The organism is Methylobacterium sp. Gmos1 (genome assembly GCF_053764715.1).
On the sequence record NZ_JBSNCC010000018.1, the window covers coordinates 1 to 55,912 of the forward strand.

53 protein-coding genes and 2 pseudogenes (1 of these 55 cut by a window edge) are annotated in these 55,912 nt (G+C 72.1%); 19 read left to right on the plus strand and 36 right to left on the minus strand.

Annotated elements, in window-relative coordinates:
* Together ACS5PV_RS25615 and ACS5PV_RS25620 are read left to right on the plus strand one after the other, a co-directional pair.
* A pseudogene (locus ACS5PV_RS25615) lies at positions 1-113 on the plus strand (IS5/IS1182 family transposase); the annotation flags it as partial.
* Between the two features lie 85 nt (positions 114-198).
* Positions 199-561, plus strand: coding sequence for a winged helix-turn-helix transcriptional regulator (locus tag ACS5PV_RS25620; RefSeq protein WP_455398271.1), 363 nt, complete (start codon positions 199-201; stop codon positions 559-561).
* Positions 562-797: 236 nt separating this feature from the next.
* Here the strand turns inward: ACS5PV_RS25620 and ACS5PV_RS25625 are convergent, their stop codons facing one another.
* The 5 genes from ACS5PV_RS25625 to ACS5PV_RS25645 form a co-directional block, all read right to left on the minus strand.
* Positions 798-1,325, minus strand: a complete 528-nt coding sequence (locus ACS5PV_RS25625; protein ID WP_455398170.1) for a prolyl-tRNA synthetase associated domain-containing protein — start codon at positions 1,323-1,325, stop codon at positions 798-800.
* Entirely contained in the window at positions 1,322-2,278 is a 957-nt protein-coding gene (locus tag ACS5PV_RS25630) for a threo-3-hydroxy-L-aspartate ammonia-lyase (protein WP_455398171.1), read from the minus strand. Before ACS5PV_RS25630 ends, ACS5PV_RS25625 begins: the two co-directional genes overlap by 4 nt.
* A 1-nt stretch (position 2,279) precedes the next feature.
* Complete coding sequence (locus ACS5PV_RS25635; protein ID WP_455398172.1) at positions 2,280-3,053, minus strand: enoyl-CoA hydratase; 774 nt, start codon at positions 3,051-3,053, stop codon at positions 2,280-2,282.
* Between the two features lie 69 nt (positions 3,054-3,122).
* The gene (locus ACS5PV_RS25640; protein WP_455398173.1) at positions 3,123-3,860 is read right to left on the minus strand and encodes a phosphatase PAP2 family protein; all 738 of its coding nucleotides are present in this window, start codon (positions 3,858-3,860) and stop codon (positions 3,123-3,125) included.
* Positions 3,860-4,372, minus strand: a complete 513-nt coding sequence (locus ACS5PV_RS25645; RefSeq protein ID WP_455398174.1) for a 2'-5' RNA ligase family protein — start codon at positions 4,370-4,372, stop codon at positions 3,860-3,862. The genes ACS5PV_RS25640 and ACS5PV_RS25645 overlap by 1 nt, the downstream gene beginning before the upstream one ends.
* 82 nt (positions 4,373-4,454) lie before the next feature.
* Between ACS5PV_RS25645 and ACS5PV_RS25650 the strand changes: the two genes are divergently transcribed.
* The gene (locus ACS5PV_RS25650) at positions 4,455-5,387 is read left to right on the plus strand and encodes an alginate O-acetyltransferase AlgX-related protein (RefSeq protein ID WP_455398272.1); all 933 of its coding nucleotides are present in this window, start codon (positions 4,455-4,457) and stop codon (positions 5,385-5,387) included.
* A 235-nt stretch (positions 5,388-5,622) separates the two neighbouring features.
* On the opposite strand, the gene ACS5PV_RS25655 is transcribed toward ACS5PV_RS25650, so the two are convergent.
* From ACS5PV_RS25655 to ACS5PV_RS25685, 7 genes are all read right to left on the minus strand, one after another.
* Entirely contained in the window at positions 5,623-6,468 is an 846-nt protein-coding gene (locus ACS5PV_RS25655; protein ID WP_455398175.1) for a metallophosphoesterase family protein, read from the minus strand.
* Complete coding sequence (locus ACS5PV_RS25660) at positions 6,465-7,394, minus strand: diacylglycerol/lipid kinase family protein (RefSeq protein ID WP_455398176.1); 930 nt, start codon at positions 7,392-7,394, stop codon at positions 6,465-6,467. Before ACS5PV_RS25660 ends, ACS5PV_RS25655 begins: the two co-directional genes overlap by 4 nt.
* An 82-nt stretch (positions 7,395-7,476) precedes the next feature.
* On the minus strand, positions 7,477-9,678 hold the full coding sequence (locus ACS5PV_RS25665) for a 3-hydroxyacyl-CoA dehydrogenase NAD-binding domain-containing protein (protein ID WP_455398177.1): 2,202 nt from the start codon (positions 9,676-9,678) through the stop codon (positions 7,477-7,479).
* A 22-nt stretch (positions 9,679-9,700) separates the two neighbouring features.
* Complete coding sequence (locus ACS5PV_RS25670) at positions 9,701-10,213, minus strand: hypothetical protein (protein ID WP_455398178.1); 513 nt, start codon at positions 10,211-10,213, stop codon at positions 9,701-9,703.
* A 5-nt stretch (positions 10,214-10,218) separates the two neighbouring features.
* Positions 10,219-11,427, minus strand: a complete 1,209-nt coding sequence (locus ACS5PV_RS25675) for an acetyl-CoA C-acetyltransferase (protein ID WP_455398179.1) — start codon at positions 11,425-11,427, stop codon at positions 10,219-10,221.
* Positions 11,428-11,764: 337 nt separating this feature from the next.
* Complete coding sequence (locus tag ACS5PV_RS25680) at positions 11,765-13,558, minus strand: acyl-CoA dehydrogenase C-terminal domain-containing protein (protein WP_455398180.1); 1,794 nt, start codon at positions 13,556-13,558, stop codon at positions 11,765-11,767.
* 236 nt (positions 13,559-13,794) lie between these two features.
* A complete protein-coding gene (locus tag ACS5PV_RS25685) occupies positions 13,795-14,247 on the minus strand; it encodes a MerR family transcriptional regulator (protein ID WP_455398181.1) in 453 nt (150 codons plus the stop codon).
* A 493-nt stretch (positions 14,248-14,740) separates the two neighbouring features.
* On the opposite strand from ACS5PV_RS25685, the gene ACS5PV_RS25690 reads away from it, so the two are divergent.
* The 4 genes from ACS5PV_RS25690 to ACS5PV_RS25705 all read left to right on the plus strand — a co-directional run bounded on the left by ACS5PV_RS25690 (position 14,741) and on the right by ACS5PV_RS25705 (position 20,576).
* A complete protein-coding gene (locus ACS5PV_RS25690) occupies positions 14,741-18,175 on the plus strand; it encodes an SEL1-like repeat protein (protein ID WP_455398182.1) in 3,435 nt (1,144 codons plus the stop codon).
* 228 nt (positions 18,176-18,403) lie between these two features.
* Positions 18,404-19,327: a sulfite exporter TauE/SafE family protein gene (locus ACS5PV_RS25695; protein ID WP_455398183.1), complete on the plus strand. Its 924-nt coding sequence runs from the start codon at positions 18,404-18,406 to the stop codon at positions 19,325-19,327.
* Positions 19,328-19,359: 32 nt separating this feature from the next.
* On the plus strand, positions 19,360-20,121 hold the full coding sequence (locus tag ACS5PV_RS25700) for a TIGR02186 family protein (RefSeq protein ID WP_455398184.1): 762 nt from the start codon (positions 19,360-19,362) through the stop codon (positions 20,119-20,121).
* A gap of 2 nt (positions 20,122-20,123) precedes the next feature.
* On the plus strand, positions 20,124-20,576 hold the full coding sequence (locus ACS5PV_RS25705) for a DUF3429 domain-containing protein (protein WP_455398185.1): 453 nt from the start codon (positions 20,124-20,126) through the stop codon (positions 20,574-20,576).
* A gap of 124 nt (positions 20,577-20,700) precedes the next feature.
* Here ACS5PV_RS25705 and pdeM read toward each other — a convergent pair whose 3' ends face one another.
* Together pdeM and ACS5PV_RS25715 are read right to left on the minus strand one after the other, a co-directional pair.
* Complete coding sequence (gene pdeM / locus ACS5PV_RS25710) at positions 20,701-21,414, minus strand: ligase-associated DNA damage response endonuclease PdeM (protein ID WP_455398273.1); 714 nt, start codon at positions 21,412-21,414, stop codon at positions 20,701-20,703.
* A gap of 43 nt (positions 21,415-21,457) precedes the next feature.
* Positions 21,458-24,043 (minus strand): ligase-associated DNA damage response DEXH box helicase, encoded by a 2,586-nt coding sequence (locus ACS5PV_RS25715; RefSeq protein ID WP_455398274.1) that lies wholly within the window; start codon positions 24,041-24,043, stop codon positions 21,458-21,460.
* 163 nt (positions 24,044-24,206) lie between these two features.
* Between ACS5PV_RS25715 and arfB the strand changes: the two genes are divergently transcribed.
* The gene (arfB, locus tag ACS5PV_RS25720; protein ID WP_455398186.1) at positions 24,207-24,632 is read left to right on the plus strand and encodes an alternative ribosome rescue aminoacyl-tRNA hydrolase ArfB; all 426 of its coding nucleotides are present in this window, start codon (positions 24,207-24,209) and stop codon (positions 24,630-24,632) included.
* Between the two features lie 36 nt (positions 24,633-24,668).
* Here the strand turns inward: arfB and ACS5PV_RS25725 are convergent, their stop codons facing one another.
* The 11 genes and pseudogenes from ACS5PV_RS25725 to ACS5PV_RS25775 all read right to left on the minus strand — a co-directional run bounded on the left by ACS5PV_RS25725 (position 24,669) and on the right by ACS5PV_RS25775 (position 33,943).
* Complete coding sequence (locus ACS5PV_RS25725; protein ID WP_455398275.1) at positions 24,669-25,592, minus strand: cyclase family protein; 924 nt, start codon at positions 25,590-25,592, stop codon at positions 24,669-24,671.
* 95 nt (positions 25,593-25,687) lie between these two features.
* Complete coding sequence (locus tag ACS5PV_RS25730; protein ID WP_455398276.1) at positions 25,688-26,044, minus strand: hypothetical protein; 357 nt, start codon at positions 26,042-26,044, stop codon at positions 25,688-25,690.
* On the minus strand, positions 26,034-26,705 hold the full coding sequence (locus ACS5PV_RS25735) for a hypothetical protein (RefSeq protein ID WP_455398187.1): 672 nt from the start codon (positions 26,703-26,705) through the stop codon (positions 26,034-26,036). Before ACS5PV_RS25735 ends, ACS5PV_RS25730 begins: the two co-directional genes overlap by 11 nt.
* Positions 26,702-27,841, minus strand: a complete 1,140-nt coding sequence (gene pqqE / locus ACS5PV_RS25740) for a pyrroloquinoline quinone biosynthesis protein PqqE (protein ID WP_455398188.1) — start codon at positions 27,839-27,841, stop codon at positions 26,702-26,704. The genes ACS5PV_RS25735 and pqqE overlap by 4 nt, the downstream gene beginning before the upstream one ends.
* 18 nt (positions 27,842-27,859) lie before the next feature.
* Positions 27,860-28,959: pseudogene (gene pqqC, locus ACS5PV_RS25745) on the minus strand (pyrroloquinoline-quinone synthase PqqC).
* A 133-nt stretch (positions 28,960-29,092) separates the two neighbouring features.
* On the minus strand, positions 29,093-29,992 hold the full coding sequence (gene pqqB, locus ACS5PV_RS25750; RefSeq protein ID WP_455398189.1) for a pyrroloquinoline quinone biosynthesis protein PqqB: 900 nt from the start codon (positions 29,990-29,992) through the stop codon (positions 29,093-29,095).
* Positions 29,993-30,011: 19 nt separating this feature from the next.
* Positions 30,012-30,101 carry a pyrroloquinoline quinone precursor peptide PqqA gene (gene pqqA / locus ACS5PV_RS25755; RefSeq protein ID WP_455398190.1) on the minus strand — a complete coding sequence of 30 codons (90 nt, stop codon included), beginning with the start codon at positions 30,099-30,101 and terminating at the stop codon, positions 30,012-30,014.
* Between the two features lie 119 nt (positions 30,102-30,220).
* Positions 30,221-30,310, minus strand: a complete 90-nt coding sequence (gene pqqA / locus ACS5PV_RS25760; protein ID WP_048426854.1) for a pyrroloquinoline quinone precursor peptide PqqA — start codon at positions 30,308-30,310, stop codon at positions 30,221-30,223.
* Between the two features lie 221 nt (positions 30,311-30,531).
* A complete protein-coding gene (locus ACS5PV_RS25765; RefSeq protein WP_455398191.1) occupies positions 30,532-31,236 on the minus strand; it encodes a response regulator transcription factor in 705 nt (234 codons plus the stop codon).
* 22 nt (positions 31,237-31,258) lie between these two features.
* Complete coding sequence (locus ACS5PV_RS25770; protein ID WP_455398192.1) at positions 31,259-32,851, minus strand: ATP-binding protein; 1,593 nt, start codon at positions 32,849-32,851, stop codon at positions 31,259-31,261.
* Positions 32,852-32,986: 135 nt separating this feature from the next.
* Complete coding sequence (locus ACS5PV_RS25775; protein ID WP_455398193.1) at positions 32,987-33,943, minus strand: NAD(P)H-binding protein; 957 nt, start codon at positions 33,941-33,943, stop codon at positions 32,987-32,989.
* 93 nt (positions 33,944-34,036) lie between these two features.
* Between ACS5PV_RS25775 and ACS5PV_RS25780 the strand changes: the two genes are divergently transcribed.
* Positions 34,037-34,921, plus strand: a complete 885-nt coding sequence (locus ACS5PV_RS25780) for a LysR family transcriptional regulator (protein ID WP_455398277.1) — start codon at positions 34,037-34,039, stop codon at positions 34,919-34,921.
* Positions 34,922-35,060: 139 nt separating this feature from the next.
* Here the strand turns inward: ACS5PV_RS25780 and ftsY are convergent, their stop codons facing one another.
* Positions 35,061-36,467 carry a signal recognition particle-docking protein FtsY gene (gene ftsY / locus ACS5PV_RS25785; RefSeq protein ID WP_455398194.1) on the minus strand — a complete coding sequence of 469 codons (1,407 nt, stop codon included), beginning with the start codon at positions 36,465-36,467 and terminating at the stop codon, positions 35,061-35,063.
* Positions 36,468-36,565: 98 nt separating this feature from the next.
* Here ftsY and ACS5PV_RS25790 point away from each other — a divergent pair, with 98 nt between their 5' ends.
* A complete protein-coding gene (locus ACS5PV_RS25790) occupies positions 36,566-37,258 on the plus strand; it encodes an RluA family pseudouridine synthase (protein WP_455398278.1) in 693 nt (230 codons plus the stop codon).
* Between the two features lie 235 nt (positions 37,259-37,493).
* Here the strand turns inward: ACS5PV_RS25790 and mtaB are convergent, their stop codons facing one another.
* Entirely contained in the window at positions 37,494-38,726 is a 1,233-nt protein-coding gene (gene mtaB / locus ACS5PV_RS25795) for a tRNA (N(6)-L-threonylcarbamoyladenosine(37)-C(2))-methylthiotransferase MtaB (RefSeq protein WP_455398195.1), read from the minus strand.
* Entirely contained in the window at positions 38,723-39,610 is an 888-nt protein-coding gene (dapF, locus tag ACS5PV_RS25800) for a diaminopimelate epimerase (protein WP_455398196.1), read from the minus strand. Before dapF ends, mtaB begins: the two co-directional genes overlap by 4 nt.
* A gap of 210 nt (positions 39,611-39,820) precedes the next feature.
* On the opposite strand from dapF, the gene ACS5PV_RS25805 reads away from it, so the two are divergent.
* Positions 39,821-40,597, plus strand: coding sequence for a GyrI-like domain-containing protein (locus tag ACS5PV_RS25805; protein ID WP_455398197.1), 777 nt, complete (start codon positions 39,821-39,823; stop codon positions 40,595-40,597).
* 213 nt (positions 40,598-40,810) lie between these two features.
* On the opposite strand, the gene ACS5PV_RS25810 is transcribed toward ACS5PV_RS25805, so the two are convergent.
* From ACS5PV_RS25810 to ACS5PV_RS25820, 3 genes are read right to left on the minus strand one after another with little or no spacing between them, the layout of a single operon-like run.
* Positions 40,811-41,413 (minus strand): DsbE family thiol:disulfide interchange protein, encoded by a 603-nt coding sequence (locus ACS5PV_RS25810; RefSeq protein WP_455398198.1) that lies wholly within the window; start codon positions 41,411-41,413, stop codon positions 40,811-40,813.
* Positions 41,410-41,565: a heme exporter protein CcmD gene (gene ccmD, locus ACS5PV_RS25815; RefSeq protein WP_139035846.1), complete on the minus strand. Its 156-nt coding sequence runs from the start codon at positions 41,563-41,565 to the stop codon at positions 41,410-41,412. The genes ACS5PV_RS25810 and ccmD overlap by 4 nt, the downstream gene beginning before the upstream one ends.
* A 5-nt stretch (positions 41,566-41,570) precedes the next feature.
* A complete protein-coding gene (locus ACS5PV_RS25820) occupies positions 41,571-42,362 on the minus strand; it encodes a heme ABC transporter permease (protein ID WP_455398199.1) in 792 nt (263 codons plus the stop codon).
* 158 nt (positions 42,363-42,520) lie between these two features.
* Here ACS5PV_RS25820 and ACS5PV_RS25825 point away from each other — a divergent pair, with 158 nt between their 5' ends.
* Positions 42,521-42,694, plus strand: coding sequence for a DUF1328 domain-containing protein (locus ACS5PV_RS25825; RefSeq protein WP_048450062.1), 174 nt, complete (start codon positions 42,521-42,523; stop codon positions 42,692-42,694).
* Positions 42,695-42,996: 302 nt separating this feature from the next.
* On the opposite strand, the gene topA is transcribed toward ACS5PV_RS25825, so the two are convergent.
* The gene (gene topA, locus ACS5PV_RS25830) at positions 42,997-45,768 is read right to left on the minus strand and encodes a type I DNA topoisomerase (protein ID WP_455398200.1); all 2,772 of its coding nucleotides are present in this window, start codon (positions 45,766-45,768) and stop codon (positions 42,997-42,999) included.
* Positions 45,769-45,970: 202 nt separating this feature from the next.
* Between topA and ACS5PV_RS25835 the strand changes: the two genes are divergently transcribed.
* From ACS5PV_RS25835 to dprA, 6 genes are read left to right on the plus strand one after another with little or no spacing between them, the layout of a single operon-like run.
* The gene (locus tag ACS5PV_RS25835; protein ID WP_455398201.1) at positions 45,971-46,918 is read left to right on the plus strand and encodes an aspartate carbamoyltransferase catalytic subunit; all 948 of its coding nucleotides are present in this window, start codon (positions 45,971-45,973) and stop codon (positions 46,916-46,918) included.
* Positions 46,919-46,936: 18 nt separating this feature from the next.
* Entirely contained in the window at positions 46,937-47,155 is a 219-nt protein-coding gene (locus tag ACS5PV_RS25840; protein WP_455398202.1) for a type II toxin-antitoxin system HicA family toxin, read from the plus strand.
* Positions 47,152-47,538 (plus strand): type II toxin-antitoxin system HicB family antitoxin, encoded by a 387-nt coding sequence (locus tag ACS5PV_RS25845; RefSeq protein ID WP_455398203.1) that lies wholly within the window; start codon positions 47,152-47,154, stop codon positions 47,536-47,538. Before ACS5PV_RS25840 ends, ACS5PV_RS25845 begins: the two co-directional genes overlap by 4 nt.
* A 47-nt stretch (positions 47,539-47,585) precedes the next feature.
* On the plus strand, positions 47,586-48,887 hold the full coding sequence (locus tag ACS5PV_RS25850) for a dihydroorotase (protein WP_455398204.1): 1,302 nt from the start codon (positions 47,586-47,588) through the stop codon (positions 48,885-48,887).
* Entirely contained in the window at positions 48,887-49,486 is a 600-nt protein-coding gene (gene plsY / locus ACS5PV_RS25855; RefSeq protein ID WP_455398205.1) for a glycerol-3-phosphate 1-O-acyltransferase PlsY, read from the plus strand. The genes ACS5PV_RS25850 and plsY overlap by 1 nt, the downstream gene beginning before the upstream one ends.
* Positions 49,487-49,523: 37 nt before the next feature.
* Complete coding sequence (gene dprA / locus ACS5PV_RS25860) at positions 49,524-50,714, plus strand: DNA-processing protein DprA (protein ID WP_455398206.1); 1,191 nt, start codon at positions 49,524-49,526, stop codon at positions 50,712-50,714.
* Between the two features lie 266 nt (positions 50,715-50,980).
* Here dprA and ACS5PV_RS25865 read toward each other — a convergent pair whose 3' ends face one another.
* On the minus strand, positions 50,981-51,739 hold the full coding sequence (locus ACS5PV_RS25865; protein WP_455398207.1) for a tRNA1(Val) (adenine(37)-N6)-methyltransferase: 759 nt from the start codon (positions 51,737-51,739) through the stop codon (positions 50,981-50,983).
* A complete protein-coding gene (locus tag ACS5PV_RS25870) occupies positions 51,736-51,960 on the minus strand; it encodes a putative signal transducing protein (protein ID WP_093568463.1) in 225 nt (74 codons plus the stop codon). The genes ACS5PV_RS25865 and ACS5PV_RS25870 overlap by 4 nt, the downstream gene beginning before the upstream one ends.
* 205 nt (positions 51,961-52,165) lie before the next feature.
* Here ACS5PV_RS25870 and ACS5PV_RS25875 point away from each other — a divergent pair, with 205 nt between their 5' ends.
* A complete protein-coding gene (locus ACS5PV_RS25875; RefSeq protein ID WP_455398208.1) occupies positions 52,166-53,194 on the plus strand; it encodes a polyprenyl synthetase family protein in 1,029 nt (342 codons plus the stop codon).
* Between the two features lie 147 nt (positions 53,195-53,341).
* Here the strand turns inward: ACS5PV_RS25875 and ACS5PV_RS25880 are convergent, their stop codons facing one another.
* Together ACS5PV_RS25880 and ACS5PV_RS25885 are read right to left on the minus strand one after the other, a co-directional pair.
* Complete coding sequence (locus ACS5PV_RS25880; RefSeq protein ID WP_455398209.1) at positions 53,342-54,229, minus strand: 4-(cytidine 5'-diphospho)-2-C-methyl-D-erythritol kinase; 888 nt, start codon at positions 54,227-54,229, stop codon at positions 53,342-53,344.
* A gap of 120 nt (positions 54,230-54,349) precedes the next feature.
* Positions 54,350-55,912, minus strand: partial view of a tetratricopeptide repeat protein gene (locus ACS5PV_RS25885; RefSeq protein WP_455398210.1) — the 3' portion only. 303 nt of this gene lie beyond the right edge of the window; 1,563 of the gene's 1,866 nt are visible here — the last part of the coding sequence; its start codon lies beyond the right edge, outside the window — the gene reads right to left on this strand; it ends in the stop codon at positions 54,350-54,352.

Genomic DNA, 55,912 nt, shown 5'->3' on the forward strand with positions numbered 1-55,912 from the left:
GCCGGCTGGTCAAGGATTACGAGCGCTACGCCAGCACATTGGCGGGCCTCCACATGGTTGCCTTCGTCTGCGATATGCTCAGCAAAATCGAACGTACAATAATCAGTTCATAACACGCTCTAGCCCGCCGCGACCGGCCCCGCAAGACGTCATCCTTGCGAGACCAGGTCAGCGCCGGGTGACCATGGGGTGAACCGCGTGCTCGACGAGATCAGGCCGGCCGAGGCACAGATCAGTTCCTGCCCGATCCGCGATGTGCTGGACCGGATCGGCGACCAGTGGAGCCTCCTGGTGCTGACGGCGCTCGATCCGGGGGTGAAGCGGTTCAGCCAGCTCGAACGCGAGATCGGCGACGTCTCGAAGCAGATGCTGTCGAAGACCCTGCGCCGGCTGGAGCAGGACGGCTTCGTGGCACGCCAGGTCCACGCCGAGGTGCCGCCCCGGGTCGAGTACCGGCTGACGGCTTTGGGGCGCTCGTTCCTGGAGCCGCTGCGGGGGCTGATCCGCTGGGCGGAGGCGAACCAGGCGGCGATCGCGGCGGCGCGAGGTCGATCCCGGTGACCGTGCAGGCGCGAAGCCATTCGATATAAGGCACGCCGGCCCTTTCCCGGACGACTGGAACGAAGTGAAAGGAGATCCGGGATCCAGCGCAAAAAATCGCGAAGCGTCTCTATCTCTGCAACGATGCAAAACACAGAGCCGCTTCGCGGCAGATCCTCTGTTGGATCCCGGATCTCCTTCCACTCCGTTCCAGTCGTCCGGGAAAGGGGAGAGCGTGTTTCAGGCATGCGCCCCGCTCAGGTGGACTGCTCCTCCTCCGCCGCCGGCTCCGGCAGCGCCATCACCCGCGGCGGGTGTCCCGTCGCCTCCAGGAAGCGGATCAGGTCGCCCGGCGACACCGCCGTGGTGGCGCCGTTGTGGAGCGGGTGGAAGTTGACCGGATCGTGCGCCATCAGCCCGGCATCGAGCACCACCGCCACCGTGCCGTCACGGTCGTTGACGAGCCCGAACGGCGTCACCGAGCCCGGGCGCACGCCGAGGCGCTCGTAGAGCAGCTCGGCCGAGCCGAAGGAGAGCCGGCCGGTGGCCCCGAGCGGTCCGTGCAGGCGCTTGAGGTCGACCCTCGCCTCAGCCTCCGCCACGACCAGGAACAGGCGGCCGCGCTTGTCCTTGAGGAAGAGGTTCTTCGAGTGGCCGCCCGGCATCGCCGCCTTGAGGTCGCGGGATTCCGCCACCGTGTGCACGGGCACGTGCGCCACGGTGGCATGCGCGATGCCGAGGCCGTCGAGGAAGGCGAACAGTTCCTCGGGCGTCGCCGGATTCATGCCGCGAGGTGCCGGGCGAGCGCCGCCGGGTCGACGTTGCCGCCCGACAGGATCACGCCGACGCGCTTGCCCCTAACCGGCACCGCGCCCTCGAAGGCGGCGGCCGCCGCGAGGCAGCCGGTCGGCTCGACGACGAGCTTCATCCGCTCGACGAAGAACCGCATCGCGGAGACGAGCTGCGCGTCGGTGGCGGTGACGATACCGGCGGCCTCGCGCTGGATGATCGGGAAGGTGTGCTGGCCGAGATGCGTGGTGAGCGCCCCGTCGGCGATCGAGACCGGGACCGGGATGCGCACCACCTCGCCCTTGGCGAGCGATTGCTGGCCGTCGTTGCCCGCCTCGGGCTCGACGCCCCAGATCTCGACCCCGGGCGACAGGGCCTTGGCCGAGAGGCACGAGCCGGCGAGCAGCCCGCCGCCGCCGAGGCAGACGAGGAGCACGTCGAGGGGGCCGACCTCCTCGATCAGTTCCTTCACCGCCGTGCCCTGGCCGGCGATCACGTCCGGATGGTCGTAAGGAGGGATCACCGAGAGGCCGCGCGCCTCGGCGAGGCTCCGGCTCACCGCCTCGCGGTCCTCCTTGTAGCGATCGTAGGACACGATCTCGGCGCCGTAGCCGCGGGTGGCCGCGACCTTGATGGCGGGCGCGTCGTGCGGCATCACGATCACCGTCGGCACGCCCTGGAGCGCGCCCGCATAGGCGATCGCCTGGGCGTGGTTGCCCGACGAGAAGGCGAGCACCCCGCGCTTGCGCTGCTCGGGCGAGAGCGCCGCAATGGCGTTGCAGGCGCCCCGGAACTTGAAGGCGCCGGCGCGCTGGAGCGGTTCGGCCTTGAAGAACAGGGTGGCGCCTGTGCGCGCGTCGGCGGTGCGGGAGGTGAGCACCGGGGTGCGGTGGGCGATGCCGGCGATGCGCTCCGCGGCGGCCTCGACGTCGGCGTAGGTCACGGTCATCTCAGCGGTTCTCGAAGTTGGGCTTACGCTTCTCGACGAAGGCCTTCATGCCTTCCTTCTGGTCGTGGGTGGCGAAGAGCCCGTAGAACACACGGCGCTCGTAGCGGATGCCCTCGGTCAGGGTGGTCTCGAAGGCGCGGTCGACGCTCTCCTTGGCGACCATCACGGAGGGCAGCGACATCGACGCGATGGTCTCGGCCGCCTTCATCGCCTCGTCGAGGAGGTCGGCCGCCGGGATCACCCGGGCGACGAGGCCGGAGCGCTCGGCCTCGGCCGCGTCCATCATCCGGCCGGTGAGGCACAGATCCATCGCCTTGGCCTTGCCGACCGCGCGGGTCAGGCGCTGCGTGCCGCCGGCGCCGGGGATCACCCCGAGCTTGATCTCGGGCTGGCCGAACTTGGCATTGTCGGCGGCGAGGATGAAGTCGCACATCAGCGCCAGCTCGCAGCCGCCGCCCAGCGCGTAGCCCGCCACCGCGGCGATGATCGGCTTGCGGCGCCGGCCGACCTTGTCCCACTCGCCGAACGGGTCGGCCATGTAGAATTCGGGATGGGTGCGGTCCTGCATCTCGCGGATGTCGGCGCCGGCGGCGAAAGCCTTCTCCGAGCCGGTGATGACGATGCAGCCGATGCCGTCGTCGCGCTCGTAGCCGTCGAGCGCGTGGTTCAATTCGGCGATCAGCGCGTTGCAGAGCGCGTTCAGCGCCGCCGGACGGTGCAAGGTGACGAGCGCCACCCGCCCGCGCGTCTCGACCCGGATGTTTTCGTAAGCCACGGCATTCCTCCCGCGCGTTTTCCCTTGGCTTGGCTAGGGGAGGGCGGCGCGGGGCGCAAGCGTCTGGCTCTAGGCCGGCGGCGGCGGGTCGGGCGCCTCCACCACCTCCTGGCGCTGGAGCTGGAGGGCGACGAACCAGCACAAGGACGCCCAGGCGGCGCCGATGCACCAGCCGGCGAGCACGTCGCTCGGCCAATGCACCCCGAGATAGATCCGGCTCATCCCGACGAGCAGCGTGGTGACGACGCCGAGCCCCATCACGAAGGCCTTGACCTTGCGCGAGCGCTCGACCCGGGCGAGCAGGATCGCGAGCGTCAGGTAGGCGATGGCCGACAGCATCGCGTGGCCGCTCGGGAAGCTCGCCGTGAAGGTCTCCATGCCGTGCGGCACCAGCTCCGGCCGCGGGCGGCGGAAGAACAGCTTGAGCCCCGTCGACAAGAGCTCGCCGCCGCCGATCGCGATCACGACGAACAGGGCGGCGCGCCGCCGCGCCGTGACCGCGAGGTAGAGCACCACGCAGGCCGTGACGTAGACGATGCCGAACACGCTGCCGAAGGCGGTGATGTCGCGCATCGTTTCCGGCAGCCAGTGCGGGCCGATCGGCTGGGCGAGGTCGCCGGGGACGCGCAGGGCCAGCAGGAGGCGGTCGTCGAAGCCGAACGAGCCGCCCTCGCGGATCTCGTCGGCGAGCTTGAAGAAGCCGAAGCCGAACAGGCTGACGGCGAGCAGCGAGGCGAGCGGCCCGATCTCGTTGAGGCGAAGCCGCAGCCACACCGCCGTGGCGTGGCGCCGGAACGGGATCTCCATCACGCGCCCCCGAACGGAAACCGGCCGCGGGGCTCCCACGGGCCGCCGAGATAGCGCCAGAGCAGGAGCCCGGTGCCGGTGATCTCGCGGGGCACGAAGGCGGCCTCCAGCTCGCGGTGGAGCGCGCGGGCCTCCTCGGGCGTGACCTTGTTCTGCACCGTCACGTGCGGCCGGTAGCCCTGGCGGTCCTGCGGCGTCAGCCAGGTCTCGAACGTTGCGGCGAGGCGCCCGCGCAGGGATGACAGGCGGGGCGATTCGAGGCCGTAGGCGACGCCGCGCCCGATGAAGCGCAGGCCTGCGACCGTGACCGGCAGCGGCGCCTGCGCCCGCACCTCGGCGGTCAGGGTCTCGACGATGCCGCGCTCCTCCTCGCCCGGGAGGTGGTGGAACAGCGTGACGTGGGCCGGAATCTTGTTGAGGGCCGGCGGGAAGTGGCGGCGGCGCTGGCCGTCGAACTCCGCGAAGGCGTCCTCGTCGAGTTCCAGGGTGAGGATCAGGGGGTTCTGCGGCATCCTCCCGGCGAAATGGCGCGGGCGCCGGGATTGGCCAGGGGCGGCGCTGTTCAGCCGGGCCCTGGCCCGCTACACGGCGCGGATGCGCGACAGCACCGACATGGTCCATCTCGGCCGGGATGGCTGGCTCTTCCTGACCGGCGGCACCAATCGGGTGCGGCAGCAATACCGGGCGAGCCTGGCCGTGGCCTGGCGGCTGTGGCGCTGGCGCCGGCTGGTCGAGGCCCGCACCGTCAAGGCCGCAGCTCTCGGCGTGCGCGCCTTCCACGTCGTGGTGCCGGAGAAGCTCAGCATCTACGACGACCGGCTCGACGGGCTCGTCCTCGATCCCGCCCTGTCGCCGGCCCGGCGCCTCGGCGCGCGCCTCGCCCGCTCGCCCGCGGCACGGGCCTGGATCGACCTCGTCGGCCCGATGCGCGCGGCGCGGGATTCCGAGCCGCCGCTCTACCTGCGCACCGACACCCACTGGAGCCAGGAGGGCTGCCGCCTCGCCTACGGGGAGATCATGCGGGCGCTCGGCGCCCTGCCGCCGGCCGATCTCGGCGCGCGGCCGTTCCACGACCATGACGGCGTGCTCGACCTCGGCGCCAAGCTCGATCCGCCGCGGCGCGAGACGATGCGGGTCTACGAGGTCCAGCGCGACGCCGTGCGGACCTACGCCAACCCGCTGGTCAAGGGCCACGAGGCGCGCGGCACCGCCGCCGACCTGCACGTCGGCGCCCACGTGGTGTTTCGCAACGACAGCCCGGCCGCGGATCCCCGCACGCTGATGCTGTTCGGCGATTCCTGCTCGCACTTCCACCCGATCTTCCTCACCGGCCTCCTCGCCGAGAGCTTTCGGGAATTGCACTTCGTCTGGTCGGCGAGCCTCGACTGGGGTTACGTCGAGCGGGTGCGCCCGCACCTGCTGCTGGTCGAGGTGGCGGAGCGCTTCCTGGCCCGGGTGCCGGCGGACCGGTTCGACGTCGCGGCGGTGGGGGCGCGGGGCGTCGAGGGGCAGGAGGGCGGGATCTGACGCGGATTCCGCTCGATCCACTCGATAAAGGTAAAGCGCATCTCCCCTCTCCCGTCTGGGAGAGGGGTCGGGGGTGAGGGTGCTACGGTTCTGAGTCTCGCCCTACCGTCCTGCTGCCAGCACAACGCTCAGTGTCTCACACGGGAGCGTGTCACCCTCACCCCCACCCCTCTCCCACTCGGGAGAGGGGATCCCGCGCTTTAACTTCACCGAGTTGAATCAAGCGGAGAGCAGACTATTCCTCCGCCGCACACCGCGCCGCCCCCGATTCCGCCGCGTCGCACCAGTCCGTCCCCGTCCACAGCCGCACCTGCACGGTGGCGACGCCGTTCTCCACCGTGATCCGGTTGTAGGCGTTGGGCTCGTTGCCGCGCAGCCGCGTCGAGGTGGCGGAGCCGGCCTGGACCGCGAGGAGCCGCCGGCCCGTCACCTTCACCTCCGGCCGGTCGATTTCGGCCTTGTGGCCGTTCGGGGTCGGCTCGGCGAAGCGGGCGTAGCCGCGGTGGAGATGGCCGGCGAGCGTCAGGCCGACGCCGTGGCGCTGGAAGGCGTCGAGCGCCTCGTCGGCGCGGCCGACCAGGCGCGCCTCCTCGTCCCAGGGCGGGGGCATGAAGGGGTGGTGGCCGACCACGATCCGGAACAGGCCCGGCGGCAGGGCGTCGAGCTTCGCTTCCGTGCGCTTGATCTGCGCCCGGGTGATCTTGCCTTGCGACCAGTCGGTCTCCGGCGCCCAGGTCCGCACGGTGTTGAGGCAGATCACCGCGATCTCGTCGTCCTGGAAGACCGGCTCGGTCTCGGGCGCGACGTAGCGGCGGTAGCGCCGGAACGGGTGGAAGAAGCGCTGCCAGAGCCGGAAAGGCGAGATGTCGTGGTTGCCCGGCACTGCGATCCACGGATGCGGCAGCCGGTCGAGGAAGGCCTTCGCCTCCAGCCATTCCCGGGTTCGGGCGCGCATGGTGAAGTCGCCCGAGATGATGATGAGGTCCGGCCGGTCGCGGGTCAGCTCCGCCACAAGGCCCTCCACCACCGCCGGGTCGGTGCGGCCGAAATGCAGGTCGGAGATATGGGCGATCCGCCTCACGACACATCCTCCACCGGCACGAGGACGCGGAGGGCAGCCGGGAGGAGGCGGTAGCGCAGGGGTGGGGCGATCAGCACGACCTCTCCGTCATTCATCACCCGCAGGGCCTTGCGGGCGTCGAGGGCCAAGGCGTCGGTCTCGTGCCGCTCCAGATCCGGCAGCCGGCGCCACTCGCCGACCGCGAAGCCGAGCCCGAGGCGCACGAGCCGCGCCGCCGACAGGGTCTCGACGAGGTAGAGCGTGAGGTGCCCGCCGTCGACGCCCGCCCGCGACAGAACCGCACCCAAGCCCTCGCGGTAATCGCCGCAGACCACCGCGAGCGCCCGGAAGCGCACCCGCCGGGTGGTGCCGCCGAGGGTCAGCACGGCGCGCTCGCGCGGATAGCGGCCGAGGTGGCGCATGAGGCCGGCGGCCATCCGCAGCACGTCGAAGCCGTCCATGCGGCCGCGCTTGGCCTCGCGGTGGCGCGCCATCCGGGCCGGCATGCCGAGCACCGAGTTGATGAGGAAGACGTGGCCGTTGACCTCGCCGGCGTCGATCCGGCGCACCGCGCCGGTCGCCAGCACCTCAACGGCCGCATCGAGGTCGAGGGGCAGCCCGAGATCCTTGGCGAGCAGGTTCATCGTGCCGAGCGGCAGGATGCCGAGGGGGATGTCCTGGCCGGTGAGGACTTGCGCCGCGCAGGCCAGCGTCCCGTCGCCGCCCGCGACCACGACCGCATCGATATCCGGAACCTTGGCTGAGGCCGCCAGCCGTTCCGGCAGGGGCGCATCGGGCTGGGGTTCGGGCATGACGGCGAGGCCCGCGGCCTCCAGGCGCTCGCGCAAGGCGTCCGGCGTCAGGCCGCCGTCGACGAGCGAGCCCGCCGCGACATTCGCCACCAGCACGATCCGGCGGGTGGGCGAAGTGGAGTTCTTGTTCGTCACACGGTCGTTCCGGGCGGCGAAGGCGCCGCCCGGGCAGGATGCCGCGTCCGTATCTCAGGACGATGGCGAGGCTAGGTCCGCCTCACGCCGCCTTCTTCGCCGCGTCGCCGTAGAAGGTGCCGCCGCGCTCGGCCATCGCCACCAGGGTCTGCGGCGGGGAGAAGCGGGCGCCGTGCTTGGCCTCCAGCTTGCGGCACAGCTCGACGAAGCGGGCCGCCCCCATGAAGTCGATGTAGGACAGGGCGCCCCCGGTGAACGGCGCGAAGCCGAAGCCGAGGATCGAGCCGACATCGGCCTCGCGCGGATCGGTGACGACGCCCGCGCCGACGGTACGGGCCGCCTCCAGCGCCTGGGTGACGAGGAGGCGCTGCTTCAGCTCCGAAAAGTCGACATCGTCGGGATCGAGGCGGGTGTCCTGCAACTCGCGCAGGCCCGGCCACAGCTTCTTCTGGCCCTGCTCGGGGTAGTCGTAGAAGCCCTTGCGGTTCTTGCGGCCGAGCCGGCCCTCGCCCTCGACGAGCGCGGTGAGCAGGCGCTCCTGGACCGGGTTGACCGCTGCCTCGCCGACCTGCGCCTTCGTCGCCTTGACGATCTTGAGGGCGAGGTCGACGCCGACCTCGTCGTTGAGCGAGAGCGGCCCCACCGGCATGCCGGCCTGGCGCCCGGCATTCTCGATCATCGCCGCCGGCACGCCCTCGCCGAGCATCAGGTGGCCTTCGAGGATGTAGGCGCCGACGCAGCGGTTGGCGAAGAAGCCGCGGGCGTCGTTGACGACGATCGGGGTCTTCTTGATCGCCCGGACGTAGTCGAGGGCGACGGCCAGCGCCCGCTCCCCGGTCGCCTTGCCCATGATGATCTCGACCAGCATCATCTTCTCGACCGGCGAGAAGAAGTGGATGCCGATGAACTGCTCGGGGCGGCTCGACGCCTTGGCGAGGCCGCTGATCGGCAGCGTCGAGGTGTTGGAGGCGAAGATCGCGTCCGGCCCGATCACCGCCTCGACCTTGGCGATCACCTCGGCCTTCACCTTCGGGTCCTCGAACACCGCCTCGACGACGAGGTCGCAGCCGGCGAGCGCGCCGTAATCGTCCGTGGCGGTGATGCGCGAGAGGAGCGCGTCGCGATCGGCGGTCTTGGCGCGGCCCTTCATGATCTGGTCGGAGACGAGCTTGTGGGCGTAACCCTTGCCCTTCTCGGCGGCTTCCGCCGACTGGTCGACCAGCACGACCTCGAGCCCGGCATTGGCCGAGACGTAGGCGATGCCCGCCCCCATGAAGCCGGCGCCGACGACGCCCACCTTCTTCAGCTGCACCGCGCCGACGCCCTTCGGCCGGCGCGCGCCCTTGTTGAGCTCGCCCATCGACAGGAACAGGGTGCGGATCATCGCCGCGGCTTGCGGCGAGCGCAGGATCTTGGCGAAGTACCGGCTCTCGACCTTGAGCGCCAGGTCCATCGGCAGCTGCAGGCCCTCGTAGACGGCGTGCAGGATCGCCTTGGCGGCGGGATAGTTGTCGTGGGTCTCGCGGCGGTAGATGGCGTTGGCCGGCGGCCAGGTCATCATGCCGGCGGGCGAATAGACCTTGCCGGACGGCGCCTTGAACTTCGGCTGGTCCCAGGGGGCGACGGCAGAACCGCCGGCCTTGATCCAGTCACCAGCCTTCTCGACGATCTCAGCCCGGGGTGCCACCGCGTGGACGAGGCCCATGTTGCGGGCCATCAGCGGGCGGATCTGCTCGCCCTTGAACAGCATCTGGAGGGCGTCGCCGGTCTGCATCAGGCGGGCGACGCGCTGGGTGCCGCCGGCGCCGGGAAACAGCCCGACCTTGATCTCCGGCAGCCCGACCCGGGTCTTGTCGTCGTCCGACAGCACCCGGTGGTGGCAGGCGAGCGCCAGCTCGAAGGCGCCGCCGAGGCAGGTGCCGTGGACGGCCGCCGCGAACGGCTTCCCGCAGGTCTCGAGCTTGCGGTAGAGCAGCGTCAGCCGGCGCGATTCCTCGAAGAAGAAGCGCATCGCCTCCTCCTCGCCGCGCTCGCGGGAAAGCCGCGCGTGCTCGACGCCGAGGCCTTGCAGCATCGTCAGGTCGGCGCCGCCCGAGAAGGTGTCCTTGCCCGAGGTGACGACGCAGCCCTTGATGGCGGAATCGGCCACGACCGCGTCGATGATCTGGTTCAATTCGTCCATCACCTCCGGGGTGACGACGTTCATCGAGCGGCCGGGCATGTCCCAGGTGGCGAGCGCCACGCCGTCGGCGCCGGACTCGAAGCGGAAATTGGTGAGGTTCATGGCGAGGGCCTCGTGAGAGCGATTACGGCTTGGCGGGCGCAGGGGGCGGGGGCGGCGCGGGGGTCCGCGCCGGGACGCCCGGCGGGGCCGGATTCTGGCCGTTGCCCTGCTGCGACAGGGCCGCGAGCGCGAGCAGGTTCATCATCTTGGTCACCGCGTCCTTGGTGATCGTCGTGACCATCGAGGTCGGGTCGGCGTTGAGCGCCTGGAACTTCTGGTAGACCGGGTCGTCGTAGATCGCCGACAGGCGCCTCAGTTCGGCCGCGTCGAACTTCTGGGCGTATTCCTTCGACAGCCCGTCGACGAGGGTGTCGCGCTCCTGCGCGAAGGTCTTCTCTAGATCGGGGCGCAGCTTGGCCGATTGCTCGGCGGTCATCGAGGCGAGGGTCTTCTCCTCGGCCTGGCTGAACGCCTGGGTCAGGTTGCGGGCCACCGTCTTCGCGACGATGTCGCGGGCGAGCGCGACCCTTTCGTCGTCGGCCCGGGCCGGGCCGGCGAGCGCCAGCCCGAGCACCAAGAGGGGGAGGGCGCGCATCGCCCTCATACCCGCTCGATGATCGTGGCCGTGCCCATGCCGGCGCCGATGCAGAGCGTCACCAGCGCCGTCTGCTTGCCCGTGCGCTCCAGCTCGTCGAGCACGGTGCCGAGGATCATCGCGCCGGTGGCGCCGAGCGGGTGGCCGAGCGCGATGGCCCCACCGTTGACGTTGACCTTCCCCGGATCGACGTCGAAGGCCTGGAGGAAGCGCAGGACCACCGCCGCGAAGGCCTCGTTGACCTCGAACAGGTCGATGTCCTCGATGCGCATCCCGGCGCGCTTGAGCACCTTGCGGGTCACGTCGACCGGGCCGGTCAGCATCAGGGCCGGGTCCGAGCCGATATTGGCGAACGCCCGGATGCGGGCACGAGGCTTGAGGCCCGCCTTGGCGCCCGCTTCCTGCGAACCGATCAGCACCGCGGCGGCGCCGTCGACGATGCCGGAGGAATTGCCGGCGTGGTGGACGTGCTCGACCGCCTCGACGTCGGGATGCGCGTCGACCGCCACCGCATCGAAGCCGCCCATCTGGCCCATCTGGACGAAGGAGGGCTTGAGCGAGGCCAGCGACTGCATGTCGGTGCTCGGGCGCCGGTGCTCGTCGTGATCCAGCAGTGTCAGGCCGTTGACGTCGCGCACCGGCACGACGGAGTTCTTGAACCGGCCGTCCTCCCAGGAGCGCGCGGCGCGCTTCTGCGACTCGACCGCGTAGGCGTCGCACTCGTCGCGGGAGAAGCCGTACTTGGTGGCGATCAGGTCGGCCGAGACGCCTTGCGGCATGAAGTACGACTTGATCGCGATCGCCGGATCGACCGGCCAGGCGCCGCCCGACGCGCCGATGCCGATGCGGCTCATCGATTCGACGCCGCCGCCGACCGCCATGTCGTGCTGGCCGCTCATCACCTGGGCGGCGGCGAAGTTCACCGCGTCGAGGCCCGAGGCGCAGAACCGGTTGATCTGCACGCCCGGCACGTGGTTGCCGTAATCGGCGACCAGCGCCGCGGCGCGGGCGATGTCGCCGCCGGCCTCGCCGACCGGATCGACGCAGCCGAGCACCACGTCGTCGACGAGCGCGGTGTCGAGGGCATTGCGGTCCTTGAGGGCGCGCAAAGCCGTCTCGGCGAGGCGGAGCGCCGTCACCTCGTGCAGCGAGCCGTCGGGCTTGCCGCGGCCGCGGGGGGTGCGGACGTGGTCGTAGATGTAGGCGTCGGGCATGGGGCGTCTTCCCGGATGTGTCGTGCGGCGGCCCGAGGGACGGGCGGCGCCGGGAGTTCGGACGAGAGTCCTACGATATAGGTTTCCGCGGGGCTCTCCCGAGGAAGCTGAAGCGCGCCTCCCCTCTCCCGAGTGGGAGAGGGGTCGGGGGTGAGGGTGCTACGGTTCCGCAGAAGGCTCAGACCGTTCCGCTGCCGGCACCAGACTCAGCGTTTCATGCGGAAGCGTGTCACCCTCACCCCTACCCCTCTCGGGAGAGGGGATCCCGCGCCTGGTCCAGATCCGTCTTGGTCGGGCGGATGCCGTGCGGGGCGGGCTCCGCGTCGTCGGCGCGAGCCTAGAACAGCTCCGCCGGCATCGCCATGACGGCGTCCGACCCGGCCGAGATGCGGGCGAGCCGGGTGCCGGTCTCCGGCAGCACGCGCTCGACGTAGAACCGGCCGGTGGCGAGCCGCGCATCCAGGCGCTCGGCGATGCCCTCGCCGGACTTCTTCTTCTCGGCCGCCACCTTGGCGATCCGGCCCCACATGTAGCCCATGGCGACGAGGCCCATCAGGTGCATGTAGTCGGTCGCCGCCGCACCGGCATTGTCGGGCTTGGCCATGGCGTTCTGCATCAACCACATCGTGGCCTGCTGGAGGTGGCCGAGGCTCTTCATCAGCGGGGCGCAATACGCCTTCAGGCCCTCGTCCTCGCCGTTCTCCTTGCAGAAGCCCTCGACCTCGGCGAGGAAGCGCATCATCGCCCGGCCGCCGTCGCGCGGCAGCTTGCGGCCGACGAGGTCCATCGCCTGGATGCCGTTGGCGCCCTCGTAGATCTGGGCGATGCGGGCGTCGCGCACGAATTGCGACATCCCCCATTCCTCGATGTAGCCGTGGCCGCCGAACATCTGCTGGGCGTCGACCGCGTTGGCAAAGCCGCGGTCGGTCAGCACGCCCTTCACCACCGGGGTGAGCAGGCCCATGTGGTCCTCCGCCGCCTGGCGGGCGGCCGGGTCCTCGGAGCGGTGGGCGATGTCGGCCTGGAGCGCGGTCCAGATCACCAGCGCCCGGGCGGCCTCGTTGAAGGCGCGGATGTTCATCAGCGTCCGGCGCACGTCCGGGTGGACGATGATCGGGTCGGCCGCCTTCTCGGGCGCCTTGGCGCCGGTGAGCGCCCGGCCCTGGAGCCGGTCGCGGGCGTAAGTGACGGCGTTCTGGTAGGCGACCTCGGACTGGCCGAGCCCCTGGATGCCGACGGCGAGACGGGCCTCGTTCATCATCACGAACATCGCGTTGAGGCCGCGATTGGCCTCGCCGACGAGCCAGCCGGTGGCGCCGTCGTAGTTCATCACGCAGGTGGCGTTGCCGTGGATGCCCATCTTGTGCTCGATGGCGCCGCACGACACCCCGTTGCGGGCGCCGATGCTGCCGTCGGGCCCGACCAGGAACTTCGGCACCACGAAGAGCGAGATGCCCTTGGTGCCCGCCGGCGCGCCCTCGATCCGGGCGATCACCAGGTGGATGATGTTCTCGGACAGGTCGTGCTCGCCGGCCGAGATGAAGATCTTGGTGCCGGTGAGCGCGTAGGAGCCGTCGCCGTTCGGCACCGCCTTGGTCTTCAGGAGGCCGAGATCCGTGCCGCAATGCGGCTCGGTCAGGTTCATCGTGCCGGTCCAGGTCCCCTCGACCATCTTCGGCAGGTAGGTGCGTTTCTGCTCCTCGGAGCCGTGCACCAGGAGCGCCGCCATCGCTCCTTGCGTCAGGCCCGGATACATCCCGAGCGCGATGTTGGCGCCCGACACGAATTCCTGCATCACGCTGTTGAGGGTGTGGGGCAGGCCCTGGCCGCCATACTCCTCGGGCATCGACAGGCCCATCCAGCCGCCGCCCGCATAGGCGTCGTAGCCGGCCTTGAAGCCCTTCGGCGTCGTCACGCTGCCGTCCGGATGGCGGGTGCAGCCTTCCGTGTCGCCGACCCGGTTGAGGGGTGCCAGGACCTCCTCGCAGAGCTTGGCGCCCTCGGCGATCACCGCCTCGACCACGTCGGGCGTCGCCTCGGCGAAGCCGGGCAGGTTGCTGTAGCGCGCGATCCCGAACACGTCGTTGAGGAGGAACAGCACGTCCTCCACCGGCGCCTTGTAGCTCGGCATGTTTCCCCCGCTCCCACGATCTGATCCAGATCCGTCCGCGGAGTCTGCCGCGGCGAGATAGTTCATATGTAAACTATCTCGGGTGGGGACGGCAAGGGGCCTGCCGGCGCGGCGCCCGGCGCGATGCGCGACAGGGTTGACGCGGGATGAGTCCCACGCCGTCGTACCCGATCCTGGAAGCCGGCCCGGGCGGCGCCCGCCCCCGCAGGGCGCCGCCGCGACCGTCGTCCGTCGCCTCAGGCGCTCGCGACGGTCTTGCCGTAGCCGCGCAGTGCCTCGAGCGCCCGCTCGATCTCCGCCTTCTGGTTCTCCAGATGGGCGATCTGCTCGGCGACCTGGGCCGGGGAGAGGGCGAGGGTCGCGCCGGGCTCGGCGAGCTCGTCGCCGTCGACCATCGCGGCGATCTCGCGCAGGGTGAAGCCGAGCTCCTTGCCGCGCAGGATGGTGGCCAGCCGCGAGCGGTCGTCCTCGGTGTAGAGACGGGTGGTACCGCGGCGCTGCGGGTGCAGGAGACCCTTCGCCTCGTAGAAGCGCAGCGCCCGCAGGGTCACGCCGAACTCCTCGGCGAGGTCGCCGATGGTGAGCGTGGCCGGGGCCGTCGAGCGGCCGGCCGGCCGGCCGGTGCGCGAAGCGGTTCCGCCGGAGCGGACGGGCGCCCCTCTGCTCTCGGTCTGCCGATCGTAAGCCATGCCGATTCCCCCGTTTGAGACACGCACGCTGCCGTGCCAGCGACGCCGACGGGGCGTCCTGTGACACAAAGAAGGTCAAACGACCTACCTAAGGGAAAGGTAACGTCAACTTGAGCGTGTGTTACTTACGGTAAAAACGTCGCGCGCGCAAGCGTTTACGGTGGAATTCACATTACCGTTACAGGGTTCTGACGGGGGGACAACCGACTCGGAATGCCCGTCCGGCTTGCGTGAGATCGCGCTTAGGTTGTGAACACAAATTGACCATCAATGAGTTGCGCATGCAACGATTGCGCGCTGCACCCGGGCTCGGGCGGACGGAGCATGGCCGCTTAACCGCTTGTTTACCGTGTCGCTCGAAAGTGCGGGCAGGAACCTTTTCAGGCTGCTGCCACTGACCGGATCTTCACGATCGAGCAGGGCGCGGGGTTCCACCCGGCGACGAGCCGACGCCTGCCCGCGAGATCCCCAGGCCCCTTGCGCAGAGCCTTCTATGAGACGGACCGCTCCTACACTCGATGCATTCGATCCGGAGCTGCGCGACGCCGCCCGCGAGGCCGCCCGGCGCGCCGGGTTGTCGGTGGACGAGTGGCTGGCCGAGGCGATCAGCGAAGGCTCCGCCCGCGCCGGCGTGCGCCAGCAATCACGCCGCGTCGCGGGCTCCCGCCGCGCCCGGCACGACGCGTTCCCGGCGCAGGGCTTCACGGAGAGCGAGCCCGAGGGTCGGCGGCCCGATCGGTCCTGGCCGCACGACGCGCCCCGGGCGCCGCGGGCGCGCCATGGGCGCGGCCCGGTCGCCGAGCCGGCCTCGCTCCCGGCTGCCGTGCCGTCCGCCGGCGACGCCCAGCTGGTCGAGGCCGTCGCGGCGATCGGGCGCCGCCTCGACGCGATCGACCGCCGCATCAGCGAGAGCCGCGAGGCCGCCGACGAGGCGGTAACCAAGGCGGTTCTGGACAGAAAAGCGGCACAGGGCTCCGGGGCCGCGCGTGCCGAGGACGTTTCCGCGCCGCGCGATGCCGCAGTACGGCCGACGGGCCGCCGCGCCCGCCCGGCGCCCAACAGCCTCGCCGCCGCCGTGGCGGAGATCCGCCAGCGCCAGCAGCAGCTCGACGACGGCGCTCCCGGCGACGACCAGGAGATCCTGGTCGACGGCCTGCGGCGCGACCTCGCCCGGGTGATGGAGACGACCGAGGCCGCCGCCGGCAAGCTCTCGCCGGCGATCGCCGGGCTCCAGGCCGAGACCTCGCGCCTGCGCGAATCGATCGGCACGCTCGCCACCAGCGGCGACCTCGTCACCCTGGAGCAGGCGGTCCGCACGCTCGCCGACGAGGTGCAGCGGGCCCGCGACCCGGCCGACCTCGTCGCCGTCGCCGGACCGATCGACCTGATGCGGGTTCAGGTCGGGCGGCTGGCCGACGACGTCGCCGCCAACGTGCATGCCCGGGTGGCCCAGGACGTCGAGCGCCTGGCCCAGCAGATGAATGGGGCGCTTGGCGCCGACCGGAGCGGGCTCGCCGACCGCGATGCGGCCGCCAAGCTGTTCGCCGAGCTGGAGGAGATCCGCGGCCGGCTCGCCGTCCTCGCCGAGCCCGCCCGGGTGCAGAACCTCGCCCGGTCGGTCGACGAGCTCACCGAGACCGTGACGCGGCTCGGCAACGGCATGCTCGACAGCCCGGCCCTGATGAACGAGCTGCGGCCGCTCCTGGAGGAGATCCGCGAGGGCGTGCGCGCGCCCGGCGCCGACGCGCCGGCCCTGGCCCAGGGCATCGCCGACCTCGACCGCAAGCTCGACGACCTGCGCGCCGAGCGGCGCGAGCAGCCGAACGCGACCGGTGCCATCCTCGGCCGCATCGACGCCCTCTCGGCCAAGGTCGATCAGGTCGCGGCGGTCAGCACCGTCGGCGACGTGATGGGGCGGCTGGAGCAGATCGGCGAGGCCCTGCGCCAGCCGGCGCTGCCGAGCAGCGACCTCGCGTCGATCCACGGCATGCTGCGCAGCCTCGCCGACAAGCTCGACCGGGTCGGGCAGGGGGCGGGCGGCGAGACCCTCGACGGCCTCGAGCGGCAGGTGCTGGCGCTGGCAAGCCGTATCGACACCCGCGGCAGCGATCCGGCGCTCGCCGGCCTCGAGCGCACCATGGGCGATCTCCTCGCCCAGGTCGCGCTGCTGCGCGACGAGGCGCCGATCCAGGCCGCGGCGGAGCGCGCCGCCCGCAGCGTCGCCGACACGATCGGGGCCGAGCGCAAGGGCGCCGCGAACGGCGACGGTCTCGGCGGCCTCCAGGCGATGCTCGCCGACATGCGGGTGCAGCAGGCGGCCTCCGACAAGCGCCTGCAGGCCACGATGGACGGCGTGCATTCCGCCCTCGAGCAGCTGGTCGCCCGGCTGACCCATCTCGATGCCGATCGCCGGAGCGAGGCGGCGCCGGCCCGCAACGCCCGCAACCTGCGCGACACGCTGCGCGAGACCACGGCCCCGGTGGCGGAGCCGCGCCCGGCCCGCCGCCCCGACGCGCCGAAATCCGGCGTGGCGGGCTCCGGCATGGCGAGCCCCGGACTGACGAGCCCGGCCGACGAGATGATCGAGCCCGGCGCGGTGCGTCCGCGCCAGCCGCAGGGCGCCGAGGCGGTCCCCGCGCCGGAGCTGCCGGCCGGCGACATCAAGGCGAGCTTCATCGCGGCGGCCCGCCGCGCCGCCCAGGCCGCGGCGGCCGAGGCGGCCGGCACCGGCCCGGCCCCGCTCGCGCCCGAGCGCGGCGTCGAGGCCCGCGGCAGCCTGGTCGAGCGCCTGCGCGCCGCGATCGAGCGCCGGCGCCGGCCGCTGCTCCTCGGCATCGCGGCGATCGTGCTGGCGCTCGGGACGCTGCAGGCCTTGCAGAGCTCGGGCTCCCGCACCAGCGCCCCGGTGATCTCCTCGCACGAGGCGACGACGCCGGCCGATCCGGCGACGACCCAGGCCACCGGCGCGCCGGCCCTTCCCCGGAGCGCCCCCCCGGTGAGCGCGCCCCAAGTCGCGGCGCCGGGCGCGCCGCCCGCCGCGGCGCCGGTCGACGCCAGGGTCTCGGAGCCCAGAATCCCGCCCGCCAGGCCCGAGGCCGCTCCCCAGAAGGGCGCGGAGGTGGTGGCCCCCGAGGCGGGGAGGCCGACCCTCGCCGCCAGGCCGACGACGCCGCGGGTCACCGACATGGCGTCCCTGAACAACGAGCTCGCCGCGCTCCCGGCCGGCGCCTCGTCCCTGCGCCAGGCCGCCCTCGACGGCGACGGCGCGGCGATCTACGAGCTCGCCAGCCGCGCGGTCGACGGCCGCGGCCTGCCGCGGGACACCGCGCTCGCCGCCAAGCTGTTCGACCGCCTGGCCGGCGCCGGCTACGCCCCGGCGCAGTACCGCCTCGGCAGCCAGTACGAGAAGGGCCTCGGCCTCGTCCGCGACCAGGAGAAGGCGCGGCTGTGGTACGGCCGCGCGGCGATGCAGGGCCACGTCCGGGCGATGCACAACCTCGCGGTGATGCTGGCCGAATCCGGCGCCGCCGGCGGCAAGCCGGACTACAGCTCCGCGGCGACCTGGTTCCGCAAGGCCGCCGAGTACGGGGTGCGCGACAGCCAGTACAACCTGGCGGTGCTGCAGGCCCGCGGCCTCGGCGTCACCCAGGATCTCAACCAGGCCTATGGCTGGTTCGCGGCCGCCGCCGCGCAGGGCGACGACGATGCCGGCCGCAAGCGCGACGAGGTCGCCGGCAAGCTGGCGCCGAAGGACTTGGCGGCCGCCCGCAGCGCCGCCGAGGCCTGGAAGGCGAAGGTCCCGGATCCGGCGGTGAACGACCCTCCGGCTCCCCGCGTCGAGACCGCGGCCAATCCGGGCTCGATGTCGCTGATCGGCGCGCCGCCGCCCCTCAGCGTCGGCAAGGGGATGGGCACCGGCAAGGTCTAAGCAGATTTCGCCGAAGTGGTTGCCGGTTCGGCGCCAAAAATCTGCGGCAAAACAAGAACCTAGGCAGGCTTGCGTTGGCCTGCCAACGCAAGCCTGCTCAGGCGCGAAAAGCCACCTCGACGGGTGCGGACCGGCCGGTCCGCGCCCGTTCTCGTTCGGTGGCGGCGGTTTCCCCTGCGGCGCGACATGGTCTAGATCGGGGCTCCCCGACCCCGGATCCTCCCGCCGTTGCAGATCTACCTTCCGATCGCCGAGATGCCGGTCAGCGTCCTCGTCCTCCTCGGGCTCGGCGCGGCGGTCGGCTTCGTGTCGGGGCTGTTCGGCATCGGCGGCGGCTTCCTGATGACGCCGATCCTGATCGTGATGGGGATCCCCCCGGCGATCGCCGTCGCGACCCAGACCGCCCCGATCGTCGCCTCCTCGGCCACCAGCGTGCTGGCGGCGCTCCGGCGCAACGCCCTCGACCTGCGGCTCGGCCTCGTCCTGGTGCTCGGGGGCTTTGCCGGCACCAGCCTCGGCGTCTGGTTCTTCGCCGCCATGCGGCGGGCGGGCCAGCTCGACCTCGTCATCACGGTCGCCTACGTCACCCTGTTCACGGTGGTGGGCGGGCTGATGCTGGCCGAATCCGTGCGCAGCGCCTGGGCGCGCCACCGCGGCCGGGCCCGTCCGGCACGGCTCGGCGGGGACCATGCCGCCTACATGGCCTGGCCGCTGCGGATGCGGTTTCCGCGCTCGCGCCTCTACGCCAGCGTGATCCCGATCCTCGGCCTCGCCCTGTTCGTGGGCTTTGCCGGCGCGGTGCTCGGCATCGGCGGCGGCTTCATCCTGGTCCCGGCGCTGCTCTACCTGATGCGGGTGCCGACGGGCGTGGTGGTCGGCACCTCGCAGTTCCAGATCGTCTGCACCAGCTTCGTCGCGCTGGTGCTGCACGCGGTGCAGAACCAGGCGGTCGACATCGTGCTGGCGGTGATCCTGATCGCCGGCGGGGTGTTCGGGGCGCAGTTCGGGGCGCGGGCCGGGCGCAACCTGCGCTCGGAGTATTTCCGGTTCCTCCTCGCCATCCTGGTCCTGGCGGTGGGCCTGCGCTTCGCGGTCGAGCTGGTCCTGCGGCCCGAGGAGCCGTTCTCGATCGTGGTCCAGGAGGCGCGCTGATGCGCGCCGTTCGAACTCATGGAGGCGCGCTGATGCGCGCCTGTTTCGCCGTCCTCCTGGTCCTGCTCGCCATCCGCCCGGCGCAGGCGGAATCCCTGGTCGTCAGCCTGTCGTTCAACCGGCTCGCCGTCACCTCGACCTATGCGGGCACCTCGGTGGCGGTGTTCGGCGCCATCGAGCGCGACGGGCAGGCGGGGGCGCGCTCGGGCGGCTACGACGTGGTGGCGACGATCCGGGGCCCGCGCCAGGCCCTGACGGTGCGCGAGAAGGAGGCGCTGGGCCCGGTCTGGGTCAATCGCGGCCAGCAGAAATTCGCCGAGGTGCCGAGCTTCCTGGCGGTACTGTCCTCCCGCCCCCTGGCGGAGATCGCCGACGAGGCGACGCGCCTGCGCCTGCGCCTCGGCCTCAAGGCCATCGTGGCCGCCCCCGACCTCACCCTGGCGGCACCGGCACCGGACGACCCCTTCCGCGAGGCCCTGCTGCGCCTGCGCCGGCGCGAGCGGCTGTTCAGCGAGGGCGAGGCGGGGGTGCGGTTCCTGTCGCCTACGGTCTTCCGCGCGACCGCGCCGGTGCCGGCGACCGCGCCGGTCGGTTCCTACGACGTCGAGGTGGTGCTGCTCGCCGGCGGCGTGCCGCTGGCGCGGCATGAGGCGCGGTTCGACCTCGTCAAGTCCGGCATCGAGCAGGGAATCGCCACGGTCGCCCGCGATTGGTCGCTGGCCTACGGGCTTGCCGCCGGCGCGCTCGCACTCATCTCCGGCTGGCTCGCCAGCGTGATCTTCCGGAGAGACTGAGCATGCCCCGTAACCCGTCCCCCGCCGCCCTGGTCCTCGGCGGCGCGGGCCTGATCCCGTTCCTGGGGCTCGCCGCCCTGGTGATCCTCGGCCTCTCGCCGTTCGGGCTGGCGCCGCGCCCCCTGCTCGCGGCCTACGGCGCCGTCATCGCGTCGTTCCTCGGCGGCCTGCGCTGGGGCGCGGCGGCCGCCTCGCCGGAGGGGAGGGGCGTCGACTACGCGGTGTCGGTGGTGCCCTCGCTCATCGCCTGGGCGGCTCTGTTCGCGCCGGCGCCGTGGGACCTGCGCGCGCTCGGCGCCCTGGTGCTCGCCTGGGGCCTCGTCGACCAGGACCTGCCGCGACGCGGGCTGGTGCCGGCGTGGCTCGGGCGGTTGCGGCTGGTCCTGTCGGGGGTGGCCGGGCTGGCGTTGCTGGCGGCGGGATTTCTCGGGGCAGGGATCCGAGCGGCGGCGTGAGGCTGCTTGCGGCCTCCACCTGACGGGCGGACCATCGCTCACATCCCACCCGCGACCTCATCCTGAGGTCGCGGGTGGAATGGCGAGGAGCCAGGTCCAGGACAACCAGGACCCGGCCCGCCGCTCACTCCCGCGTCAGCATCGTCCGGGCGATCGCGAAGATCCGCCCATCGCCGATCAGGTGCGCGGTGAACCCGCCGGGGAACATCCTGTCGAAGGTCTCCGAGCGCACGTTGAGCCCGCCGGTCAGCGATCCGAAGGCGGGCATCACCAGGCGCGTCGCGTCGAGGACGAAGCAGCGCCGGCGCACGGCGCGGCCGCGCATCGCGACCTTGCCGACCGGGTGGTAGTGGCCGGCGACCTCGCCGGTCTCGGGCTCGTCCGCCGGCTCGTGCCGCAGCGTCAGTCCGCCGATCGCCAGGAGGTCGGCGAAGCGGCCGCCGATGCCGTCCTGGATCGCCCGGTCGTGGTTGCCGGTGATCCAGACCCAGTCGCGGCCCTCCTGGAGGGCGGCGATCAGCGCCCGGTCCTCGACCGCGAGGCGGGCCGGCCCCTGCGCGTCGTGGAAGGAATCCCCCAGGCACACCACGCAGGCCGGATCGAGCCGCGCCACCGCCTCGTGCAGGGACGCCAGGGTCTCGCGGGTGTCGTAGGGCGGCAGGAACTGGCCCGAGCGGGCAGCGTACGCCGAGCCCTTCTCCAGGTGCAGGTCGGAGACCACGAGGGTGCGGTGCTCCGGCAGCCACAGGCCTCCGCTAAGATCGAAGATCAGGGTCTCGCCGGCGAGCGTCACGCCGGGGGTCTTGTGGGTCTTCTCGAGCTTCAGCGGCAGCGCCACGGTGTCACGGTCCTTCATGCGGAGCGGGGCGCCCTCCGGTCTGTCACGCCAGCGCCTCGTCGAGCAGCGCCGCCTCGGCCTCGGCCAGGATCTCGTCCGCGCCCTCGCCGTAGACCCGCTCGCGCCCGATTTCGAGCATCACGTTCACGGCGAGCGGCGAGACCCGGTCGAGGGCCTTGTGGATGATTCGCCCCTGGATGCGCGCAAGCATCATACCGAGGCGGGCCACGTCGAGGAGTCCGGTTGCCGCATCCTGGCGCGCGGCCCGCAGCAGCAGGTGGCCGGGCTGGTGCTTGCGCAGCACGTCGTAGATCAGGTCGGTCGAGATCGTGACCTGTCGCCCGGTCTTGCGCTGGCCCGGATGGCGCCGCTCGATCAGCCCGGCGATCACCGCGCATTGGCGGAAGGTGCGCTTCATCATCGCCGATTCGTCGAGCCATTCCTCGAGGTCGTCGCCGAGCATGTCCTCGGCAAACAGCCCGTCGAGGAACCCGGGCTCGCGGCCGATGCGCTCCGACAGGTCGCGGGTGCAAAAGACCGCGAGGCCGTAATCGTTGGCGGCAAATCCGAGCGGCCGCATCCCGGCCCGCTCCAGCCGGCGGGTCAGCAGCATGCCGAGCGTCTGGTGCGCGAGCCGGCCCTCGAACGGGAAGCAGGCGAGGTAGTAGCGGTTGGCGCGCGGAAACGTCTCGACCAGGAGGTCGCGGGGGCCAGGCAGCACCGAGCGCCGGCGCTGCTGCACCAGGTAGTCGGCGACCTGCGCCGGCAGCCGGTCCCACTCGAACGGATCGGCGATCAGCGCCCGCACCCGGGCGGCGAGGAAGGTCGAGAGCGGGAATTTCGAGCCGGCATAGCTCGGGATCGCCGGGTCGGTGCCCGGCGGCCCGCGGGTGACCAGCGCCTCGTCCTCGTGCAGGCCCTCGAAGCGCAGGATCTCGCCCGCGAACAGGAAGGTGTCGCCGACCGTCAGGGTCTCGGCGAAATCCTCCTCGATCTCGCCGAGCACGCGGCCCCCCGCCGGCAGCACGGAGCCGGGCTTCGTGCGGTTGCGCCGGGCCAGCCGCACCTTGACCTTGGTCGATTCGATGATCGTGCCGATGTTCATCCGGTATTGCTGCGCCGTGCGGGCGTCGCGCACCCGCCACAGCCCGTCCGGGCCGCGCAGGATCTTGGCGAAGCGCTCGTAGGCCCGGAGCGCGTAGCCGCCGGTGGCGACGTAGTCGAGGACGAGGAGGAAGTCGTCGCGGGTGAGGTCGGCGTAGGGTGAGGCGGCCCGGACCTCGTCGTAGAGATCGTCCTCGGAGAACGGCCCGGCGCAGGCCATGCCGAGCACGTGCTGGGCCAGCACGTCGAGGGCGCCGAGGCGCGGATCGGGCGTGTCCTGCGCCGCCGCCTCGACCGCGTCGAGGGCGGCGCGGCATTCCAGCATCTCGAAGCGGTTGGCCGGCACCAGGTAGGCCTTGGATGGCTCGTCCATGCGGTGGTTGGCCCGGCCGATCCGCTGCATGATCCGGCTCGCGCCCTTCGGCGCGCCGATGTTGACGACGAGGTCGACGTCGCCCCAGTCGATGCCGAGGTCGAGGGTGGCGGTGCAGACCACGGCCCGGAGCACGCCCGCCGCCATCGCGGCCTCGACCTTGCGCCGCTGCGTCGCGTCGAGGGAGCCGTGATGGAGCGCGATCGGCAGCCCGTCGTCGTTGAGGTTCCACAGCTCCTGGAAGGTGTACTCGGCCTGGAGCCGGGTGTTGACGAAGACCAGGACCAGCTTGTGCTCCCGGATCAGGTCATAGACCGCCGGCATCGACTGCCAGGCGGTGTGCCCGGCGAGCGGCAGGGTGCGGCCGGTCTCAAGCATCCGCAGGTCGGCGCGCGCCCCACCCTCGACGGTGATGAGATCGGCCATCGCGGGTTCGGGCGCTTGGCCGTTTCCTTGCCCGTTTCCTGGCCCGGTTCCTTGCGGCACCAGGTAGCGCCGCAGCGCGTCGGGCTCGCGCACCGTCGCCGAGAGCCCGGTCATGGCGAGGCCGGGCGCCAGCCGGTGCAGGCGGGCGAGGCCGAGGCTCAGGAGGTCGCCGCGCTTCGAGGTGACAAGCGCGTGCAATTCGTCGAGGACCACGCGCTTGAGGCCCGAGAACAGCTCGGCCGCCTCGCGGTGAGCGATCAGCAGCGCCAGCTGCTCGGGCGTGGTGAGCAGGATGTGGGGCGGGCGCGAGACCTGGCGGCTGCGCTTGTGCGACGGGGTGTCGCCGGTGCGGGTCTCGATCCGGATCTTCTGCTCCAGCCCGAGGCCGGCGACCGGCGCGTCGAGGTTGCGGGCGATGTCGACGGCGAGCGCCTTGAGCGGCGAGATGTAGAGGGTGTGCAGGCCGCCTTTGCCGCTCCCCTCCGCCAGCTCGACGAGGGTGGGAAGGAAGCCCGCCAGGGTCTTGCCGGCCCCGGTCGGCGCCACGAGCAGGGCCGAGCGCCCGGCTTGCGCCGCCGCCAGCAGGGCGAGCTGGTGCGGCCGCGGCGCCCAGCCGCGTGCCGCGAACCAGCCCGCGAAGGCGGCCGGAAGGGCGGGGGGCTGCGGCTCGGGAGCCGAAACCTTGCGAACGGCTGCCTTGGACGGGGACGCTTTCGGAGAGGAGATCTTGGCCACAGCCCCCGATGTAGCGCGCGCAGCGGTTTCGTGGGATGGCGGCGGCCTCAGTGTCTCTCATGAAACGTCCGGTCACCGGCGTCGCCCGATGCGGCAGCGCCAGCGCGGCGGGAGTTTCGTGAGGTGCACTCACTCGGTTCTCGGGAGCGCCGTCGTGGGTCTCGAATGCACGCCCTGGATCACCCTCGACGAATCCGAGCTGGAGGAGAGCTTCGTGCGCGCCTCCGGCCCGGGGGGCCAGAACGTCAACAAGGTCTCGTCGGCGGTGCAGCTGCGCTTCGACGTGCGCCGCTCGCCCGCGCTGCCGAACGCCGTGGCGATCCGCCTGATGAAGCTCGCCGGGCGGCGGCTCACGGCGGACGGCGTGCTCGTCATCACCGCGCAGAACCACCGCACCCAGGAGCGCAACCGCGCCGAGGCGCGCGAGCGCCTGGCCGACCTCGTGCGCGAGGCCGCCGTGCCCCCGACCCCGCGCCGTCCGACCCGCCCGACGCTGGCCTCGAAGAAGCGGCGACTGGAGGAGAAGGGACGGCGGGGGGACGTGAAGAAATTGCGCGGTGGGAAGCCGGGGATGGAGTGAGGGGCGAGGCGTTCCCACATCGCCTCCCCCGCCTCGTCACGGTCCCGTCGGCCGCATCACCCCGTCGGCATCGCGCCGCAGGGGGGCCGGTTGCAGCGGCAGCGGCGCGCCCGGCACCGCGTCGACGCTGACGCCGTGCGGCCAGCCCGCCGGCGCAATGGCGACGTAGCGCGCAAAGCCCCCGGTGCCGCCGAGCGGCTTGGCGAAGCCGATCGCCACCAGGGCGCCGGCCTCCGGCACGAGGTCGAGGTTGGTCACGCCCTCCGCTTGCGCGAAGTTGTTGTGCATCAGCCAGGCCTCGCCCTCGAGGTTCGGGGTCGTGTCGGTGTCGAGGGGCTCGTGGCCATGGAACAGGATCCTGCGCTCGAGGTGCAGGAACCGGAGCGCCGCGAGGCTCACCCCCGGAAACGGCTTCTGCCGGAAGCGCTCGGCCTCGCCCCAGCGCTTCGACCAGTCGGAGCGCACCATCACCACGGCGCCGGCCGGGATGCGGCCGTGCTTCTCCTCCCAGGCGGTCACGTCGGCGACCTGGAGGTGGTAGCCCTCGTCGCCCGAGACCTTCTGCGAGATGTCGATCACCGCGAGCGGGCGCAGGGTGTATGTCGCCGGCAGGTCGCTGATCGTCGCGCCGCGGGGATTCCAGTGCGCCGGCGGGTCGAGCTGGGTGCCGTACTGGTCGGTCGGCAGGTCGTAGGCGGTGGCGACGAAGCCGTGGGTCTCGTAGGTGAAGACGTCGCCTTCCTTCGCGAAACCCTCCAGCGTGCGCCCGGCCTGGGCCGGCTTGAATTTCGCGCCGGCAAAGCCCGGCCAGACCGGCTGCACCGGCGCGAAGGCGTGGGTGAGGTCGATGTACTTCGCCGCGCGTAACGTCTTGTCGTAGACCGACCAGAGCGAGAGGTCGTCCGCGATGGCCGGGCGGACGAGATACAAAGCCGCCAGCGCCAGTCCGATGAGCCGCATCATCGCGCATCCCCGCCGATCGAGAGGCGCCCAGAGTGCCGGCCCGCGGACGGCGCCGCAACCGCGGCGTCGCGATCTGCCGCCGATCCCTCTCTTCAGTTCGCGGTCGGGCGGTAGCAGCGGATCTCCGCCTCGGCCTGGGCCCGGCGCAGCTCCGCCACCTTGTCGTCGAACACCTTGGTCGAGCGGAACTCGTTGGCGCGCTGCCCAATGCCCTGGCGCATGCCGAGGATGGTCGAGGCCTGGACGTACTTGTCGTAGGGCAGGATCGCCGCGATGGCGTCGATCGAGCAGGCGCATTTCGTCAGCGCCTCGCGGGTCTGGCCGTTGGCCGCCATGCAGCCGAAGACGTAATCGGCCCGCGCCTCGGTGGGATAGTCGTTGTCGTCGGCGCGCGAGGAACAGGGAGCGGCCGCGACCATGGCGCCCACGACCAGCGCCCTAGCCAGCATTCGGTTCATGGGTCAGCGTTTCCTGAAGCAGAATCCCGCCCTCCGGGCTGGTCGCCCGGGCGTCGATCGAGACGATCTGGCCGGGCACGGCGTCCGAGACCACGACGGTGTAGGTCAGCCCGTCGAAGCCGCGCAGCCGGTCGCGCACCGGATCGTCGACGAAGGGCCGCGCCACCACGCGCCAGCCCGGTTTCTTGCCCCCATCCACCTCGACCTCGGCCGGGGTCACGCTCGCGCTCTCGCGCAGGGCCCGCCGGATCGCGTTCTTGATGTAGCGCGGGTTGCCCTTGAGCACCTTCGCGAGGTCGTCGAGGTGGTGCTCGAGGAAGCGCACCAGCACGGGATTGCCCGGCACGTCCTCGTAGGTCGCGGTCGGCATCCGGCGCTCGCCGGAGAACATCTCGACCTTGAGGTTGCGGGTCTGCGGACTCGCGCCCGGTGCCACCTCCTCGCGGATGCGGTCCTCGACCGGGGGGCCGAAGGGCGCGCCGTCGATGCCGCTGAAGCGGGTGTAGCGGTAGCTCAGGGGGCGGCCCGGCGGGGCGTTGGCGAGCTGGTTGGTCTCGAACAGGAGCGCCGTGGCGCTCGGGGGCGCGTCTTGCGCGAGGGCCGGACCGCCGAGGAGGGTGGAGAGGACGGCGGCCAGGACGAGGCGTCTCACGCGGGCGCTCCTTCGGAAATGGCGGCGGGGGCCGCACCGCCGATGGTGCGGTACCGGTAGTCCGGCGCGGTCTCCAGCGCCGATTCGGCGACCGCCAGGGCCTGCACCTTGCCGTGGAGGGCTGAGAGCGAGCAGGCCGGGTCGGTGGCGGCGGCGTCGCCCGCCAGCGCCAGGGCCTGGCAGCGGCAGCCGCCCCAATCCTTCTCGCGCCGGTCGCAGGAGCGGCAGGGCTCCTGCATCCAGTCGGTGCCGCGATAGGCCCGGAAGGCCGGAGAATCGGCCCAGATCTCAGCCAGCGCATGGTCCTGGACGCGCCAGAATTCGAGGCCCGGAATCGTCTCGGCGGCGTGGCAGGGCAGCACCTTGCCGGTCGGCGTGACGTTCATCAGCCGCCGGCCCCAGCCGCCGGCGCAGGCCTTGGGGTACTTCGCGTAGTAATCCGGCACCACGAGGTCGATGACGAGCTGGCCTTTCAGCCGCTCGCGCGCCTCCTCGACGGTGCGGATCGAGCGGTCGACCTCGGCCTTCGCCGGCATCAGGGCGGCGCGGTTGACGTAGGCCCAGCCGTAATACTGCGTGTGGGCCACCTCCAGGCGCTTGGCGCCGAGGCGGACCGCGAGATCGATCAGCGCCGGCACCTCGGCGATGTTGCCGCGGTGGATCACCGCGTTCAGCGTCAGCGGCAGGCCGAGCGCCGTCACCCGCTCGGCGAAGGCGAACTTCTGGGGCTGCGCGTTCTTCAGCCCGCCGATGCGCTCGGCATTGGCCGCCTCGACCGCCTGGACCGAGAGCTGCACGTGGTCGAGCCCGGCCTCCGAGAGCGCGTCGAGCTTGTCGAGGGCACCCGCCACCCCGGAGGTGATCAGGTTCGAGTACAGGCCGAGCTCGGCGCACGCGCGGGTGATCTCGACGATGTCCTGCCGCGCCGTCGGCTCGCCGCCCGAGAGGTGGACGTGGAGAACGCCGAGCGCCGCCGCCTGGCCGAGCACCCGCCGCCAGGTCGCGGTGTCGAGCTCGGCCGAGCGCCGGTCGAGGTCGAGCGGGTTCGAGCAGTAGGGACAGCGCAGGGGGCAGCGATGGGTCAGCTCGGCGAGGAGCCCGATCGGGGCCGGTATTGCGGGCGTGACGGCGTTCATGACTGTCCCCTCCCGGCCTCACGCCGCCGGCACGGTCTCGAGCACGCGCTTGAGCAGCAATCCGTCCAGCATGGTGATGACATCGGGCTCGATGATGGCGCGGTCGGTCTCGTATTGCTGCGCCAGGGCGTCCGAGATCGCCCGGATGCTGCGCGTCCCGTCGACGAGGCCGAGCACGGCGACGGCGTTCTGGTCGAGGTCGAAGGTGCGCTCGGGGGCCAGCAGCACGTGGGCGTTGCGCACGGTGTCGTGGCGCAGCCGTACCCCGCGGGGCAGGCGCGGCACGCTGTCGGGGGTCAGGCTCATGCGCCCGCTCCCGTGCGCAGACCTTCTCCTGGGTGCAGACCTTCTCCTGGGCGCCAGGCATCCGGCGGGATCGTCCCGGGCGCCACGTAGGCGAAGTGGAGCGCGTCGAGCTGGGTCCAGAGCACGCTGCACTTGAAGCGCAGCGCGTCGAGAGCCTGGGCCTGCTGCTCCGGCGTCACGGCGTGGCGCTTGACGTAGTCGAGGGCGAAGTCGGCGTCCCGCGGCGCCTGGGTCAGGCGCTTGTCGAAGTAGGACAGGGTCTCGCGGGTGATGAAGTCGTAGTTCTTTAGCATCCCGGACACCCGCTCCGAGATGATGGTCGGCGAGAACATCTCGGTGAGCGAGGAGGCGATCGCCTCGAGCAGCGAGCGCTCGGCGACGAAATGCACGTAGGCCTCGACCGAGAAGCGGGTGGCAGACAGGATGCCCTTCGTGGAGAGCACGTAGTCGCGGTCGAAGCCGACGCCCTCGGCGAGCTTCAGCCAGCGCTCGATGCCGCCGTCGCCCTCGTGGTCGCCGTCGTGGTCGACGATGCGCTGGCGCCAGATCCGGCGAAGGCTCGCATCCGGCAGGCGCGCCAGCAGGGTGGCGTCCTTCACCGGGATCATCGCCTGGTAGTAGTAGCGGTTGAGGGCCCAGGCCCGGACCTGATCCTTGTCGAGCTTGCCGTCGTGCAGCAGGCGGTGGAACGGATGCAGGTTGTGGTAGCGCCGCGCCCCGATGTCGCGGAGCGCCGCTTCGAGCTCGTCCGGGGAGAGCAGGCGGTCGGTGGGCGCGCTCGGGCTCACGGACAGGGCGAGGGAGGCGGTCATGGCGTCCTGGCGTCTTTTCGATTTCTTCGTTGTCGGCGGTCCCGTCGAGCGGGAGATTGATCGGCCGCGGGGAGGGGTCAAGGGGGACCAAAGTGATCCGGAAGGCCGCAGACCGGGATCGCCCGGGCGTCCTTCACAGGCGCAGTGCCAGCCCGTCCTGCGCCACGACCCACCCCGCCGCCTCGACGGCGCGGCGTTCCTCGGATCCCTCGACCAGCACCGGATTGGTGTTGTTGATGTGGACGAAGACCCGTCGCCCGATCGGCACCCCGGCGAGCGCCGCCATCGAGCCGCCCTCGCCGGTCATCGGCACGTGGCCCATGCGCCAGCCGGTCTTGGTGCCGACGCCGGCGCGGATCATGTCGTCGTCGGCGAGCACCGTGCCGTCGAACAAGAGCGCGTCGACCCCAGCGATCCGCTCCTTCAACCCGTCGGTGACGCGGGCGCAGCCCGGCACGTAGGCGAGGCGCTTCCCCGAAGCCTCGATCATCGCCCCCACCGTGCTCTCGGTCTCGGCGCCGATCTCCGGCGTGCCGTCCTCGAGCCAGAGCGGCACCTTGCCGGGCACCGGAAACAGGGTGACGGTGAGGCCCGGCACCGGCGAGATGGGCTGGTTCAGCGCGATCTCGACCCGCTCCACCGTGCCCGGCGCCATCACGTCGAAGACGCGGTTCGCCCCGATCGAGTCGAGGATGCCGCGCGTGGCGTGGAGGCGGAAGGGCTGGCCCTCGCGCAAGGTCAGCAGGCCCGCGACGTGGTCGACGTCGCCGTTGGTGAGCAGCACCGCCCGGATCGGCGAGTGGCGAAGGCCCTCGCGCGGGTGCAGAGCCGGCGTGTCGAACAGCTGCTGGCGGATGTCGGGGGAGGCATTCACCAGGAGCCAGTGGTCGCCGTCGGCGGAGACGGCGAGGCTCGACTGGGTGCGGGGCAGGACCCGGCGGTCGCCTGCCCGGGCCATGGCGCAGATCGGGCAGCGGCAGTTCCACTGCGGCACGCCCCCGCCCGCCCCGGATCCCAGAACGATGGCGTGCATGATCCGTGGCCGATCCCGCTCAGTTGAAGGGGTCGATCTCGGCGGATTCGTAAGCGGTGACTTCCATGCCGACGCAGATCTCGGCGACGACGGGCAGCGACCACGTCATGGGCGTTCCTCCTTCGACTTCGGCGGACGGTCCGGCTTGTGGTGCCGGGCTTCTTGCACGATGTCCGGGTCGAGCGCCGTCCGGCGAGAGACCGCCGGAGGCGCGAACCGGGCGAGCCCTCAGTTGAAGGGATCGATCTCGGCCGACTCGTAGCTGGTGACTTCCATGCCGACGCAGACCTCGGCGACGACGGGCATCGACCACTTCATGGCGTTTCTCCTCGCGCGGCGGAAACCTCTAAGAGGTTCCTAAGACTCTGAGATGACAGCGTTTTCCGTCACCCCAGGATATATCGGCAATCGGCGCCCGGGGCGCAAGCGCTATTTTGCCGATTTCCCGGGGCGCACGGGTCCGCCCCCTCTCACACCGGTCTTATTGTGCATGACGCTCAAGGCTTTGACCAGCATCGATCGTGCGCAAAATAATTTCGTCACTGGCGAAACCCGTCCTCGTGCAGGTCGAGCATGAAGCCGCGGCCGCGCACGGTGACGAGGCTCGGGCCGCCGGCCCGGGCGATGTCGGCGAGCTTGGTGCGCAGGTAGCCGACATAGACGTCGACCACGTTGAGCGAGAGGCCGCCCTGGCTCGCCCAGAGCCGGTCGAAGATGTCGCCGCGGGTGACCGGGCGGCTCGCCTGCTCCATCAGGACCGCCAGCAGTTCGGCCTCGCGCTGGGTCAGCCGGGCGGTGACCTCGCCGAAGCGGACCTGGCGCGTGGCGAGGTCGAGGGAGAGGCGCCCGGCGCTGACTCGGGTGCGGGCTTCGCCCGTGGCGCGCCGCCGCTGGAGATGGGTGCGCAGGCGCGCGAGCAGTTCGTCGAACACGAACGGCTTGACGATGTAGTCGTCGGCCCCGACCGCGAGGCCGTCGACCCGGTCGCCGACCTCGTCCTTGGCGCTCAGGAACAGGATCGCGCCGGGATAGCCTCCCTCGCGCAAGGAGCGGCAGACGTCGTGGCCGGAGCCGTCCGGCAGCATGTTGTCGAGGAGCACCGCCTCCGGCACCCGCTCGCGGGCCGCGATCAGCGCCTCGTCGACACCGCCGGCGACGTCGACGGCGAAGCCCTCGGCGGAGAGGCCGCGTGCCAGCATGGCGCGGATGTCGCCGTCGTCCTCGACGATGAGCACGCTCGTCATGCGCGCCGTCCCGGTCGCCCGGTCATGCCGCGTCCTCCCTCGTGTCCTCGCCGGGCAGCGCCAGGGTGACCCTGGCGCCGAACCCAAGACCGTGTGGATCCCCCGATTCCAGGCGGATCGTCCCATCATGGCGCTCAACGACCCAGCGCGCCAGGGCGAGCCCGATGCCGAAGCCCGCCGGCCCCGAGCCGGGCTTGTCCCCGCGGCGGAAGCGCTCGAACAGGGTCTCGGCGTTCTCCGGGAAGCCCGGGCCGTCATCGCTCACCGTCACGGCGGCGCCGCTGCCGCGAGCGGCAAAGCCCACGCGCACCCGGGTCGCGCCGGCGGCGTGGCGCAAGGCGTTGTCGATCAGCCCCTCGACGATCTGGCGCAGCCATTCGGCATCGGCCGGCACCTCGACGTCGGCCGGGCTCGGCTCCAGGACGAGCGCGATGCGCCGGCGCCCGGCCTCCGGCGCGCAGCTCTCCACCGCCTCGGCCAGGATCGCCGCGAGGCTCACCGGGCGGCGCTCCAGGGCGATCTCGCCGGATTCGGAGCGCGCGACGCGGAGCATGTCGCCGACCCTCCGGTGCAGCCGCAGGGCCCGCTTGCGGATGGTGGCGATCACGGGGCGGAAGGGGGCGGGCGTGTCGGGGGAGCGGGCGGCGAGGTCGCACTCGCCGAGGATCACGGTGAGCGGCGTGCGCAGCTCGTGGCTGACATCGGCGAAGAAGCGCCGGCGGGAGCGGTCGATCTCCTCGAGCCGCGCGTTGGCCCCGCGCAAATCGGCGGTGGCCCGCGCCACGATGTCTTCGAGGGCCGCCCGGTCGGCGGCGACCCGGGCCTCGCGGCGCTTCAGCCGCGCCGCCATCCGGTTGAAGCTCGCGACGAGCAGGCCGAGCTCGTCGCGGCTCGCGACGCTCAGGCGGGTGTCGAGCTCGCCCCGGCCGATCGCCGCGGCGCCGGCCCGGATCGCCTCGATCCGGCGCAGGATCGGCCGGGTCAGGCTCTGGTGCAGCAGGACGAGGAGCAGCACGACCAGCACCGCTGCCGCCACCGCGACGCCGCGCATCCGCGCCGCCAGCGTCCTGACCTCCGCCGCGGAGGCCTCGACCGCCCGGCGCTCGGCCTCGACCAGGAAGGTGAGGGGCTGGCCGGTCACTGCCCCGAAGGCGTTGAGCGCGCCGCGGATCGCGTCGGCGCGCCGGCCGGGATCGGGCTCGCGCTGGATCTGCGCCACCTGCCGGTCGAGCATCGCGCGGGCGGCGCGCAGGCGGGCGAGCGGCCGGGCCCGCGCCGTATACTGCGTCCGGTCGAGGACGCCGCCGGCCCCGGCCACCGCCCGGCTCAGGCCCTCGTCGACGGCGTTCAGCGCCCGGTCGACCTCGTTGCGGGCATTGGCCAGCCGCTCGGGCCGGCCGGGAGTGTCGCCCACCGCCTCGACCGCGGCGAGGCCGAACTCGGTCAGGCGCCCGGACAGTTCGGCGATCAGCTCCAGGCGCACCTGCGCATCGAGCGTCGCGTCGAGGGTGCGCTCGGCGGCGTGCATCGCCCCGTAGAGGCCGAGCGCCGCCAGCACCACGAGGGCGGCGGCGCTGCCGACGAGGACGCCGAAGCGGAGCCTGAGCGATCCCATTCCGGTGGTGTCCTCCCGCTGTTCCGGCCATCCTGCCACGGGATCGCGAGCCTGGGCGAGCCGCCGATCGGTACGGGCTTCCGCCCCCGCGACGGCGGAGGCGGGTGACGCGTGCCGGCGGAGCCGGATCTCGGTTCACCCCTGCGCCGGCAGGCACCGGAGCCCCAGCAGCGTCTCCCGCACCGCCTCGTCGAGAGGCGTGTGCGGCTCGTATCCGAGGAAATTCACGAGCCCCTCATTGCTCATCCGCAGCGGCTCCCGCCACAGGTAGCGCATCTCGCGGATCTCGCGCGCCAGCGGCCAGAACGGGGCGGCGAGCGGCAGGAGGCCCCAGGGAAAGCGCCGCACCCGCACCCGGCCGCCCACCGCCCGGAGGATGGCGGCGACCATCTGGCGGCCGTCCGGGTCCCAGTGCCCGTCCATGTTGAAGGCGGCAAAGCGCGGCAGCTCGGCCTCGCGTGCGGCGAGCCGCACCATCGTCTCGGCGACGTCGGGCAGGAAGGCCCATTGGTGGCCGATCCCCGGCGTCCCGGGATCGAGCACCGCCCGCACCGGCCGGCCCGGCCGCACCAGGGCGCTGGAGAACCAGGAATTCGCGGTGGTGCCGGGCCCGAAGAAGTCGCCGGCCCGCACGACGAGGCTGCGCACGCCGGAATACCGCAGGCGCTGCTCCATGGCGATGCGGATGCGGCCCTTCTGCGTGCGGGGCGTCTGGGGCGCCTCGCTGCCCGGGTTCGGGCCGGCATCGGGCCCGTAGACGTAGACGTTGCCGGGCAGGATCAGGCGGGCGTCCGCCGCGCGGGCCGCCGCGATCGAGGAATCGAGCATCGGCAGGACCAGCCGGTCCCAGTCGCGGTAGCCCGGCGGGTTGACCGCGTGGACGATCAGCGCCGCGCCCTCCGATGCCGCGACGACGTCGCCGGGCGCCATCGCGTCGCCCCGCATCCAGGCGAGCCCGTCCGCGTCGCGCCGCACCCGGGCGGGGTCGCGGTGCAGCGCCCGCACCGTCCAGCCTGCGTCAACGAGGCGCCGGGCCACCGCGCCGCCCACCCCGCCCGTCGCCCCCAGCACCAGGGCCGTCCTCGCCGTCATCGCGCGCTCCTCGTTCGCTGCCGAACCGGGATGTGCCCGAGCCGAGACGATACGAAAATTGCCGAAGTCCGGCGAATGGCTATACGTTTCTGCATGACCGAGCCGAGCTGGGACCATTACCGCGCCGCGCTTGCCGTGCTGGAGGAGGGCTCGCTCTCCGGCGCCGCGCGGGCGCTCGGCCTGACGCAGCCGACCCTCGGCCGGCAGATCGCGGCCCTGGAGCGGGCGCTCGGCGTCGCCCTGTTCACCCGCTCGCCCGCCGGCCTGGCGCCGACCGAGGCGGCGCTCACCCTGGCGCCCTACGCGGCCTCCCTGAAGGCGACCGCGGCGGCCCTGCGCCGGGCGGTGACGGCGGAAGCGGAAGGCCTGTCGGGCCGGGTGCGGATCACCGCCTCGGAGGTGGTCGGCGCCGAGGTGCTGCCGCCGATCCTCGCCGACCTGCACGGGCGCCATCCCGGCCTCGCCCTCGACGTGGTGCTCTCCGACCGGATGCAGGACCTCCTGCGCCGGGACGCCGACATCGCCGTGCGCATGGCACCGCCGACGCAAGAGGCGCTGGTGGCGCGCCGGGTCGGCACGATCTGCCTTGGCCTCTACGGGCACCGCCGCTACCTCGAAAGGCGCGGCGTGCCGGAGCATCCACGGGATCTCGCCCGCCACAGCGTGATCGGGTTCGACGCCGAGACGCCGTTCCTGCGTGCGATGATGCGCGTAGCACCGGCCCTTGGCGACACGCCCTTCGCCTGGCGCAGCGACAGCACGCTGGCGCAGCTCGCGGCGCTCCGGGCCGGCTTCGGCCTCGGCGCCTGCCACACGGCGCTCGCCGCCCGCGACCCGGATCTGTTCCGGGTGCTGCCGGACCTGATCTGGATGTTGCCGACCTTCGTGGCGATGCACGAGGACCTGCGCTCCTTGAGCCGCTGCCGCGTGGTCTTCGACGCGCTGGCGGAGGGGATGGCGGCCTATTGCGCGGAGTGATACCAACGGTCGTTGAAAACGACCTTTGGTTCCGCTCTCGAATTTTCGCCAAGCCTCTGGCTTGACATCGAAAATTCGAGATGGGTCAACGGCCTGATGCGTCAGCATCTTGGGCCGTTGGTATGATGCGCCCCTCGGCTCAGCCCTTGTCCAATCCGGCGATCGCCCGGGCGAAGTCCCGCGCCGCGAACGGCTCCAGGTCGTCCACGCCCTCGCCGACGCCGATATAGTGCACCGGCAGGCCGAACTTGGCGGCGAGCGCCACCAGGATGCCGCCCCGCGCCGTACCATCGAGCTTGGTCATGACGAGGCCGGTGACGCCGGCCATCTTCTGGAAGGTCTCGACCTGGCTCAGCGCGTTCTGGCCGACCGTGGCGTCGAGGACGAGGAGCACGGCGTGGGGCGTCTCCGCGTCGAGCTTGCGGATCACCCGGATCACCTTCTCCAGCTCCGCCATCAGCCCGGCCTTGTTCTGGAGCCGGCCGGCGGTGTCGATGAGCAGGATGTCGGTGCCGGCCTCGCGGGCGGCCTGGAGCGCGTCGTAGGCGAGGCCGGCGGCGTCCGAGCCCTGCGGGCGGGCCACCACCGGCGCGCCGGTGCGCTCGCCCCAGACCCGCAGCTGCTCGATCGCCGCGGCCCGGAAGGTGTCGCCGGCGGCCAGCATCACGCTGTGCCCCTGCGCCCGGAACTTCTGCGTGAGCTTGCCGATCGTCGTGGTCTTGCCGGCACCGTTGACGCCGATCATCAGGATCACGAACGGCTTCTTCGACGTGTCGATGACGAGAGGCTGCGCCACCGGGTCGAGGGCGCGTTCGACTTCCGTGGCCAGGATCGCCCGCACCTCGTCGGGGGCGATGCCCTTCTCGTAGCGCCCCTTGCCGACGGCGTCCGCGATGCGGGTCGCGGTCTCGAGGCCGAAATCGGCCTGGATCAGCGCGTCCTCCAGCTCCTCCAGGGTGTCGGCGTCGAGCTTGCGCTTGGTGAACAGCCCGGTCACCCGGTCGGACAGGGCCGAGGAGGTGCGCTTGAGGCCCCCGGTCAGCCGACCCCACCAGCTTCGCTTCTCCGCCGGTGCCTCGGGCTCGGCCGGGGGCTGGTAGATCACGAGCGTGTCGGGCTCGGACCCTTCGACCTCTGGCTCTCGGACCTCTGGCTCTCGGACTTCCGGTTCCGCCTGAAGCGCGGGCTCGGGCGCCTGGTCGGTCTCCGGCCCGGGCGCCGCCGGCACCTGGCCTTCCGGCTGCACGCCCTCGACCGGCTCCAGGTCGGCGCCGGCGAGCTCGTCGGGCAGGTCTTGCTCCGGCTCCGTCTCGGGGGAGGCTTCCGTCACGGTCGGCGGCGCCGGCAGCACCTCGTCGGCGCCGGTGGCGAAGTCGGGCACGCCCTCCGACAGGGTGCCGGTCGCCTCCGTCGGCATCGTCTCGGCGGGATCGGGCTCGGTGCTCGTCTCAGGGGCGACCGTCGCCTCGGCGGGGGTCTCCGCCGGGGTCTCGGCCTTGCGGCCGAGTAGTCGGCCGAACCAGCCCGGCTTCTTCGTGTCACTCATCCGCACTTGCTCCCGACCCTCCGGACGATCTAGGGCGGCCTGCCCCGAACTTCGCCCGCCTCCGCCGCCGCTGCGAAAGGCCCATGATCGACAGGCCCATGATCGTCGACGACATACTCTCGCGGCTCCTCTACCGCGATGCCCTGGTGCTCGTCATCGACAAGCCGGCGGGTTTGCCCGTGCATCCGGGGCCGAAGGGCGGCGAGACGCTGACCCAGCATCTCGACGCCCTGCGCTTCGGCCTGCCGCGCCGGCCGGAAGCGGCCCACCGCCTTGACCGCGACACCTCCGGCTGCCTGGCGCTCGGCCGCCACGCCAAGGCGCTGGCCCGGCTGAACGCCCTGTTCGCGCAGGGACGAGCGGAGAAGACCTACTGGGCGCTGGTCGAGGGCGGTCCGGCGGAGGAATCCGGCGAGATCGACCTGCCGCTGATGCGCCGCTCCGACGATCCCCGCAGCTGGTGGATTAAGACCGATCCGGCCGGCGATCCCTCGCTCACCCGCTGGCGGGTGATGGGGCGCGATCCGGCCGCCGGGCGGACCTGGCTGGCGCTGAGCCCGGTGACCGGGCGCACCCACCAGCTCCGGGTGCATTGCGCGGCGATGGGCTGGCCGATCCTCGGCGACGCGGTCTACGGCAGCGCCCCGCGCCAGGGCGGGCCGGGCCTGCAACTCCACGCGAGGGCGCTCGCCCTGCCGCTCTACCCGAAGAAGCCGGCGATCACGACCGAGGCGCCGGCGCCGGGGCACATGCGGGAGGGATTGCGGGGGTGCGGGATGGGGGAGGGGTGAAGGCCCGCGGGTTTCTCCAGCACGCGATCCGCCTGTCCCATCCACGACCTCATCCTGAAGTGACGGGCGATCGAAGATCGCGAACGCAGTGAGCCTCAAAGGAGGGCTCCAGATGTCGCCCAGCGCGCTGGAGTCCTCGTTCGAGGCTGCCGCGAGCGGCAGCACCTCAGGATGAAGGCGCGGGTGGGACGACGTTGACTTGGCGGGCCTTTTCACGACCGACGCAGGACAGCCCTCACGCCACCCGCAGCACCTGCCCGTCATGCCCGGCGATGCGCAGATCGACGAGCGCCCCCGCCTCCACCCCCTCCGGCAGCCGCACGGGCAAGAAACCTTCCGTCCGCCCGGTGCCGCCGCGCTCGGCCAGCACCCGCCGCGTCTCGCCGACCTCGCGGTCGAGGCGGCGGGCGAAGGCCGCAGCACCCGCCGCGCGCAGGCGCGCCGCCCGGTCGCGGATCTCGGCGCTCGCCACCTGCGGCATCCGGGCGGCCGGCGTGCCGGGGCGGGGCGAGTAGGGGAAGACGTGGAGTTGGGCCAGGCCGCATTCCTCGACGAGGGCGAGGGATCGGGCGAACTGCACCTCGGTCTCGGTCGGGAAGCCGGCGATCAGGTCGGCGCCGAACACCGCGTCGGGGCGCAATCGCCGGATCTCGGCGCAGAAGCGGATCGCGTCGTCCCGGCCGTGGCGGCGCTTCATGCGCTTGAGGATCAGGTCGTCGCCCGCCTGGAGCGAGAGGTGGAGATGCGGCATCAGCCGCGGCTCCTCGGCGAAGGCCGCGATCAAAGCCGGATCGGCCTCGACGGAATCGATCGAGGACAGGCGCAGGCGGTCGAGTTCGGGCACCGCGCGCAGGATCGCCCGCACCAGGGTCCCGAGGGTGGAACCGCCGAGGTCGCGGCCGTAGGCCGTGAGGTCGACGCCGGTCAGCACCACCTCGCGGGTACCGGCCTCCACCAGGGCGCGGACCTGCGCCACCGCCGCCGCCGCCGGCACCGAGCGCGAGTTGCCGCGGCCGAACGGGATGACGCAGAAGGTGCAGCGGTGGTCGCAGCCGTTCTGCACCGGCAGGAAGGCGCGGGTGCGCGCCCGCATCGGCGTCGCCTCGGGCAGCGGGTCGGCGCCCGGCGCCATCACGTCGTCGATCTGCACGCGGTCGGGCGAAGGACCCGTCCAGACCGAGGGGTCGAGCTTACGCCGGTTGCCGAGGATCTCGGCCACCTCCGGCATGGCGGCATACGCGTCGGTCTCGACCTGCGCGCCGCAGCCGGTGACCACCACCCGCGACGTGGGGTTGGCCCGCACGGCCGCCCGGATCGCCTTGCGGGCCTGCCGCCCGGCCTCGACCGTGACCGCGCAGGTATTGACCAGGAGGAGGTCGGTGCGGCCCGCGGCCTCCGCCTGCCGGCGCATCGCCTCCGATTCGGCGGCGTTGAGCCGGCAGCCGAAGCTCAGGACCTCGACGCTCACGCCGCCGCCTCGAACAGCGAGGGCGCGAAGGTACCCTCGTGCTCCAGCTCGGTCGGGCCGGTCATGCGGACGTGGTCGTCCTCTCCCCAGGCGATGCGCAGGTCGCCGCCGGGCAGCGTCACGGTGGCCTCGCGGCCGGTGAGGCGCAGGCGCGCCGCCGCGACGAGAGCCGCGCAGGCGGCGGTGCCGCAGGCCCGGGTCAGCCCGGCGCCGCGCTCCCAGACCCGCAGGCGGATATGGGCGCGGTCGAGAACCTGCGCGATGGAGATGTTGGCCCGGTCGGGGAAGATCGGGTGCGATTCGAGCAGCGGGCCGACGCGGGCGAGATCGTAGGTGCCGGGGTCGCGCTCGACGAAGAACACCGCGTGCGGGTTGCCCATGCTGACGGCGCCGGGCGAGTGCAGCACCGGGTCGTCGATCGGCCCGACCTGCAATTCGATCCGGCGGGTATCGGGGAACGGCTCGGCCAGCGGGATCTCGTTCCAGGCGAGCCGCGGCGCACCCATGTCGACGGTGAAGTCCACCGGCGAGACGCGGACGACCTCGAGCAGTCCCGGCCTCGTCTCGAGCACCAGGTGCTCGGCCAGGGGCGGGCGCGCCATCGCGGGATCGTCCAGCATCGCCCAGGCGACGCAGCGGGTGCCGTTGCCGCAGGCGCCGGCCTCCGAGCCGTCGGTATTGTAGATCCGCACGTAGGCGTCGGTGCCCGGGGTGACGGGATCGTGCAGCACCATCATCTGGTCGAAGCGCGAGGCCGGATCGGCCGCGATGGCGCGCGCCTCCGCCGGCTGCACCCGGATGTCGCTGCCGCGCAGGTCCAGCACCACGATCTCGTTGCCGAGCCCGTTCATCTTCAGGAAGCGGCGATGGGCGAGGGGGGACACGGGCAGGGCACTCCGGCAAGCGACGCTCAGATGGGGTCGGCGCGGTGTATGGACCAGAACCGGCGCGGGGGCGAGCCGGGCGGGCGTCCCTCCCGGGATCCCCCGTCCTCACGCTCTCGCGATTGCCCCGCAACGGCTTTGCGCTTGACGCGTTCGATCCGGCCGGCGATGCCGGCCCACGCTGAAGCCGCCCGGAGCGCTCCGCCCGTGATGAAGACCCGCCTCCCGACGATCGCGATCGGCCTCGCGGCCTCCCTGGCCTGCAGCGCCTTGGTGCTGTCCCAGCAGGTCCTGGCGCAGCAGCCCGCCCCGGCGCCGGCGCCTTCACCCGCCGCGCCCCCGGCCGGCACCCCGTCGCCGGCGCAATCGGCGCCGCTGCCGACCACGACGGCGCCCGGCCCGGGCCCGGGCACCAACCAGGCGCCGGCCCCGCCCGCGCCCGAGAAGGCGCTGCCCCCCGCGGCTCCGGTCCCCCCGACCGCCGGGCGCCCGCCGCTGGTCGCCAATCCGGGCGACCCGTCCGACGTCGACGAGGTGACGCTGCCGGCCAAGCCCGCGGCGATCCTGTCCGGCAATGCCAAGTGGGATCAGGCGCTGCCGAGCCTCAAGGACGCCATCGCCAAGGTCGAGACGGCGCTCGCGGGCGCCGGCATCAAGGCCAACGGCAAGCCGATCTCGGTCTTCACCCGCACCGACGACGACGGCTTCCAGTTCGAGGTGATGGTCCCGGTCGAGGCCGTCCCGAACCCGCGGCCCGCCGGCCTGCCGGACGACCTGCGCTTCGGCGCGACGCCGAGCGGCAAGGCCCTGCGCTTCACCCACAAGGGCTCCTACGAGGGCATCGACCAGACCTACGAGACGGTGACGGCCTATCTCGACGCCAAGGGCATCCTCGTCCAGGACGCCTTCGTGGAGGAGTACCTGACCCCGCTCGGGAGCCCGTCGGACGACGCGCTGGAGATCAACATCTACGCGCTGCCGAAGTAGGGGTGAGGTCACACCTCACCCCTATCCCGGACGACTGCAACGAAGTGGAAGGAGATCCGGGATCCAGCGCAAGAAGTCGCGAAGCGTCCGTGCGTCTGCAACGGTGCACCGAAGAAGCCGCTTCGCGGCACTCTTTTTGCTGAACCCCGGATCTCCTACCGCTGACGCTCCAGTCGTCCGGGAAAGGGGGCGAGGCCTGTAGCCCCGCCCTCGCTACTGCATCGCCCGGACCCGGGCCAGGAACGCGTCGTAGGTCTCCGGCGTCAGGATGCCGACCAGCTTCTCGCGGATGCGCCCGTCCGGGCCGATCACGAAGGTCTCGGGCACGCCGTAGACCCCGAGATCGATGCCGACGCGGCCGGCCTCGTCGGCGCCCACCGCCCGGAAGGGGTTGCCGTGGCGGCCGAGGAAGCGGCGGCCGTTCTCGGGCTGGTCCTTGTAGTCGATGCCGACGAGGTTCACCCCGTCGCGCGAGAGCCGCACCAGCATCGGATGCTCGACCTGGCAGGGCGCGCACCACGAGGCCCAGACGTTCAGAACCGTCACCTTGCCCTTGAGGTCGGCCGCCGAGAGGCCCGGCACCGCGGCGCCGTCCTGGCGGGTCAGGCCGGGGACCGGCGGCAGGGTGAAGTCGGGGACCTGTCGCCCGATCAGCGCCGAGGGGATCGCCGAGGGGTCGTAGCCGGTGGTGAGCAGCTTGCCGAGGAAGATCCCGGCCAGCGCCGCGAAGGCGAGGAGCGGCAGGAGGAACAAGAGCCGGCTGCGGCGCGGCGCCTCCTCGGTCTCCTCGACCGGATGCACGGGGGCCTCGCTCACCGGCGGCCCCGCGGGGGTTCCTGCGCGAGCCGGGCGAGCGCCCGCTCCTGCGCCCGGCGGTCGAGGATCGCGTGGGCGACGAGGCCGAGGATCACCAAGGCGGTGAAGCCGTAGGCGCCGAGGATGAAGGCGGCGTGCGGTCCGAGATCCATGCGGGTCAGGCCGCCTGCGGCGCGAGGAGCGCGGCGTCGAGCCGCTCGGCCTCGAGGATGGTGAGGGTGCGCACGCGCCGGCGCAGGATCTCGGTGCGCATCGCCTGGACGTGGAGGGCGATGCCGAGCACGGACGCCGCGGCGATCATCACCAGCAGGGGGTAGAGCATGGTCGGATGGATGGTCGGCCCGCCCATCCGCAGGATCGAGGCCGGCTGGTGCAGGGTCGACCACCAGTTCACCGAGAACTTGATGATCGGCAGGTTGACCGCGCCCACCAGCGTCAGGATCGCCACCGCCCGGGCGGCCCGGTTCGGATCCTCGATCGTCCGCCACAGGGCGAGCAGCCCGCAATAGATCAGGAACAGCACCAGCATCGAGGTCAGGCGCGCGTCCCAGACCCAGTAGGTGCCCCACATCGGCTTGCCCCAGAGCGAACCGGTGACGAGGCAGATCAGCGTGAAGGCGGCGCCGATCGGGGCCGCGGCGCGCTGCGCCACGTCGGCAAGGGGATGGCGCCAGATCAGGGTGCCGAGCGCCGAGACCGCCATGGCGCCGTAGAAGAACACCGCCATCCAGGCCGCCGGCACGTGGATGTACATGATCCGCACCGTCTCGCCCTGCTGGTAGTCGGGCGGGGCGACGAACCAGGTCATGTACTGGCCCACCGCCAGCAGCAGGATCGCGAGGCCCGCCACCCAGGGCAGGAGGGACCCCGACCAGCGCATGAAATGGCCGGGCTGCGCCAGCCGCGTGAGACGACCCATCGCCTTGGGACCCATCGACTTGGCATCCATCGACATCCGGCCCGGGTGTAGCGCGCGCAGGTGTCCTTCAGCAATGCGAACGAACGGCGCAGCGGGGCGCGGTGGATGGGAGGGGGCGGTCCGGAACGAAGCGTGGCGGTGCCGGTTATCGCAGCGACTTGTTGGCGTCCGACCGGAGTGCTCCCGCCATGTTGAAATGGGCGATCATCTTCTTCGTGATCTCGCTGGTGGCCGGCGCGCTCGGCTTCACCAACGTCGCGTCCGGCGCCCGCGGCATCGCGCGGCTGCTGTTCGGGCTGTTCCTGGTGATCGCCGTGGTGATCGTGATCGCGGCGGTGCTGCTCGGGCAGGCGGTGTTCTAAGCAGACTTCGCCGGAGTGGTTGCCGGTTCGGCGCCAAAAATCCGCGGCACAACAAGAACCTGAGCGGACGAAGCGTTGGCCTGCCAACGCAAGTCCGCTTAGCCCGATCGCGGCGTCCTGACGGCGATTGGACGCGCTGCAGCCGGCGCAGGATGGTCGATGGACCGGCGGGACCCTCCGAGCCGGGTCCCGTCCCATCGTCCGCGGGAGGAGGGCGCCGATCGGCGGCGCGCCGCTTCCCTCCCGGTCCCCGCGGCAGCGGGGACCGCTTCCCCCCAGGAGAGGGGTTTTGCCGCCGCGCCCTACTCGCCGGCCGCGCTCTTCGCGGCGGGCTTCTTCGCCGGCGCCTTCTTGGGCGCCGCAGACTTCGCGGCTGAACTCTTGGCTGGACTCTTAGCCGGGGCCTTGCGCGCCGCGGGCTTCGGCTTGGCCTCGTCGCCCTTGGCTTCGTCGTCCTTGACCTCCTTGGCCGCAGACTTCGCCTTGGCGGCCGGCTTCGCCGACGCCTTGCGCGCCCCCGCCTTCTTCTTCGTCCCGCCCCCGGCCTCGCGCCGGGCCGCGATCAGGCGCAGGGCCTCGTCCAGGGTCACCGCCTCGGCGTCAGCCCCCTTCGGCAGGGTGGCGTTGATCTCGCCGTCGGTCACGTAGGCGCCGTAGCGGCCGGCCTTGACGGTGACCGGCTTGCCGCTGTCGGGCGCCGTGCCGATCAGCCGGCCCGGATCCTGCGCCGGGCGTCCGCCGCCCTGCTCCTTCTGGACGATGAGGTCGATGGCGCGGTTGGCGCCGACCTCCAGCACGTCGTCGTCCTTGCCGAGATTGGCGTAGGTCTTGCCGTGCTGCACGTAAGGGCCGTAGCGACCGATATTGGCCAGGATCGGCTCGCCGGTCTCCGGGTGGCGCGCCACCTCGCGCGGCAGCGACAGGAGCTTCAGGGCCTTCTCCAGGTCGACCGCCGAGGGGGCGAGGCCCTTCGGCAGCGAGGAGCGCTTCGGCTTCTCCGCCCCCTTCTCGGCCGAGGCCTCGCCGAGTTGCAGGAACAGCCCGAAGCGGCCGTCGCGCAGGGTGACGGGCAGCCCGGTCTCGGGATCGTCGCCGAGCACCCGCACGCCGGGCTGGCCGCCCTCGCCGGATCCCTCGCCGTCGCCGTCGAGGCTCGTGGCGTTCAGCTGGCGGGTGTACTTGCACTCGGGATAGTTCGAGCAGCCGACGAAGGCGCCGAACTTGCCGAGCTTGAGCGAGAGCTGGCCGCCGCCGCAATTCGGGCAGGCGCGCGGATTCGCGCCGTCGGCCTTCTGCGGGAAGATGTGCTCGGCGAGAAGCCCGTTCAGCGCCTCCAGCACCTCGGCCGTGCGCAGCTCCTTGGTTCCGGCGATCGCGGCGGAGAAATCGCGCCAGAAATCGCGCAACACCGCACGCCAGTCGATCTCGGCGTTCGAGACCCGGTCGAGCTGGGTCTCCAGGTCGGCGGTGAAGTCGTACTCGACGTAGCGGCGAAAGAAGCTCTCGAGGAAGCCGGTGACGATCCGGCCCTTGTCCTCCGGCACCAGGCGCTTCTTGTCGATCTTGACGTATTCGCGGTCGCGCAGGACCTGGAGCACGGCAGCATAGGTGGAGGGCCGGCCGATGCCGAGCTCCTCCATCCGCTTGACCAGGCTCGCCTCGGAGTAGCGCGGCGGCGGCTCGGTGAAGTGCTGGGTCGCCGCGATGCGCTCGCGGGTGAGCCCGTCGCCGGCCTTCATCGGCGGCAGGCGGCGCGACTCCTCGTCCTCCTCGTCGTCCTTGCCCTCCTGGTAGAGGGTGAGGAAGCCGTCGAACTTCACCACCTGGCCGGTCGCCCGCAGGTCGATGCGGCGCGGCCCGACCTGGGCCGAGATCTCGACGGTGGTGCGCTCCAGCTCCGCCGATTCCATCTGGCTCGCCACCGTGCGGGTCCAGATCAGCTCGTAGAGCTTGGCCTGCTCCGGATCGAGGTAGCGGGCGACGTCCTTCGGCAGCCGGCCGAGATCGGTCGGTCGCACCGCCTCGTGGGCCTCCTGCGCGTTCTTGGCCTTGACGCTGTACTTGCGCGGCGCCCCCGGCACGTAGGCGTCGCCGTACTCGGCACCGATCACCTGGCGCGCCTGGGCGACGGCCTCGGGCGCCATGTCGACGCCGTCGGTCCGCATGTAGGTGATGAGGCCGACGGTCTCGCCGCCGATCTCGACGCCCTCGTAGAGCCGCTGGGCCACCCGCATGGTCTGGGCCGGCGCCAGCCCGAGCTTGCGCGAGGCCTCCTGCTGCAGGGTCGAGGTGGTGAAGGGCGGCTGCGGGTGGCGCTTGGCGGGCTTCGCTTCGACCGAGGCGACCGTGAAGGTGGCAAGCTCCAGGTCGCGCCGGAAGGCCTCGGCCTCGTCCGCAGTGCCGACGTCGAGGCGCTGGATGCGCTTGCCGTCGGCGCCCACCAGCCGGGCCTCGAACACCGCGCCGTTCGCGGTCTTCAGCGTCGCGACGATCGACCAGTATTCCCGCGGCTTGAAGGTCTCGATCTCGCGCTCGCGGTCGCAGACGAGGCGGAGCGCCACCGACTGCACCCGTCCCGCCGAGCGGGCGCCCGGCAGCTTGCGCCACAGGACCGGCGAGAGGTTGAAGCCGACGAGGTAGTCCAGGGCGCGGCGTGCCAGGTAGGCGTCGACGAGGGCCTGGTCGATCTCCCGCGGCTGCGCCATCGCGGTCGCGACCGCGTCCTTGGTGATCGCGTTGAAGGTGACGCGCTCGACGTGGACGTCCTTGAGCACCTTCTTCGCCTGGAGCGCCTCCAGCACGTGCCAGGAGATCGCCTCGCCCTCGCGGTCCGGGTCGGTCGCGAGGATCAGCTTGTCGGCGCCCTTCACGGCTTTCGCGATCTCGGCGACGCGCTTGGCCCCCCGATCCTCCAGCTCCCACAGCATATGGAAGTCCTGCTCGGGATCGACCGAGCCGTCTTTCGCCGGAAGATCCCGGATATGCCCGAACGAGGCCAGCACCTCGTAGTCGCTGCCGAGGTATTTATTGATCGTCTTGGCTTTGGCCGGCGACTCGACGACGACGACTTTCATGGACGGGCTGCCTCTTCGAAGAGCACACCGCGGCAGATCGGGCTTCAACTTGTGCGGGGCGGCCGGCACGGATTTTCGCGCGGCGAAGCGGACAAGTGGGTGATGACGCGGCGGTTGTCAAATACCCCCGATGATGCAGGCGCGTTCCGCGAAGGCCGTCCTTGCGGCTCGGGCCCGCGGCTCCTATAGCGCTCGTCTCAGGATGAGCACCCAGGCACCCCCCGGCTTCCCGCACCGCCACCTCCTCGGCATCGAGGGCCTCTCGCCCCTCGATATCGCGGCCCTCCTCGACCGTGCCGACGAGGCCGTCGAGATCAGTCGCCAGGTCGAGAAGAAGCGCACGACGTTGCGCGGGCGCACCCAGATCAACCTGTTCTTCGAGCCCTCGACGCGGACGCAATCCTCGTTCGAGCTGGCCGGCAAGCGCCTCGGCGCCGACGTGATGAACATGTCGGTCGCCTCCTCGTCGGTGAAGAAGGGCGAGACCCTGATCGACACCGCGGCCACGCTGAACGCGATGCGCCCCGACATCATCGTGGTGCGCCATCACCAGGCCGGCGCGGTGCATCTCCTCGCCCGCAAGGTCGATTGCGCGGTGGTCAATGCCGGCGACGGCGCCCACGAGCACCCGACCCAGGCGCTCCTCGACGCGCTGACCATCCGGCGCAACAAGGGCCGGATCGAGGGATTGATCGTCGCGATCTGCGGCGACGTCCTGCACTCGCGGGTGGCGCGCTCGAACATCATCCTGCTCATGGCGCTCGGCGCCCGGGTGCGGGTGATCGGCCCCTCGACCCTGCTGCCGCCGGGCCTCGCGCGCTTCGGCGTCGAGGTCTTCACCGACATGCGCAAGGGGCTGGCGGGCGTTGACATCGTGATGATGCTGCGGCTCCAGCGCGAGCGGATGAACGGCTCCTTCGTCCCCTCGGTGAAGGAGTATTTCCGCTATTTCGGCCTCGACGGTGACAAGCTGAGCCACGCCAAGCCCGACGCGCTGGTGATGCATCCCGGCCCGATGAACCGCGGCGTCGAGATCTCGTCCGAGGTCGCCGACGGGGCGCAGTCGCTGATCCGGGAGCAGGTCGAGATGGGGGTCGCGGTGCGGATGGCGGTGCTGGAAGCGCTGGCGACGCACCTGCCGAACGCGTGACGGCGCCGGGCGCTTGACATGCCGCCGCGGGCCTTCGACCTTGACATCCAGGCGATCCGGCGGCGCCTCGAACGCGAGGGGTGGCGGATCCGCCCCTCGAAGGGACCGCACGACATTTACATGATGCCGGGACGCCCGCACGTCGCCGTGCCCCGGGGCCGCGGAAGCCTTCCGCCCGGGACCGCCCGGTCGATCGCGCGCAATGCCGGGTGGCTGGACGAGAGCGAGGAGCCGTGACGGCGTATATCGGCATACTGGAGAAGGAGCCCGGCACCCTGTGGGGGCTCTGGTTCCCCGACCTGCCGGGCTGCATCGCCGCCGGCGAATCGGCCGACGACACCCTGGCGCAGGGAGCCGAGGCGCTGGCCCAGTGGGCGGCTCTGGCGCGCGAGGACGGTCTGACCTTGCCGGCGCCGCGCTCCATCGAGGTCCTGCGCTCCGACCCCGACGTCGCCGCCGCGCTCGCATCGGGCCACGTCGCGGTCGCCGTGCGGCCGCCCGCCGACGAGCTCGGCCTCGACGACGCTCAGCTCCAGGCCGTCGACCAGGCGGCCGAGCGCCGCGGTCTCACCCGCAGCGGCCTCGTCCGCGCCCTGGTGCTCGACGGGATCGCGGGCTGACATCCCCGCCCGCGGCTCCCACCCCAATCTTCTCGCTCCGTAGGCCGATGTCCTCCTCCTGCCTCCTCCTCACCAACGCCCGCCTGATCGACCCCGCCACCGGCCGCGAGGGCCCGGGCGCGGTCCTCGTCCGCGGCGACCGCATCGCCGACGTCTATTGGGGCACCCCCGCCGCCCTGCCGGAAGACGCCGAGGTGATCGAGTGCGGCGGCCAGGTGCTCACCGCCGGCCTCGTCGATCTGCGCGCCTTCGTCGGCGAGCCGGGGGCCGAGCACCGCGAGACCCTGGCGAGCGCCAGCGCGGCCGCCGCCGCCGGCGGCGTGACCACGCTGGTCTGCATGCCCGACACCAACCCGCCGATCGACGATCCGGCGATCGTCGACTTCGTGCTGCGCCGGGCGCGGGACACCGCCAGCACCCGCGTGCTGCCGGCCGCCGCCATCACCAAGGGGCTGGCCGGCCAGGTGATGACCGAGTTCGGCCTGCTCACCGAGGCCGGCGCCGTCGCCTTCACCGACGGGCTGAAGGCCGTCACCAACGCCCAGGTGATGCGCCGCGCGCTCACCTACGCCCGCGATTTCGGCGTGCTCCTGATGCAGCACGTCGAGGAACCGACCCTCGTCGGCGACGGCGTGATGAACGAGGGCGAGATGGCCTCGCGGCTCGGTCTCCACGGCATCCCGCGGGAGGCCGAGACGATCCTGCTGGAGCGCGACATCCGCCTCGTGCGCCTCACCGGCGGGCGCTACCACGCGGCGATGATCTCCTGCGCCGACTCGGTCGAGATCGTGCGGCGGGCCAAGGAGGCCGGCCTGCCGGTGACGTGCGGCGTCTCGGTCAACAACCTGGTGCTGAACGAGAACGACATCGGCCACTACCGCACCTTCTGCAAGCTCTCGCCGCCCTTGCGCACCGAGGCCGACCGCCAGGCGGTGGTGGCGGCGCTCAACGAGGGCGTGATCGACGTCGTCGTCTCCGACCACAACCCGCAGGACGTCGAGACCAAGCGCCTGCCCTTCGCCGAGGCCGCCGACGGGGCGCTCGGGATCGAGACGCTGCTCGCCGCCGCGCTTCGCCTGGTGCATGCCGGCAATATCGGTCTGCCGCGGCTGCTCGCCGCCCTCTCGGCGGCGCCCGCGCGGGTGCTCGGCCGCGAGACCGGGCGCCTCGCCCCCGGCGCCCCGGCCGATCTCGTGCTGATCGACCCGGACGCGCCTTACGTCCTCGACAAGCGCCAGCTCAAGTCGCGCTCGAAGAACTCGCCCTTCGACGAGGCCCGGCTCCAGGGGCAGGCCGCCCTCACGATGGTGGCGGGCCGCATCGTCCACCGCACCGAGGAGACGCGCTGATGGCGCCGGACTGGACGCAGATCGCCCTCTGGCTCGTCGTCGGCTACCTGTTCGGGGCGATTCCCTTTGGGCTGATCCTGACGCGCTTCGCCGGCCTCGGCGACGTGCGGGCGATCGGCTCAGGGAATATCGGCGCCACCAACGTGCTGCGCACCGGGCGGAAAGGCCTCGCTGCCGCAACGCTGCTCGGCGATGCGCTCAAGGGCACCACCGCGGTCCTGATCGCGTCGCGCCTCGGCGGGCCGGAGGCGGCGCTGGCAGCGGGCCTCGGCGCCTTCCTCGGGCACCTCTTCCCGGTCTGGCTCGGCTTCAAGGGCGGCAAGGGGGTCGCCACCTTCATCGGCGTGCTGCTCGGGCTGTTTCCCCTCGGGGTGCTGGTCTTCGCGGTGGTCTGGCTCGGCCTCGCGGCCTTGCTTCGCTACTCCTCGGCCTCGGCGCTCGCGGCCTCGGCCGCCACCCCCGCCGCCCTGTGGGCGTTCGGGCAGGGGCGCCTCGCGCTGCTGTTCTGCGTGCTCGCCCTGCTGCTATGGTGGAAGCACGCGCCCAATATCCGCCGCCTCGCGGCAGGGACCGAGGGGCGCATCGGGCAGAAGGGCTGAAGGTCTGACATCGACCCTCACCCAGAGGGAGAGGGTCGTGAACCTCAGCGACGCGCAGCGCCTCGACTGGCTCCGGCTGATCCGCTCGGAGGGCGTCGGTCCCCGAACCTTCCGGGGTCTGGTGAACCGCTTCGGCGGCGCCGGCCCGGCACTGAAGGCCCTCCCTGGCCTCGCCAAGGCCCGCGGCAAGCCGATCCGGGTGACGACGAAGGCGGAGGCCGAGCGCGAGATCGCGGCGGCCGCGCGCCTCGGCGCCCGGTTCGTCGCGATGGGCGAGCCCGACTATCCCCTGCCGCTCCAGGCCACCGCCGACGCGCCGCCGCTGCTCTGCCTGCGCGGCGACGCCGCCTGCCTGACGCGCCCGGCCGTCGCCATCGTCGGCTCGCGCAACGCCTCGGCCGCCGGCCTCACCTTCACCGAGCGGCTGTCGCACGCCCTCGGCGCCGAGGGGCTGGTGATCGTCTCAGGGTTGGCCCGCGGCGTCGATGCCCGCGCCCACAAGGCGGCGCTCCAGAGCGGCACCGTCGCGGTACTGGCCGGCGGGCACGACCGGATCTACCCGTCCGAGCACGAGGAGCTGGTCGCGCGCATCCTCGACCAGGGCGGTGCGGTCGTCGCCGAGATGCCGATGGGCTGGGAGCCGCGCGGCCGCGACTTCCCGCGCCGCAACCGCATCATCTCGGGGCTCTCCCTCGGCACGGTGGTGGTCGAGGCGGCGCGCCGCTCCGGCTCGCTCATCACCGCCCGCTTCGCCCTGGAGCAGGGCCGCGAGGTCTTCGCCGTACCGGGCTCGCCCCTCGATCCCCGGGCCGAGGGCACCAACGACCTCATCCGCGACGGCGCCACCCTCTGCGCCGCCCCCGAGCACGTGATGGCGGTGCTCGCACCCCTGATCGGCGGCCCCGCGCCCGAGACCGGGGCCGAGGATGCGGCGGACCGGCCCGAGCCCGCGCTCTACTGGGACGAGATCGACCTCTCCGCCGAGGAGCCGGTCACCGCGATGGCGGCCGAGCCGGCGCAGCGCGTCCTCGACGAGGCGCCCGTGCCGGCGGGGCAGCGGGACGACCGGACCATCCTGCTCGAACTCCTCGGCCCGTCGCCGGTGCCGGTCGATGCGCTGGCGCGGCAGGCCGGGGTCTCGGCGCGGGTGGTCCAGGGGCTGCTGATGGAGCTGGAGCTCGACGGGAAGATCTGGCGCCATCCGGGCGGGACGGTCTCGCTGCGGTGATTGATGCGGGCGAGATCATGCCGTGGTTTGCGCCGCCGTTTCAAGGCAGAGCACTTCCCCTCTCCCGTGTGGGAGAGGGGCCGTGGGGATCGAAGATCCCGCGTGAGGGTGGCTCGGGTTCCGCAATGACCCTGAAGCGTTGAGATACCCGGCTCAACGCGCTCAGTATCACACGGAAGCGCGCCACCCTGCGCGATCTTCGATCGCCCCTACCCCTCTCCCACACGGGAGAGGGGATCCCGCGACTTCCTGGTTGGGCGATGATGTTAGGGTGCCACCTCGCCCCGGTGCATCGCCTCGACCCGCTCCGTGAACCGCCCGTCCGGCCCGTGCAGCACCAGGGCCGGCGCGAGAGCGAACGGCGCCCGGCTGCCGCGCACCCCCGCCACCAGCACCCGGATCGCCGCGGCCTCCGCTCGCGGCTGGACCGGGGTGACCCGGAGCGCGCCGAAGCGGCCGGCGAGGGCGTCGAGGCAGGCGGGAAGCGCGTCGGCCCGGTGGATCAGCACCAGCCGGCCGCCGGGGCGCACGAGGTCGGCCGAGGTGCGCAGCCACGCCTCCAGCCCGCCGGGCTCGGCAAAGCCGTGCGCCGCCGCCCGGACCGCCACCGGCGAGGCGCGGTGCCGGCCGGGCTCGAAGAAGGGCGGGTTGGTCAGCAGCAGGTCGACCGCATCGGGCAGGAGCCCGGCGGCGCGCCGCTCGCGGCCCGGCGCCGTCACGTCGGCCTCGATCACCCGGACGCGGTCCGCCACGCCGTTCTCCTGCGCGTTGAGGCGGGCCAGGCTTGCGGCCTCCGGGTCGCGCTCGACCAGCATCACCCGCGCCTCGGGGCAGGCGCGGGCGACCGCGAGCCCGACCGCGCCGGTGCCGGCGCCCAGGTCGCACACCGTCTCGCCGGCCCGCGCCCCGGCGCTGGCTGCGAGCAGCACCGCGTCGGTCCCGGCCCGGTGGGCACCGCGGGGCGGCTGGCGCAGGGAGAGCCGCCCGCCGAGCCAGGCCTCGGAGGGGGGAGGGGCGTCGCTCACGGGTGGCGCAACTCGTGCGCGAGGCCCGCATCGGTGAGGATGCGCCGGGCCTGGCGGGCGTGGTCCTCCGGCACCAGCAGCCGGCGCGGGAAGGCGCCGATCATCCCCTCCATCACGCTGATGTGGTTGTCGGCCACCAGGACCGGGATCTCGGCCCCGGCGAGGAGGGATTCCGCGAAGCCGATCAGGACGAGGTCGTTGGTGCGGATCAGCTCGATCATGGTGCGGCACGGGGTCCCTGCTCGGATCGCGGCGGCCATACCACACCGGCGCGCCGGTTGCGCCGCATCCCCAGGCTGCGGGCCCGGCTTTCCGGTGCTTGCGGCAGCTTGCGTGTTGCCGCCGGGGGCGCTCGCGTGCCAAAGGGGGCGGGAGTTGATCGAGGTGCCCCGCGGTTCGGGGCGGCTCCCAGGAGATCGCGCGGGCGTGGGCGTCGTACTTCCCCTTCAGGACAGACCCTCCGATCCGGAGGCCAGCCTCGACGCCCTGGTGGGCCTGGTGGCGGGCGGGATGGAGCGCGTCAACGCGATGATCCTGTCGCGCACCGGCTCCGACGTGACGATGATCCCGGAGGTTGCCAACCACCTGATCTCCTCGGGCGGCAAGCGCCTGCGCCCGATCCTGACCCTCGCGACCGCCGCGCTCTCCGGCTACGACCCCGCCGCCGACGGCGACGTGAAGCTCGCCGCCAGCGTCGAGTTCATGCACACCGCGACGCTACTCCACGACGACGTCGTCGACGAGAGCGACATGCGCCGCGGCAAGGTCGCGGCCCGGATCAAGTGGGGCAACGAGGCCAGCGTCCTCGTCGGCGACTTCCTGCTCGGCCAGGCCTTCAAGATGATGGTCGAGGTCGGCTCGCTGCGCGCCCTCGACATCCTGTCCTCGGCCGCCTCGGTGATCGCCGAGGGCGAGGTGATGCAGCTCACCGCCGCCCGCTCGACCGAGACCACCGAGGACGAGTACCTCGCGGTGATCCGGGCGAAGACGGCGGAATTGTTCGCCGCCGCCTGCGAGGTCGGCCCGGTCATCGCCGAGCGGCCGGCGGCCGAGATCGCCGCCTGCCGCAGCTACGGCATGAATCTCGGCATCGCGTTCCAGCTCGTCGACGACGCCCTCGATTACGGCGGCACCAGCGCCGATCTCGGCAAGAACGTCGGCGACGATTTTCGCGAGGGCAAGATCACTCTCCCGGTGGTGCTGTCGTTCCGCCGCGGCAGCGACGAGGAGCGGGCGTTCTGGCGCCGCACCCTGGAGCGCCAGGAGATCGACGAAGCCCGCGACCTCGACGCCGCGCTCGCGATCATGCGCCGCCACCGCGCCCTCGAGGATACGATCGAGCGCGCCCGCCAGTACGGCGACAGGGCCAAGGACGCGCTGGCGCCGTTTCCGGCCTCGCCGATGAAGCAGGCGCTGCTCGAAGCCGTGGATTTCTGCATCGCCCGGGCGCGCTGAAGCGCTCCTTTCCGGGGCCGGCTACCTCGATCGCGTTCGCACGCCCATCGACATGTCTCATGCCGACATGTCCTCTGCATCCCGGGGCTCGCCGAGAGGCGAGAACCCGGGTCATGACCGTCGGGATGTCTTGAGGGACGGATCGCGTCAGCGCAGCAGCGTCGCCCGCACCCACCAGCCCGGCTGCACCGCCGCGATCGCCCGCGCTGCCCGCACCGCCGCCGAGCGGTGGCCGAACAGACCGAACACCGTGGCGCCCGATCCCGACATCCGGGCGAGCCGGCAGCCGGCCTGGTCGCGCAGGGCCGCCAGGGTGTCGCCGATCACCGGGGCGACCGTGAGGGCGGGGGCTTCGAGGTCGTTGCGGGCCGGCAGGATGCGAGCGAGCAGCGCCTCGAGACCGTCCGCGCCGTCGATCTCCGGATGCGCCTCCTCGGCCAAGGGATGCGCCTCGCCGACCTTGAGCCCGAGGGCGCGGAAGACCGGCGCGGTCTCGACCGGCACGCCGGGATTGATCAGCACCGCCGGCACCGGGGGCAGCGCGAGGGCCGGGCCGACCGCCTCGCCCGCGCCGCCCATCATCCGGGCACGGGGATCGAGGCAGACCGGCACGTCGGCGCCGGTGCGGCGCGCCGCCGCCATCAGCGCCGGGTGATCGCGGTCAAGGCCGTTGAGGCGCCCGAGCAACCGCAGGGCCGCGGCCGCATCCGACGAGCCGCCGCCGATCCCCGCGGCCACCGGCAGGCGCTTCACGAGGCGGAAGCGCCCGGCCTTCAGCCCGGGGATCTCGTCGGCGAGGTGGCGGGAGGCCCGCATCACCAGGTTGTCGTCGATCGGGCCGGCGGGCCCCGCGGTCGGGCCCGAGACGGCGAGGTCCAGGGCCGGCCCCGGCTCCAGGGTCAGGAGGTCGCCGGCCGCCGCGCCGGAAAAGACCACCAGGCTCTCCAGCGCGTGGTAGCCGTCGCCGGGGCGCCGGCCGAGGACGTGCAGCGTCAGGTTGATCTTGGCGGGCGCGCGGGTCGTGAGGGGGAGCACGGCGACGTCTCTCGAGCGGCAAGTCTTTGACCGGCGATGTCTTGGAAGGGCGATGGGGCGCGGCGCGTGGCGGCGCCGCGCCCGCGAACTCATCTCGATCGTGGGGAAGGAGCGGGGCGCTCAGCCCCCGCTCTTCGTCTCCGTCCCCATCGCCGGCGGCTCGGTCGGGGCCGGCGCGCCCTTCGGCATCTCGGGCTGGGGCGCAGGGGCGGACTGGGTCTCGGCGGTGGCGGCGGGCTTCTCCAGCTCCGGCAGCCCGTCCTTGAGCTTCGCCTCGATCTTCGCCAGGTCCTCCGGCTCGGGGTTCAGGTCCTTGGCGTGCTGCCACTGGAACTTGCCCTCGAGCCGCCGGCCGGCGCGCCAGTAGGCGTCGCCGAGGTGGTCGTTGATGGTCGGATCGCCGGGCTTGAGCTCGATCGCCTTCTCCAGCTCGCGCACCGCGTCGTCCCAGCGGCCGAGGCGGTAGTAGGCCCAGCCGAGGCTGTCGATGATCATGCCGTCGCGCGGCTGGAGGTCGACCGCCTGCTTGAGCATGCGGAACGCCTCGTCGATGTTCTGGTTCTGGTCGACCCAGGAATAGGCGAGGTAGTTCAGCACCTGGGCGCGGCCGTTGGGCTGGGTCGCCGGCACCAGGTCGAGGGCCTTCTTCAGGTCGGCCTCGGCCTTCGGCCACTCCTTGGCGCGCTCGTAGGACGTGCCGCGGAAGTAGTACAGGGTCCAGTAGTTGCGCGCCGGCTGGTCGCCGATCAGGTCGATCGCCCGGGTGTAGGTCTGGGCCGACTCGGCGTATTTCTTGCGCGAGCGCTGGACGTTGCCGAGCGCCGAGATCACGTCGATGTCGTTGGGATAGGTCTTGGCGACCTGGTCGAGATGGGCGATCGCCTCCTCGCCCTTGCCCATCTGCTCCAGGTTGAGGCCGATCTGGATGTCGGCATTGAGCTTGAGCGGCGAGGACGCCGGCATGCGGGCGAAGACCTCGTTCGCCCGATCGGGCGCCTTCATCCGCTCCAGCGTGTCGGCGAGCGTCAGGAGCGCCAGCGAGTGCTCGGGCGCGAGGTAGAGCGCGAGGCGCAGGTAGACCACGGCGGGCAATTCGTCGCCCTGCGAGGTCCCGGCCGAGCCGAGGCCGTACAGCACCTCGGCGGCGCCCTCCTGCGCCGAGTTGATCAGCGGGGTCAGCGGCTTGCCGGCCTTCAGCTTGTCGAGGGCGTCGCGCACGATCGGGTGGCGCGGCAGGACGTTGTCGAATTCCTGGTAGGCCGCCACCGCGAGGTCGGGCCGGCCGGATTCGGCCTCGAAGCGTCCGTAGGCGTCGACGATGCGCAGCGTGTTGCGGTCGGCATCGTAGGCCGATTTCAGCCGGCGCTCGGCCTCGACCTTGTCGCCGACGAGCGCGGCGATCAGCCCGGCATGGTAGTCGCGGAAGACGTTGTAGTAGCGCTCGCCCTTGAGCTTGTTGATGGTCTCGAGCGCCTTCTTGCCCTCGCCCGCCCCGGCATAGGACCATGCGGTCAGCAGCGTCGAGGTCAGGTCGGCGGCCGCGCCCTTGCCGCCGCGCTGGAGGTTCTGGCGCGCCGCGGCGAATTGCTTGGCCTTGATCTTCTGCACGCCGAGCGCGAGCTGGGCGAGGCCGTTGGCCCCGTCGCGCGCGGTCAGGCGCTCGGCGGCGCGAAACGCCTCCGG

Coding starts and splice junctions, on each gene's coding strand:
- pqqA (WP_048426854.1), bottom strand. CDS start 30,310: ATGAAGTGGTCGATGCCCGTCGTCGCCGAGGTCTGCGTCGGCATGGAA.
- ACS5PV_RS25825 (WP_048450062.1), top strand. CDS start 42,521: ATGTTGAAATGGGCGATCATCTTCTTCGTGATCTCGCTGGTGGCCGGC.
- topA (WP_455398200.1), bottom strand. CDS start 45,768: ATGAAAGTCGTCGTCGTCGAGTCGCCGGCCAAAGCCAAGACGATCAAT.
- ACS5PV_RS25805 (WP_455398197.1), top strand. CDS start 39,821: ATGAAGACCCGCCTCCCGACGATCGCGATCGGCCTCGCGGCCTCCCTG.
- ACS5PV_RS25765 (WP_455398191.1), bottom strand. CDS start 31,236: ATGACGAGCGTGCTCATCGTCGAGGACGACGGCGACATCCGCGCCATG.
- ACS5PV_RS25685 (WP_455398181.1), bottom strand. CDS start 14,247: ATGGCTTACGATCGGCAGACCGAGAGCAGAGGGGCGCCCGTCCGCTCC.
- ACS5PV_RS25730 (WP_455398276.1), bottom strand. CDS start 26,044: ATGCTGGCTAGGGCGCTGGTCGTGGGCGCCATGGTCGCGGCCGCTCCC.
- ACS5PV_RS25780 (WP_455398277.1), top strand. CDS start 34,037: ATGACCGAGCCGAGCTGGGACCATTACCGCGCCGCGCTTGCCGTGCTG.
- ACS5PV_RS25770 (WP_455398192.1), bottom strand. CDS start 32,851: ATGGGATCGCTCAGGCTCCGCTTCGGCGTCCTCGTCGGCAGCGCCGCC.
- ACS5PV_RS25630 (WP_455398171.1), bottom strand. CDS start 2,278: ATGACCGTGACCTACGCCGACGTCGAGGCCGCCGCGGAGCGCATCGCC.
- ACS5PV_RS25675 (WP_455398179.1), bottom strand. CDS start 11,427: ATGCCCGACGCCTACATCTACGACCACGTCCGCACCCCCCGCGGCCGC.
- ACS5PV_RS25775 (WP_455398193.1), bottom strand. CDS start 33,943: ATGACGGCGAGGACGGCCCTGGTGCTGGGGGCGACGGGCGGGGTGGGC.
- pqqE (WP_455398188.1), bottom strand. CDS start 27,841: ATGAACGCCGTCACGCCCGCAATACCGGCCCCGATCGGGCTCCTCGCC.
- ACS5PV_RS25835 (WP_455398201.1), top strand. CDS start 45,971: ATGAGCACCCAGGCACCCCCCGGCTTCCCGCACCGCCACCTCCTCGGC.
- ACS5PV_RS25645 (WP_455398174.1), bottom strand. CDS start 4,372: ATGCCGCAGAACCCCCTGATCCTCACCCTGGAACTCGACGAGGACGCC.
- ACS5PV_RS25725 (WP_455398275.1), bottom strand. CDS start 25,592: ATGCGGCTCATCGGACTGGCGCTGGCGGCTTTGTATCTCGTCCGCCCG.
- ACS5PV_RS25840 (WP_455398202.1), top strand. CDS start 46,937: ATGCCGCCGCGGGCCTTCGACCTTGACATCCAGGCGATCCGGCGGCGC.
- ACS5PV_RS25850 (WP_455398204.1), top strand. CDS start 47,586: ATGTCCTCCTCCTGCCTCCTCCTCACCAACGCCCGCCTGATCGACCCC.
- ccmD (WP_139035846.1), bottom strand. CDS start 41,565: ATGGATCTCGGACCGCACGCCGCCTTCATCCTCGGCGCCTACGGCTTC.
- ACS5PV_RS25700 (WP_455398184.1), top strand. CDS start 19,360: ATGCGCGCCTGTTTCGCCGTCCTCCTGGTCCTGCTCGCCATCCGCCCG.
- plsY (WP_455398205.1), top strand. CDS start 48,887: ATGGCGCCGGACTGGACGCAGATCGCCCTCTGGCTCGTCGTCGGCTAC.
- ftsY (WP_455398194.1), bottom strand. CDS start 36,467: ATGAGTGACACGAAGAAGCCGGGCTGGTTCGGCCGACTACTCGGCCGC.
- ACS5PV_RS25705 (WP_455398185.1), top strand. CDS start 20,124: ATGCCCCGTAACCCGTCCCCCGCCGCCCTGGTCCTCGGCGGCGCGGGC.
- ACS5PV_RS25790 (WP_455398278.1), top strand. CDS start 36,566: ATGATCGTCGACGACATACTCTCGCGGCTCCTCTACCGCGATGCCCTG.
- ACS5PV_RS25870 (WP_093568463.1), bottom strand. CDS start 51,960: ATGATCGAGCTGATCCGCACCAACGACCTCGTCCTGATCGGCTTCGCG.
- ACS5PV_RS25625 (WP_455398170.1), bottom strand. CDS start 1,325: ATGAATCCGGCGACGCCCGAGGAACTGTTCGCCTTCCTCGACGGCCTC.
- pqqA (WP_455398190.1), bottom strand. CDS start 30,101: ATGACGTGGTCGCTGCCCGTCGTCGCCGAGATCTGCGTCGGCATGGAA.
- ACS5PV_RS25670 (WP_455398178.1), bottom strand. CDS start 10,213: ATGCGCGCCCTCCCCCTCTTGGTGCTCGGGCTGGCGCTCGCCGGCCCG.
- ACS5PV_RS25665 (WP_455398177.1), bottom strand. CDS start 9,678: ATGAACCTCACCAATTTCCGCTTCGAGTCCGGCGCCGACGGCGTGGCG.
- pqqB (WP_455398189.1), bottom strand. CDS start 29,992: ATGCACGCCATCGTTCTGGGATCCGGGGCGGGCGGGGGCGTGCCGCAG.
- ACS5PV_RS25650 (WP_455398272.1), top strand. CDS start 4,455: ATGCGCGACAGCACCGACATGGTCCATCTCGGCCGGGATGGCTGGCTC.
- ACS5PV_RS25820 (WP_455398199.1), bottom strand. CDS start 42,362: ATGGATGCCAAGTCGATGGGTCCCAAGGCGATGGGTCGTCTCACGCGG.
- ACS5PV_RS25680 (WP_455398180.1), bottom strand. CDS start 13,558: ATGCCGAGCTACAAGGCGCCGGTGGAGGACGTGCTGTTCCTCCTCAAC.
- ACS5PV_RS25640 (WP_455398173.1), bottom strand. CDS start 3,860: ATGGAGATCCCGTTCCGGCGCCACGCCACGGCGGTGTGGCTGCGGCTT.
- ACS5PV_RS25690 (WP_455398182.1), top strand. CDS start 14,741: ATGAGACGGACCGCTCCTACACTCGATGCATTCGATCCGGAGCTGCGC.